The following is a 45,474-nucleotide window of genomic DNA, read 5'->3' on the forward strand; positions in this document are numbered from 1 at the left end:
TCGAAGACCTCGGCCTTGAACGAGGTGCCGAGGACGACGTGTTTGATGCCCGCCTCACGGATCCGCGCGAGCAGATGGGTGAGGAAAGGCACCCCCGCGGTGGGCAGCATCGGCTTGGGTGCCGACAGGGTGAGCGGCCGTAGCCGCGTGCCCTGTCCACCGACCAGAATCACCGCATCGGTGTGCGGTGCCGACTCACTCGTCATCGTCTCCCCTGTTCACTGTCGTGCCGACCCGAATGTCCCGGTCGGTCCTCCCGTTCCGACGCTCCCGCACGGCTGCCGCGACCGCGACCCGCGATCGCACCGCGAGCCCGGCCCGCAACGCCCATCGCAGCGGCGCCTGCCACCGATGGGGGTGGCGGTCCGCCTGGAAGCGGTAGGCACTCTCGTGGTGTGCCGGGAGCATCAGTTCGGGGTGCCGTCCGGCCGCGTGGCCCTTGGCGTGGGTGACCACCGCGGACGGCACGTACACGTTGAGCCAGCCCGCCCGGCCGAGCCGGTCGCCCAGGTCCACGTCCTCCATGTACATGAAGTATCGCGAATCGAAGCCGTCGATCGAATCGAACGCCGCGCGTCGCAGCAGCAGGCACGATCCGGACAGCCAGCCGACGGGGCGCTCGCCGATCTCCTCGTTCTCCTGGCGGTAGCGACGTGTCCACGGGTTGGCGGGCCAGACGGTGCCGAGCAGCGCGTGACCGGCACCGGACGCCAGGGTGGGGACGGTGCGCGCCGAAGGGTAGACGCTGCCGTCGGGTTCGTGGATCAGCGGTCCGAGCGAGCCGGCGCGCGGCCAGCGACGCGCCGCCTCGAGCAGTTCGTCGATCGAACCGGGGTGCCACCGGACGTCCGGGTTCACGACGATCACGAACTCCGCGGACGGGTCGATCTCGGCGACCGCGCGATTGATCGCCCCGCCGTATCCGATGTTTCCCCCGGTCCGGAGCAGTCGCACGTTCTCGTGTGCCGCCTCGGCGGCCTCGGGAGCACCGTCGGTCGAACCGTTGTCGGCCAGGATCACCTGTGTCGGCAGAACGGTCGCGGAGGTGAGCGAGGTGAGAAAGTTCTCGAGGTGCTCACCGGGCGAATAGGTCACCGTCACCACGGCCAGCGTCGAATCCACGCCGGTCACCTTAGCGACCTCGGCGGTGTGCGACACCTCACGGGCCGTTTCCTCACACGTCATCGCGCGGGCGGCACGGTTCCGCCACCGGCGATCGCCTCGTGCAACGCCTCCCGCCACGGACGGAAGCGCGTCAGGCCGGCACCGATCCAGGCACTGTCGTCGAGCACCGAATAGGCCGGCCGCGGCGCGGGGCGGACGAACTCGTCGCTGCCACAGGGCTGCACCCGCTCCGGGTCGGCGCCGATCTCCTCGAAGACCGCCCGGGCGAGGTCGAACCACGTCGCTTCTCCGGCGTTCGTGGCATGCAGGATCCCACCGGGGATCCGGTCACCGTGCCCGGCGAGTTCGATCAGTCCGTCGGCCAGGTCGCGCGCGTAGGTGGGGCAACCACGTTGGTCGTCGACGACGCGCAGGGTCTCCCGCTCGCCCTCGAGCCGCCGCATGGTCGCGACGAAGTCGTTGCCGTCGCCGGTGTACACCCAGGCGGTGCGCACGACGTGCGCGGTGGGAAGCACCTCCAGCACCGCCCGTTCACCGGCGAGTTTGGTGCGGCCGTAGGCGGTGCGCGGGCCGGTCGGCGCGTCCACGCGGTAGGGCTCGGTCGCGTCGCCGGCGAAGACGTAGTCGGTGGAGACATGGACGAGATGCGCGCCCTTGTCGGCACACACCGCGGCCAACACGCCCGGGCCCGTGCCGTTGACCTCGGCGGCCCGGTCCTCGTCGGTCTCGGCGGCGTCGACGGCGGTGTACGCCGCGGCGTTGACGACCACGGAACCGGGTTCGACCGCGGCAGCCACGGCCTGCGGGTCGGTGATGTCGACCTCGGACGATCCGACACCGCGGATCGGTATTCCCGCCGCCGTGCCACGGTTCACGAGATGACGGCCGAGCTGGCCACGGGCTCCGGTGACGAGAACGCTACGCACTCGAAGAAGTCTGGCACGCCGGAGTGGTGTGCGCCGAGCGAGCGCACCCACCAGTAGCCTTCACTCGAGAGACTCGACCATCGACCCGTAACACCCACAGGAGGAGCACCAGGTGCCGCCAGAGCCGCGTCGCCGCACCGGAAGGCGTCCCAGTTCGACGGGACGCCGCACCCGTGCGGGCGATCCGACAGCTGCCGACGGCAGGTACCGCCGCGAACCGCGCGCCGGGCGGTCCCGTCACGATTCTGCCGCCGGGCAGCCCCGGCGTACCGCCCGGCGCCGGCCGCCCCCTCCTGCCGGGGCCACGCCGGGAGAAGTGCGGGTGTACAACGGCAGGCCGTGGCAGATCGCCGTCGCGATCGCGGCGTGCCTCGTGCTGGCCGTCACCGGTGTGGCCTGGCGCAGCGTCGACGCGTTGCAGTCGTCGCTGGCGTCGGTACGGGGGCTCGCCCTCGGCGACGGGGAGGACGGTGCCGTCGACATCCTGCTGGTGGGTACGGACAGCCGTACCGACGCGCACGGCAATCCCCTCTCCCAGCGCGAACTCGACGCGCTGCGCGCAGGTGAGGAAGTAGCGAACAACACCGACACCATCATCCTGATCCGCGTGCCGAACGACGGCCGGTCGGCGACCGCGATGTCGATCCCGCGCGACACCTACGTCGAGGTTCCCGAGATCGGGATGTCGAAGATCAACGCGGCGTACGGCGCCACGAAGGCGAACCGGCGCACCGAACTGATCGAGGCGGACGCCGACACGAGCGAGGCCGAACTCGAAGCCGAGTCCACCCAGGCGGGCCGGGAAGCCCTGATCGAATCGGTCGCCGACCTCACCGGGGTGACGGTGGACCATTACGCCGAGGTCGGGCTTCTCGGGTTCGTGCTGCTCACCGACGCCGTCGGCGGTGTCGACGTGTGCCTGAACGCGCCTGTGGACGAACCGCTCTCGGGTGCGAGGTTCGACGCAGGTGTGCAGACCCTGCAGGGTTCGGATGCTCTGAGTTTCGTCCGCCAACGTCACGATCTTCCCCGCGGCGATCTCGACCGGATCGTACGGCAGCAGGTGTTCATGGCGTCGCTGGCACAGAAGGTGCTCAGCGCCAAGACCCTGTCCAATCCGTCCAAGGTGAGTCAGCTGACCGCCGCGGTGCAGCGGTCCGTGGTGCTCGACTCCGATTGGGACATCATGGCGCTGGCCACCCAGCTGCAGGGCCTGGCCGGAGGCGACGTGACGTTCTCGACGATCCCGGTGCAGGACATCAACGCGATGACCGACTACGGCGAATCGGTGGTGCAGGTGGATCCGGACGAGGTACGCGACTTCGTCGCCGAGTTGATCGGCCGGGAGCCCGACGGCAGCGAGACCACCTCCACGCCGGTGCCCGCCCCCGACATCGACGCATCGGCCGTCACGGTCGATGTCGCGAACGCCGGATCGGTGTCCGGACTGGCCTCGCAGGTCGCTGCGGCTCTGTCCGCCGAGGGATACGTCGAGGGCGAGGTGGGCAACTACACCGGTTCCGGCGTGGGAACCTCGACGGTCTTCGGTGCCGACGAGGACTCCGACGAGACCCGCGCGGTGGCGGCGGCACTCGGTGGCCTCGACACCGCGTCCGATCCCTCGCTGCCCGCCGGCACCGTGCGGGTGGTGCTCGCCGGCGACTACACCGGTCCGGGCTCGGCGTCCTACACGGGGTCGTCCACGGCCGCGTCCGCCGCCGACGTCGGTGTGAGCCCGGCCGGTGGCACCGCCACCCCGGCTCCCGCCGCACCGCCCATCGATGCGGGATCCGACGGCCCGCGCTGCGTGAACTGACAGCTGCATGAACCGACATCCTGGAAGAAGACAATCGTGACCACCCTGACCGACGCCCTGCTCGACCCGATCCTCGCCGACGATCCGGCGGGTCCGCGGATCACCTGGTACGACGACGCGACCGGTGCACGCATCGAACTGTCGGCCCTGACCCTCGCGAACTGGGCCGCCAAGACGGCCAACATGATTCGCGAGCAGTTCGGCGTCCTTCCCGGCGGTCGCGTCGCAGTGCTGCTGCCCGCGCACTGGCAGAGCGCCGCGGTGCTGCTCGGTGCGTGGTGGGCCGGTACCGAGGTCGTGCTCGAGGCCGATCCGGACGCCGAACTCGCTTTCGTCACTTCCGACCGGCTGGACGAGGTCGATGCGATCCCCGAAGTCGCGGCACTGTCGCTCGATGCCTTCGGCGCCCCCGTGCGCGACCTGCCGCCCGGGATCACGGACTATGCGACGGATGTGCGGATGCACGGAGACCAGTTCCGGTCCTCGGGGTCGGGCGATCAGGTCCTCGCCGGACGCTCCGTGCCGGACGTCGTGGCGGCGGCGAAAGATTCGGCCGCCTCCGCGGGGATCCGCGGCAGCGATCGCGTGTTGTCGAGCCGTGATTGGTCCGATCCGGACGCACTCGTCGACGGCCTGCTCGCCGTGCTCGCGGCGGGGGCCTCCCTGGTGCAGGTGAGCAATCCCGATCCGGACGCGACCGAACGACGCGTCGCCAGCGAGAAGGTCACGGTTCGCCTGGACGGGTAACGCTGCGCTCGGTGCGGTAGCCGCCGTCCGCAAGACCCGCCTCGATCTCGAATCTGTTGCGGGGACCGGGGTTGCGGAGTTCCTCCGCCAGGTAGCGGACCGCGAATCCGAGTCCGTATCGCGCCCACTGGTCGACGTGGATCGCCTCGTGCCGCACCAGGCGGCGCGGCGGAGCCTTCCGGGTGAGGAAGACCCCGCCGACGGTGGTGCCGCCGCGCGCGAACCCGCCACGCATGCCGGTGGCGACGTAGAGGCCGTACTCGGGATCGAATGTCACGGTGCCGCCCCACAGTCGCGCCCAGCACAGCGCCAGCATCGTCACGACCCGCACGGCGGGCACTCCCCGCGCTGCCCGGGTCGTGCGGTCGGGCATTCCGATTCCGTTCGCCACGAACCGATTCTACCGACCCGGCCGCACCGCGACCTCAGCCCGCCGCGGCGGCGACCGGCGACACCCTGCTCGCGCGTTGCGCCGGGATCAGCGAGGCGATCACCCCGGCACCGCCACCGGCGAGGACGATGCCCGCGAGCTGCCACCAGGGAACCGATCCGAGGCCGACGTGGTTCGCCCCGATCACCGACGCGGTTCCCGCCGCCCCGAGCAGCAGCCCCAGAGCCACGCCCAGGACGGACGCCACGCCCGCGATGATCAGTGCCTCGCGGATGAGCACGCTGCGCACCCCCGCCCGGGACAGGCCGACGGCCCGTAGCACCGCGGTCTCCCGGCGTCGCTCGAGCACCGACAACGCCATCGTGTTGCCCACCCCGATCAAGGCGATCACCACCGCTACCGACAACAGCCCGCCGACGATCATCAGCATGGTGTCGAGGACCTTCTCGAACATCTGCCGCGTCTGCACCGCGCCCTCGACGTTGCTACCGGGGAACGCCGTCGCGGCGACTCGGGAGATCTCGTCGGAGACCGCAGCGAGATCGCCGTCGGACAACCCGTCGTCCAGTTTCAACCACACCGTGTCCGCCGCGGAACGAGCGAGCGCACTCAGATCACCGATGTCCATCAGGTCCGGGCCACCTCGCTCGGTCGTCGCGACCGTCAGTGTGCGCGTACCGGTCTCGCCGCCGACCGTCACGATCTCGCCGTCACCCACCCCCAACTCGGTGGCGAGAGACTCCTCGAGCACGATCGTTCCCGGTTCCGGCAATCGGAGGTCGGCGCGGACTGTGGACGCTGCCGATCGCGCGTCGAGACCGAGTACCGAGAACTCCGTGTCCGCGACGGCGACCGAACCCGTCGCGACCTCGGTGCCCGACCGGACGCCGTCGATCGCCGTCAACCGGTCGGTTGCACCGGCCGGAACCGAGCCCGGCGCGGTCACCACGATGTCCACCGGCAGGTTCTCGTCGAGGAGGTCGGGAGCGCCCGCCTTCACCGTGCCGATACCCACGACCAGGGTCGATGTGAGGGTGACGCCGATGAACAGGGCGGCCGCGGTCGAGGCGGTGCGACGCGGATTACGACGTGCGTTGCCTGCGGCCAGTGCGGCCGTCGGACCACCGAATCGGGCCAGCAGATCTCCCACCGCTCCCACTGCGGCCGGCACCGTCCGCCGGGATGCGAGGAGCACCCCGACGAAGAGCGACAACCCTCCGGGGCACGCGAGGAGCACGTTGGCGGTCATGACGCCGGCCACGAGCAACGCCGATCCCGCCGAGATCGCCAGCGCAGCACAGATGCGCCGGGCCCGGGAATCCGAAATCGGTTCGGGCTGTGTCTCGAGCGGCTGCATCGCCGCGAGTGCGGGGACCCGGGTCGCGGCGCGCGCCGCACCGTTCGCGGCGATCACCGTCACCACGGTTCCCAGCACGAGGCCGAGCAGGATCGTCGTGACGGTCACCGAGATCGATGTCAGCGGGAGCGGGACGTCCGCCGCACGAGCGAGGGCCACAACGGCCGCCGCGAGGCCGTACCCGGCCAGAACTCCGAGAACCGCCGAGACGAACCCGACGACGAGCGCCTCTCCCCGCACGCTGCGGCGCACCTGCACGGCGGTGACACCGACGCACCGCATGAGTGCGAGCTCGCGGGTCCGGGCAGCGAGCAACACGGCGAAGGTGTTCGCGATGACGAGGCCGGCGACGACCACGGCGATCGCCGCGAAGCACAGAAGGATATTGCGCAACAAGGCGATATCGCCGACATAGGAGTCGGCGACCATCGTGGCACGCTCGGCCCCCGACATCACCACTGCTCCCGGCGCCAGGCCCGCCACGGCGTCGCGGACGACGTCGGGATCCCCGGTCACGCGTACCTCCCAGTCCGTGATCTCACCCGTCCACGTGCGTACCGGCCCGGCATCGGCGAAGATCGTGCGCGAATTCAGCGCGAGGGGTGAGCCGTCGAGGTCGACGACGCCGACCACCTCGACGCTCGCCGGTACCGTCGTACCGAGAACGTCGGTGATCGTCATCGAATCACCGATCGCTCGCCCGGACGACGAACCGACGAGCACCTCATCGGGGCCTGCGGGCCACCGGCCGTCCCGGAGTCGCTGCCAGCGCAGGGTCTCGTCGGCCGCGACCGACATGGCCTCGCCGTATCCGGATCCGCCGTTCTCGTCCACGATGTGCACGGGTCCGGACACGTCCAACGCCGTCGCGCGTACTCCGGGGGCGCCGGTGATCGCGGCGAGCAGATCGTCCGGCTCCGTATCGGACTCCCCCTCGGCCACGACGGCCGTGACTCCGTCGTAGCGAGCGGCGGTGGACTTCGTGATCGACGAGTCGACCGTGTCGCCGAGCACGAGTGTCGTCACGACGAAGGCCACCGCGACGAGTACGGCGAGCGCGGACGCGACGTACCGGCCGCGGTGGGCGCGCGCCTGCGCCAGAACGAGCCGTCTCATCGCGCCGACACCACCGAGGATGCACCGAGGTGGCGCATGGTGTCGAGGACGGTATCGGCGGTGGGGTCGGTGATCTCGCCCGCGAGTCGTCCGTCCGCGAGGAGGACCACCCGGTCCGAGTACGAGGCGGCGACGGGGTCGTGCGTCACCATCACCACGGTCTGCCCCGTCTCCCGCACACTCGACCGCAACAGGGAGAGCACTTCCGCTCCGGCCTGCGAATCCAGGTTGCCGGTCGGTTCGTCGGCGAAGATGACGTCGGGTTGCGGCAGCAGTGCACGGGCCACCGCGACACGTTGCTGCTGGCCTCCCGACATCTCGTGAGGCTTGTGATCGAGACGATCGGCCAGTCCGAGGCGACCGGTCACCTCCTCGAACCAGGCCGCCGAGGGGCGGGTACCGGCGAGCCGCATCGGCAGCAGCACGTTGTCCCGGGCGGTCAGGACGGGCAGCAGGTTGAACGCCTGGAAGACGAAACCGATGCGGTCGCGGCGCAACCCGGTGAGAACGGCGTCGGACGCCGCACTGATCTCCACGTCCGCCCGGCGGCCGTCACCGTGGAGGACGACGCGTCCCGCGTCGATGTCGTCGAGGCCGGCGAGCGCATGCATGAGGGTCGATTTTCCCGAGCCGGACGGACCCATGATCGCGGTGAAGCGGCCGCGCTCGAATGCGACGGACACCCCGTCGAGGGCACGCACCTCGGTGTCGCCGCGTCCGTAGACACGCACGACGTCCTCGGCGGAACAGGCCGGGACGAAAGAATTGGTCGAAGTCATACTACGAACCGTAGAAATTCTGCCGCACAAGAACATCGGAGAGCGGTGCGATCTTCCTCGTCGCCCCCGTCGTACCCGGGTAGGACCCGCTCGGGGCGAGGTCCACCCGGAGTCCTACTCCCCCGCGCCGAGCAACTCGTCGGGTCTCACCAGTCCGGCGCGGAACGCGAACAGCACTGCTTGCACGCGATCTCGTGAACCGGTCTTCGCAAGAACCCGGCCCACATGGGTCTTCACCGTCGCAGGCGACAGCACGAATCGTTCGGCGATCTCGCCGTTGGTCAAGCCGTGCGCCATCGCGACGAGCACCTCGAGTTCGCGGGGGGTGAGATCCTCCGGCACCTCCATCCGCCCGGACGACGCTCCCCTTCCGTCGAGCAGGGGTGAGACATGCTGCAGCAGTGAGCGGGTCGCGCGCGGCGCCATGACGGCGTCACCACGGTAGACGGTGCGAACCGCGGACAGCAGGTCCTCGGGGGGTGCGTCCTTGAGCAGGAAACCGCTCGCCCCCGCGGCAATCGCCTGGACCACGTAGTCGTCGTTGTCGAAGGTGGTGAGCACCACGACCTTCGGCGCATCGACGGAGCGCAGCAGCTCACGTGTCGCCGAGATCCCGTCGACCCGTGGCATCTGGACGTCCATGAGCACCACGTCGGCCCGGACCCGCGCGAGTTCGGTGATCGCCGCCTCACCGTCGGACGCCTCGGCGACCACCTCGATGTCGGGTTGCGATTCGAGCACCATGCGGAAACCCGCCCGCACGAGTTGCTGGTCGTCGACGAGTGCGACACGGATGGGATCGGCGGATTCGGTCACGTCCGCCACCCTATGTGGGGAGTTCTGCGCGGACACGATAGCCACCGCCCTGCCAGGGGCCGGCGACCGCGCGACCGCCGTGCAATCTCGCACGCTCCTCGATCCCGGTCAGTCCCTGCCCACCCGGCCGCGCTTCGACGAGCGCGGCCGCTCCCCTGCCGTCGTCGACGATCTCCACGACGAGCATCTCGGAGCGCCATTCGAGGCAGACACGGGCACGTGCGCGCGGACCGGCATGTTTGAGCACGTTGGTGAGCGACTCCTGCACGATCCGGTAGACCGACAGCCCGAATCCCTCCGATACCTCGCGAGCCCGGCCGTCGACCACCAGCGCGACCTCGAGACCACTCGCGCGCACCTGCTCGACGAGCGCGGGCACGTCGTCGACACCGGGAGTGGTGGTGAACTCGCGGGGCGAGTCCTCGCGCAGCACCGACAACAGTGAGCGCATATCCGTGAGCGCGCGGCGACCGGTGTCGGCGATCGTGCCGAGTACGTCGGCTGCGGTCTGCGGGTTCGCGGCCGCGGCGTATCGCCCGCCGTCGGCCTGCGCGATGATCGCGGTGAGCGAGTGCGCGACGATGTCGTGCATCTCCCGGGCGATGCGGGTGCGTTCCTGGGTGGCCGCGAGTTCGGCTTCCTTGAGACGTTCGAGTTCGAGGAGCCGATTGCGCTCGGTCAGTGCGTCCATCTCACGCAAGCGCAGACCACGCATCCGGCCGAACGCCCATACCCCCGCGACGAACATCGCGACGAGCAGCGCGGACGTCACCGTCACGAACAGTGTGCGGCCCTCGTACTGGTCGAAGTACCGCACTCCGGCGATCGCGCCACCGACGACCGACACCACGAGCGCGGTGTTCGCCGCCCACCGCGGAGCGTAGGCAGCGAGGGCGTACACCGCGGCCGGTACCGCGAACGGTGCCGCGGCGTTCATTTCCGGGAGGATCGCCAGATGTAGGTAGGCGGCGGCCGCCACGATCCCCCCGGCGACGAGGGGACGAGTGCGTCGCCACGCCAGCGGCACCGTCATCGCGACGGCCACGCCGGTCGCCCACGGTCCTTCGTCTGCGGAGAGCGTCCCGACCACGCTCAGGAGTACGAGCGCAGCGGCGAGGAACGCGTCGATCGTCCCGACATGGTCCCGGCTCCAGCGGTGCCACCGCTCGACCAGAGGCACCTTCAACCCGTCAGCCGAGCAGTTTCTGCCGCAATGCCTCGTCCTTCTCGAGCACCATCTGCTCGAGACCCGCCTGGAACCGTTCCATCCGCTCGCGCAGCGCCGGATCGGAGGCGCCGAGGATGCGGGCGGCGAGCAGACCCGCGTTGCGGGCGCCGCCGATGGAAACGGTGGCGACGGGAACACCGGCCGGCATCTGCACGATCGACAGGAGCGAATCCATACCGTCGAGGTACTTCAGCGGTACCGGCACACCGATCACCGGCAGCGGGGTCGCCGAGGCCACCATGCCCGGCAGATGCGCGGCGCCGCCGGCACCGGCGATGACGACCTTGATACCGCGACCGGCGGCGTCCTTCGCGTAGTCGAGCATCCGCTGCGGCGTGCGGTGCGCCGAGACGACACCCACCTCGAAGCGGATCCCGAACTCGACGAGCGCCTCGGCTGCGGCCTGCATGGTCGGCCAGTCCGAGTCGCTGCCCATGATCAGGCCGACCTGTGCGCCCTGCACCGCGTCATTCACCGTTTTCTCCCGTGTGTTCGTTCCAACCGTCGGTCCACACCGCGTGCGACAGCCAGTGCGCTGCGCGTTCGGCGCGCTCACGCACCGCAGCGACGTACTCGGGATCGTCGATCGATCCGGACGGTGCGCCGAGCACGTTGACGTGGCCGATCTTGCGGTCCTTGCGCTCCCCCTTGCCGTAGAGGTGCACATGCACGTCGGGCATCCGGGCGAACAGATGGTGCAGACGCTCGTCCATGCTCATCGCCGGCGCCTCGGGCGCACCGAGCACGTTCGCCATCACCGTCACCGGGGCGATCGGGCTCGTGTCGCCGAGCGGATAGTCGAGCACGGCCCGCAGGTGCTGTTCGAACTGGCCGGTGCGTGCACCGTCCATACCCCAGTGGCCGGAATTGTGCGGACGCATCGCGAGTTCGTTGACGACCAGCTCACCGGAGCGGGTCTCGAACAGCTCGACTGCCATGACACCGACGACGCCGAGCTCTCCCGCGATCCGCAGGGCGAGCTGCTCGGCGGCGGTCGCGACGTCCTCGGCCAGATCCGGGGCAGGTGCTATGACGACGGCGCACTGACCGTCGCGTTGGACGGTCTCGACGACCGGCCACGACGCACCCTGACCGAACGGGGACCGGGCGACCATCGCCGACAGTTCCCGCGTCCACTCGACCTTCTCCTCGGCGAGGAGCGGGACGCCGGCGGCGAGCTGCTCGGCGACGACCCGGTCGAGTTCGGCGTGATCGTCGAGGATCCACACACCGCGGCCGTCGTAACCACCGCGCGCGGCCTTGAGCACGTACGGATCACCGAGCGTGTCCAGGGCCGCGCGGGCGTCCTCGACCGAGGTGATCTCCGCGAACTTCGGCATCGGCGCGCCGAGCGCACCGAGCCGCTTCCGCATCGCGATCTTGTCCTGGGCGTAGATCAAGGCCTGCGGGGGCGGCAGCACCGCGACACCCTCGCGCTGGAGCACCTCGAGGTGCTCGGTGGGAACGCCTTCGTGGTCGAAGGTGAGCGCGTGCGCACCGGTCGCGGCGCGGCGGAGGGCGTCGAGGTCGTCGTGACTGCCGATCACCACGTTCGGGCTGACCTGCGCGGCGGGTTCGTCCGGGCCGGCCGCGAGCACGCGCAGCGTCTGACCGAGGGCGATGGCCGCCTGATGCGTCATCCGCGCGAGCTGGCCTCCGCCGATCATCGTGACGACGGGCATGCCGGTCGTCAGGGTGCGGGAGGTATCGGATCGGGGGGACGAATCAGGTCTGCCTGTCACGGCTGTCCATGGTGTCACAGCATGTCGTCACGCCGTCCCGGGGCACCACGGACGAGCGACGGAGGCGTGTGGGAATGCCGACATGTGCGGTCGGGTTTCGGAAATTCACCTCCACGTTTCGTACACTTCTCCAAGTGGCCGTCGTCGATGAAGCGTTGAGCAGAGTTCCCCAGCCTTTGCGGGGGCTGTTGCTCCGGCATCGCGAATTGATCAAGTTCGCCATCGTCGGCGGTACGACCTTCGTGATCGACTCGTCGATCTTCTACACGCTCAAGCTCACGATCCTGGCCGAGAAGCCGGTGACCGCCAAGATCATCGCCGGCGTGGTCGCAGTGATCTGCTCGTACATCCTCAACCGCGAATGGTCCTTCCGTAACCGCGGTGGCCGCGAGCGTGCCCACGAGGCGTTCCTGTTCTTCTTCATCAGCGGGATCGGGGTGGTGCTGTCCTTCATCCCGCTGTGGATCTCGAGTTACGTCTTCGACCTGCGTGTTCCCGAGGTGAGCCTCGCGACGGAGAACATCGCCGACTTCGTCAGCGCGTACATCATCGGCAACCTGCTGCAGATGATCTTCCGGTTCTACTGCTTCCGGAAGTTCGTCTTTCCCGAGGAGATGGTTCCGGACACCCCCGCCGACGAGCACACCGGGCAGCTCGACCGATCCTGATCCCCGACCGGCCCGATCGGGTCTAACGAGGTTCGCGTGTCCCGCTCGCCGGCCGCATGTCCCGATCGCGCTGTGCCCCGAGGAACAGGGCGAACAGTGCGGGCCGGCGGCGCTGCAGTTCGAGCCGGCCGCCGTCCGCCTCCGCGAGGGCACGCGCCAGCGCCAGGCCCACCCCGGTCGAACCACCCCCGGAGAACCCGCGGTCGAAGACGTACGGGGCGACCTCGTCGCTGACGCCCTCCCCCTCGTCGGCGACCTCGATGCACACCGTGACGTCGCCGCGGGTCGCGACGTGCCGCACCGAGACCGTGCACGTGCCGCCTCCGTGCACGAGTGCGTTGTCGACCAGCACCGCGACCGCCTCCCGCAACCGCGAACCGGTCACCGCCGCCCGCAGCGACGGGTCGCCGCGCAGCACCAGTTCCCGTCCGGCCTCCTCGTAGGGCCCACGCCAGTCGGCGATGACCCCGGTGAGTTCGCCGACCACCGAGACGTCCGTGCGCTGGTCGGCGCTGCTGTCGCGGGACTGGCGCACGAGCCCGTCGATCGCGGTGGTCAACCGGTCCACCTGGGCCATGGCCGCGTCGGCCTCCTCCACCACGGCGGGATCCTCGTGGGTGGACAACTCGTCCAGACGCAGCCGGATCGCGGTCATCCGGGAGCGGAGCTGATGCGACACGTCGCCGACGAGCGCGTGCTCGCGTTGCAGGCGGTGCGAGATCTCGACGGCGGCCGCGTCCAGCACGTCCGAGACGCGATCCAGCTCGGGGATGCCGTGCCGCCGGGCCACCGGGCGGAAATCTCCCTCGGCGAGGCGGGCCGCCCGGTTCGCCACGTCGCGCAGCGGGTCGGCGAGTCGTCGGGCGGTCGCCACCGCGACCAGCGCCCCGGCCGCGACGGACAGCAACACGAGCAGACTCACCGCGGCGAGCACCTGTTGCTGCAGGGTGCGCATGCTCTCCGAGGGCACCTCGATGAGCAGCGAGCCCGACGTGCCCATCGACAACGACTCGACGATCGACGCCCCGAGCACCGGCGTGCCGATGTCCAGGCGTGCCGCGACGTTCTCGGGGGTCGGATACACCACGACGGCCCGTCCGTCGGTGGGAACGAGCAGGCGCAGCGAACTCGTATCGAGCCCCCCGACGACGAATCCGTCGGTGCCCTCCTGGGCGATGATCTCGTCGGCCATGCGTTCGAGCCGAGTCTGCAGGTCGCGCCGGGCGGTGTCCTCGACGAACAGGAAGGCCGTGTAGGCCAGGGGGACGCCGAGCAACAACGCGACGAGCAGCACGGTCGCCAGGACGGCGTTGAGGATGCGGCTGCGCACGCCGGAAAGGCTAGTCGGTGTTCAGCCGGAAACCGACGCCGCGCACCGTGGCGATGCGACGTTCCCCGGCCGGTCCCTCGTCGCCGATCTTGCGGCGCAACCACGACATGTGCATGTCGAGAGTCTTCGAACCGCGCAGATCGGCGTCGCCCCACACCTCCTCGAGAATGGCGTCGCGAGAGACGACCTGCCCCGCGTGCTCGAGCAGCACACGCAGGAGCTCGTACTCCTTGTTGGCGAGGGTCACTTCCGAGCCGTCCACGAGGACGCGGCGCGCGGCGCGCTCGAGCCGGATCCCGGCGACGTCCACGATGTCGTCGTTCTCCGGACCGCCACGGCGACGCAGCAGCGCACGCACACGCGCCATGAGTTCGGCGAGGCGGAAGGGTTTGCCGACGTAGTCGTCGGCACCGGCATCGAGACCGACGACGAAGTCCACTTCGTCGGTGCGGGCGGTGAGCATGAGGACGGCGAGATCGGAGCGGCTCGCCCGGATCTGGCGGCACACCTCGAGTCCGTCCATTCCGGGGAGACCGAGATCGAGGATGAGCAGTTCGAACCTGCCCGACAGTGCCTGTTCGAGCGCGGCCGGACCGTTGTCCTCGACGGTCACGTCGTACCCTTCGCGTCCCAGCGCGCGGGACAGCGGTGCAGCGATGGCGTCGTCGTCTTCGGCGAGTAGAACGGCAGTCACCACGCCAGCCTACGGATCGGGGTTCGCTTTGTCGGGATTACGAGCGGGTCGTGTCGGCGGTCGCTCCACTCGCCGTCACCAGGCCTTCCGGTGCTCGTGTTCGTCGCGCCGGTAGCGAGTGGTGTGACGGTCGTCGGGGCGCGACTCCTGTGCGTCGAAGGCCTGCCGGTAGAGCAGGGCGTGCACCTGCTGCACGTCGGGGATGTCGTCGAACTCGATGGGATCGTCGGCCGCGGAGACGACGACGAGCGTGCCGGTCCGCAGTATCCGGTCGACGAGACCGTGCCGGAACTGGACGTTGCTGATCCGGCCCATCGGGATGTCGATACCGGTGTGGGTGAGGACGCCGGTGCGGACGAGGACGCGCCGGTCGGTGACGATGAAATGCGTCGTCAGCCACCCGACGAAACGGGGGACGCACAGCCGGCCGACGATACCGATCCATGCGACGGCCACGGCGACGGCGCACACGGTCGCGGCCGCACCGTCGAGGCGCGCCTGGATCGTGCCCAGCAGGAATCCGGCGATCATCGTGGACGCGAGGAAGATCACCGTCGGCAGCACGAGCGCCTTCCAGTGCGGATGCCGATGCAGCAGCAACTCTTCCTCGGGTGCAAGGGCGTCCTCCGGATATCCCATACCGCTCACGATGGCATATGCCGGTGCCGTGCCGATGCGAGCGGTCGCCCGGCGATCAGACCGGGCGCAGATGTGTGATGTCGCCCGCAGCGACCGCCACGGTATCTCCCCCACCGTCGGGGCGGATCACGATGCGCCCCTGGTCGTCGACGTCGGTGGCGACGCCGTGCAGCTCGGTGTCGCCGGGCAGGATCGCACGGACGCGTTGCCCGATCGTGCTGCACCGTTCGCGGTACGCCGCGGCCAGATCGGCGGTGTCCCATCCCGCGCGGGCCCATGCCCGGATCCGCTCACCGAAACCCGCCAGCAGCGCCTGCGCGAGCGGGGTGCGATCGAGTTCGGCGGCATCCTCGAGCAACAGAGAGGTGGCGGTGGGCACAGGCAGTTCGTCGCGCCCGAGGGTGGCGTTGATGCCGATCCCGGCGACCACCGTGGGCACCGGCGAGGTGGTGGCGACCTCCACGAGGATGCCGGCGAGCTTGCGTCCGTCGACCAGAACGTCGTTGGGCCACTTCAATTTCGCCTCGACGCCGGTGACCGATCGCACGGCGTCGACCGTGGCGACGCCGCACAGCAGCGGGAGCCATCCGAGGTTCTGCAGCGGGCACTCGGGCAGGCGCAGCAGGACCGAGACGATGATCTGCGCGCCGGGCACCCCGTTCCAGCTGCGCGAGTGGCGGCCCCGGCCCCCGTGCTGGAACTCGGCGAGGAGCACCCGGCGGTCGTCGCCGGTCGCGGCGACGACGAGCAGATCCGCGTTGGTCGAAGCCGTGTCGGCGACGACGTCGAGACGGGTGTAGAAGCCTTCACGCTCGGCGCCGACGAGAACATCGCGTAGCGCCGCCTCGTCGAGCGGTGTGCGGAGGGCGGGAAGATCGGTCGTGGGCCGGTCGGATGCCATGTACACAGCCTAAAGTGGACCTTCGCCACCTACCCGCCGGTAGGTCCGGCGCGGTGCCCGGCCTTCGGGACCTCGATGCAACGGCCTTGTATGACGATCGCTAAGCTGACGTGCCATGACCACTGTCCAGGAGCCGTCCGCGCCCGAGGCGGCGAGTACGCCCGATATCCACACCACCGCCGGCAAGCTGGCCGACCTGCGCAACCGTCAAGCACAGGCCAAGGTCCCGGTCGGTGAGGCCGCAGTCGAGAAGGTTCACGCCAAGGGCAAGCTGACCGCTCGCGAGCGCATCCAGGCGCTTCTCGACGAAGGATCGTTCGTCGAGCTCGACGCCCTCGCTCGCCACCGCAGCACCAACTTCGGCCTGGCCGACAACCGTCCGCTCGGCGACGGTGTCGTCACCGGCTACGGCACGATCGACGGCCGCGACGTCTGCGTCTTCTCGCAGGACGCGACGGTCTTCGGCGGTAGCCTCGGCGAGGTCTACGGCGAGAAGATCGTCAAGGTCATGGACCTGGCCATCAGGACCGGCCGTCCGCTGATCGGCATCAACGAAGGCGCCGGCGCGCGCATCCAGGAGGGTGTCGTCTCCCTCGGCCTCTACGGTGAGATCTTCCACCGCAACGTGCAGGCCTCCGGTGTCATCCCGCAGATCTCGCTGATCATGGGCCCCGCGGCCGGTGGTCACGTCTACTCCCCCGCTCTCACCGACTTCGTCGTGATGGTCGACCAGACCAGCCAGATGTTCGTCACCGGCCCCGACGTCATCAAGACCGTCACCGGCGAGGACGTCACGATGGAGGACCTCGGCGGCGCCCACACCCACATGGTCAAGTCGGGTGTCGCGCACTACGTCGCCGACGGCGAGCAGGACGCCCTGGACTACGTCAAGGATCTGCTGTCCTACCTGCCGAGCAACAACCAGGCCGCCGCACCGCGTCTCGCGCCGACCGACCCGATCGTCGGGTCGATCGAGGACTCCCTCACCGCGGAGGACATCGAGCTCGACACGCTCATCCCGGATTCGCCGAACCAGCCGTACGACATGCACGAGGTCATCCGTCGCCTGCTCGACGACGACGAGTTCCTCGAGGTGCAGGCCGAGCGCGCGAAGAACATCATCGTCGGCTTCGGCCGCGTCGACGGCCGCAGCGTCGGCATCGTCGCCAACCAGCCCACACAGTTCGCCGGCTGCCTCGACATCGACGCGTCCGAGAAGGCCGCGCGCTTCGTCCGCACCTGCGACGCGTTCAACGTGCCGATCATCACGCTCGTCGACGTGCCCGGCTTCCTGCCCGGCACCGAGCAGGAGTACAACGGCATCATCCGCCGCGGCGCCAAGCTGCTCTACGCCTACGGCGAGGCGACCGTCGGCAAGATCACGGTCATCACCCGCAAGGCCTACGGCGGCGCGTACGACGTCATGGGTTCCAAGCACATGGGTGCCGACGTCAACCTCGCGTGGCCGACCGCGCAGATCGCCGTCATGGGCGCCTCCGGCGCCGTCGGCTTCGTCTACCGCAAGCGCCTGCTCGAGGCCGCGAAGAACGGTGAGGACGTCGACGCGCTGCGCCTCGAGCTGCAGAACGAGTACGAGGACACCCTGGTGAACCCGTACGTCGCAGCCGAGCGCGGCTACGTCGACGCGGTGATCCCGCCCTCGCACACGCGCGGCCAGATCGTCTCCGCGCTGCGCCTGCTCGAGCGGAAGATGGTTTCGCTCCCGCCGAAGAAGCATGGAAACATTCCGCTGTGACGCTCTGCGGCAGGACCGGGCGCACCCCGGTCCTGCCGCGACCTGCACGGCGTAGCACGTCGCCGACGACGTGCGATGAACCCGAGAGAGGGATCGACATGACAGCGACCCGGTGGGCATCCGATGCCCGTGCGGACGCGTATCCGGGGGGTGCCCTGTGACAGCGACGACAGAGGACAAGATCATCACCGAGTTCGAAGTCGACGAGCAGTCGCCCACGGTCGAGGCCACGCCCGACGACGGAGCGGGAGAAGCCGCTCCGGAGAGCCCCGCGGTCGCCGAGACCGCGGCCGCCCTCCGCATCGTCAAGGGCAATCCGACCGACGAGGAGATCGCGGCTCTCGTCGCCGTGCTCGCCGCTGCCGCTGCGTCGGCCGGCGAGGACGTGAGCGACACCCGGCCGCCCGAGACCTGGGGGGATCCGACCCGGATGCACCGCCGGTGGGCGCCGTTCTCGCCGTATTCCTACCCGAACCGCGGCTGACGTGCCCCGGCTCGTTCTGGCCTCGGCTTCACCCGCCCGCCTCGCGGTTCTCCACGCGGCGGGCGTGAAGCCGTTGGTGCAGGTGTCGGAGGTCGACGAGGACGCGCTCATCGCGTCCCTCGGCCCCGGCACGCCGCCGGCGCAGGTGGTCACCGAGCTGGCCCGCGCCAAGGCCACCGACATCCTGCCGGTCCTGCGCGAGCAGGGTCTGCGGGACGCCGTCGTCATCGGCTGCGACTCGATGCTTCTGATCGACGACGACCTGCAGGGCAAGCCCGGCACCGTCGAGGCGGCCCGGGAGCGCTGGCGGACGATCGCCGGTCGCAGCGGCGAGCTGCTCACGGGTCATGCCGTGCTCCGCGTCCGGGACGACGAGGTCGTCGCCGAGGTCGCCGACCACAGCGGCACCGTCGTACACTTCGGCACCCCCACCGACGAGGAGCTCGAGGCGTATCTCGACAGCGGTGAGCCGCTCGAAGTGGCCGGCGCCTTCACGCTCGACGGTCACGGTGGCTGGTTCGTCGAGCGCATCGAGGGCGATCCGTCGTCGGTCATCGGCATCGGACTCCCGCTGGTGCGGCGCCTGCTCGCCGAGGTCGATATCTCCGTGGCGCGGTTGTGGGCCGAGAATGCTGCCATCCCCTTGGAGTCGCTCGAGAACTAGGCCGTGTCCGGCCCTATCGGGTCGCGCCGCCGTACAGGGATTTCTGCAGCGAGGTCACCATCGCCTCGGCCTTGGCCTTCGCGCGGTCCGCGTCCACTCCGTCGAACGTCTCGTCCACGGTCTCGCACCACAACTGCAACCACCGCTCGAATCGGGCGGGGGTCAGTCCGTGGTGCCCGTGCAGCGCCCGGTGCACCGGCACGAACGCGCCGCGATAACGGGTCGTGCGGAAGAGGATCTGCTCCCAGAAGTCGCCCACGACCACCAGATGGTCGTCGAGTCCGACCACGGCGAGAACATCGAAGACCGGTGCGAGCACGGGATCGGCGAGTGCGCGTTCGTAGAACCGGCGGACCAGCAGGTCGATGTGGTCCCGCGATGCGAGTTCGGCGCGGGCCGGCCGCCCGGCGTGAGGGTTGCTGCGGGTCACGTCCCGTCACGGTACCGCCTAGAATCGACGGCGCACCTGCCACCACAGCCTCAGGAGCCCATGTGCCCGTCGCACCCGATAGCAACCCTTCGTTCGCCGCATATGCGGATCCCGGCCGTCTCGTGTCGACGGAGTGGTTGTCCGCTCATCTCGGCCATCCCGAAGTGAAGGTCGTAGAGTCCGACGAGGATGTCCTGCTCTACGACGTGGGGCACATCCCCGGTGCGGTGAAGATCGACTGGCATCTCGATCTCAACGATCCCGTCACCCGCGACTACATCGACGGCGAGCAGTTCGCCGCGCTCATGGACCGCAAGGGCATCCGTCGCACCGACACCGTGATCATCTACGGCGACAAGTCCAACTGGTGGGCCGCCTACGCGCTGTGGGTCTTCACCCTCTTCGGTCACGAGGACGTCCGCCTCCTCGACGGTGGCCGCGACGCATGGATCTCCGAGAACCGCGACACCACCCTCGACATCCCGTCCGCCACGACGAGCGGCTACCCGGTCGTCGAGCGCAACGACGCCCGGATCCGCGCATTCAAGGACGACGTCCTCGCCCACCTGGGCACGGGTCCGCTGGTCGACGTGCGGTCGCCGCAGGAGTACACCGGTGAGCGCACCCACATGCCCGACTACCCGGAGGAGGGCGCCCTGCGCGGCGGTCACATCCCCACCGCGGTATCGATCCCGTGGGCGAAGGCCGCGGCGCCCGACGGCCGGTTCCGCGCCCGGGCCGAGCTCGACGAGATCTACGGCGACATCGCGAAGGACGCCGACGTGATCGCCTACTGCCGGATCGGCGAGCGGTCGAGCCACACGTGGTTCGTCCTCACCCACCTGCTCGGGTACTCGAACGTGCGCAACTACGACGGTTCGTGGACCGAGTGGGGCAACGCGGTCCGCGTGCCCATCGCCAAGGGCGACGAGCCCGGAGAAGCGCCGGCCGCATGAGCATCCCCGCCCCCCTCGCCGAGATCGTCGACGACTTCGCTGCCGTCGAAGGTCAGGACAAGCTGCAGTTGCTTCTCGAATTCAGCCGCGAGCTCCCGCCGCTTCCCGCCGAACTCGAGGAAGCGGCGATGGAGCCGGTGCCCGAGTGCCAGTCGCCGCTGTTCCTGTCCGTCGACGCATCCGACCGGTCGCAGGTGAAGCTCCACTTCAGCGCACCCCCCGAGGCGCCGACCACGCGCGGATTCGCCTCGATCCTGCACCAGGGACTCGACGGTCTCAGCGCGCAGGAGATCCTCGACGTGCCCGACGATTTCTACGCCTCGCTCGGGCTCGCCGAGGCCGTCAGCCCGCTGCGGTTGCGAGGGATGAGCGCGATGCTCACGCGCATCAAGCGGCACCTCCGAACCTGACGCGGTCATGGAGTTCACCGAGCTCGCCGACTACCGGATCCCTCCCGGCGTTCTGACCGAATGGCTGCCCTGCGCGGCCGAGGACGACTGGCGCGAGGATCCCCGTCCCGCCTCGTACATCCACGAGGCGCATCTGAGGCGCACTTCGGGGATCCGGTACGGCGGCGGCCGCGACTCCTGGCTCGGCACGGCCTTCGAAGTCGCCGGGCCGCTCGACACCGAACGGTTCCGGCGGGCCCTGCAACGCTGGATCGACCGGCACGAACCGCTGCGCAGCCACGCCCAGCTCGCGGGGGAGCAGAGCGGGAACGACCTGGTGCGGCGCACCGCACCGCCGGGCAGGGTGTCGGTGCGTCCCATCCGGCACGATCCCGCCGATCCGGACACGATCCGCGACCACCTGCTCGGCCTGTTCGACGACTACACGACGCCGCATCTGTGGCCGTCCTACGTCTTCGCGACGCTCGAGCGGACGCCGGACGGGGATGTCGGCGACACGGGGGGCGCGAAGGACACCGATGAGCGGTTCACGGTCTTCTTCGGCGCCGACCACTCCATCATCGACGGGTACTCCGTGGTACTCGTCGCGCACGAGATCTCGGCGCTCTACGAGGAGGAGCGCACCGGTCGCGCGGCCGACCTGTTCCCGGTGGGGAGCTACATCGATTTCGGTGCCGCCGAACGGGACGAGTCCGCACAGCTGGACGACCATCACGAGGCGGTGCAGATCTGGCGGCGCACCCTGACCGAATGCGGAGGCGAACCACCCGCCTTCCCCCTGCCGATCGGTGCGCGACCATCGCACGCCACACCCCAGCAGCGACTGTCCGAGCGCTGGTTCGACGACGACGAGGCGAGTGCCTTCTCCGCGTGCTGCCGCCGTGCGGGGACGGGTTTCTTCGCCGGCGTGCTGGCGTGTTTCGGCCGGGCGACGGCCGAGATCACCGGCGCCGAGCGGTTCCGGACCGTCGCGCCCGCGCACACCCGCGCCGGCCCGATCTGGGCGGGTTCGCTCGGCTGGTTCGTCGGCCTTCGACCGATCGACCTGAACCTTACGGGCACAACGGATTTCGACGTCCTGGCGATGCGCGCCGGCGACGAACTGCACCGCACCCGGGCGAGTGCGCGAGTGCCGTTCGTGCGGGTGGGCGAACTCCTCGGCGTCCCCATCCGCCCCCGGTTCGTCGTGTCCTACATGGACGTGCGGTTCGTTCCCATGGCAGCACAGTGGCCCGAATGGAACGCCCGGGCCCTGCGCAGCCGCAGCTTCACGCACGACGTGTACATCTGGATCAATCGCACCCCCGAGGGGGTGAACATGTCGGCGCGATTCCCCGACAACACGGTCGCGGGCGAGAACGTCCCCCGCCTCATCGCACGCGCCCGCGAGCTGATGCACGAGGTCGCGGTCGGCGGGCCGTGGATCGCGCAGCCGGAAACGGTGACGGTCCCACCTACCGGTGAGTAGCATCGGATGCTCGAAGGCCCGCCGTAATGTATAGGGGCCATCCGGTTACATCGTCGATCCGATTGGCGCTTAGACTGCCCGTCGACGGAAATAACCTAACGATCGATCAACAGGAGGCTCCGTGCCCAGTCATGCCAGCGCGCAGATCACGAAGGTGCTCGTCGCGAACCGCGGCGAGATCGCTGTGCGGGTCATCCGAGCCGCCAAGGACGCGGGCTACGGCAGTGTCGCCGTCTACGCCGAACCGGACGCAGACGCACAGTTCGTGAAGCTCGCCGACGAGGCGTTCGCACTGGGCGGCACCACCTCCGCCGAGTCCTACCTGGTGTTCGACAAGATCCTCGACGCCGCGGCCAAGTCCGGCGCCGACGCCATCCACCCCGGCTACGGCTTCCTCTCCGAGAACGCCGACTTCGCGCAGGCCGTGATCGACGCCGGCCTCATCTGGATCGGCCCCTCGCCCCAGTCCATCCGCGACCTCGGCGACAAGGTCACCGCCCGCCACATCGCCGAGCGCGCCAAGGCCCCGATGGCGGCCGGCACCAAGGACCCGGTGAAGAACGCCGACGAGGTCGTCGAGTTCGCGAAGAAGTACGGCGTGCCCGTCGCGATCAAGGCCGCCTTCGGTGGTGGCGGACGCGGCATGAAGGTCGCGCAGACCATCGAGGAGATCCCCGAGCTGTTCGAGTCGGCCACCCGTGAGGCCGTCGCCGCCTTCGGCCGCGGTGAGTGCTTCGTCGAGCAGTACCTCGACAAGGCCCGCCACGTCGAAGCCCAGGTCATCGCCGACCAGCACGGCAACGTCATCGTTGCCGGCACTCGCGACTGCTCGCTGCAGCGCCGCTTCCAGAAGCTGGTCGAGGAGGCTCCCGCGCCGTTCCTGACCGACGAGCAGCGCAAGCGCATCCACGACTCCGCCAAGGCCATCTGCCGCGAGGCCGGTTACTACGGCGCCGGCACGGTCGAGTACCTCGTGCAGGGCGACACCGTGTCCTTCCTCGAGGTCAACACCCGCCTGCAGGTCGAGCACCCGGTCACCGAGGAGACCGCCGGCATCGACCTCGTGCGTCAGCAGTTCCGCATCGCCAACGGTGAGAAGCTCGAGCTCACCGAGGACCCGACCCCGCGCGGCCACAGCTTCGAGTTCCGCATCAACGGTGAGGACGCCGGTCGCGGCTTCCTTCCCGCCCCCGGCCCGATCACCGTCTACAAGGAGCCCACGGGCCCCGGTGTGCGCGTCGACTCGGGTGTCGTCCAGGGCGACGTCATCGGCGGCCAGTTCGACTCGATGCTCGCCAAGCTGATCGTCACCGGTGAGACCCGCGAGCAGGCGCTGCAGCGCGCCGCCCGCGCGCTGGCGGAGTTCGAGGTCGACGGTCTGGCCACGGTCATCCCGTTCCACCGCCACATCGTCGAGAACCCGGCCTTCGTCGGCGACGGCGAGAAGTTCGACGTCTACACCAAGTGGATCGAGAACGAGTGGGACAACACCATCGAGCCGTACACCGGTGGTGCCCCGATCGAGGACGAGGACGAGGCACTGCCGCGTCAGAACGTCGTCGTCGAGGTCGGCGGACGCCGCGTCGAGGTGTCGCTGCCCGGCCAGTTCTCGCTCGGCGGTAACGGCGGCGGCGCCGGCGTGATCCGCAAGAAGCCGAAGCCCCGCAAGCGCGGCGGCGGCGGCGCCGGCAAGGCGTCGGGCGATGCGGTGACCGCCCCCATGCAGGGCACCGTCGTCAAGGTCGCGGTCGCCGAAGGCCAGGAGGTCGCCGAGGGCGAACTCATCGCCGTGCTCGAGGCCATGAAGATGGAGAACCCGGTCAACGCCCACAAGGCGGGCGTCGTCACCGGCCTCGCGGTCGAGCCGGGTGCCGCGGTCACCCAGGGCACCGTCCTCACCGAGATCAAGTAATACGGCGATCGAGTAACACAGCAGATCCCCGACGGTCCCCCGCATCGCTCACGATGCGGGGGACCGTCGCTGTATCCGGGTGTCATCCGGCGTCACGGTCCGGCTTCCGCGCGTGAAAGCTATTAGCCTGGAGACATGGCCGACCGTCCCGAGATCCGCATCGGCACCGCCGAGCGTGAGGAAGCCGTAGCGCTGCTCGGTGAGCACTTCGCCGCGGGGCGCCTCGGCCTGGCGGAGTTCGACGAGCGGGTCGCGCTCGCGACGCAGGCCACAGTGCGCGGCGATCTGGTTCCCCTCTTCGCCGATCTGCCTTCGGCGCCGGCCGTGGTGGCCCCCTCCCCCGGACCCCGCGATCTCGCGGAACAACTGCTCACCCTGGTGCCGTTCGTGCTCGTCGCGTTGCTCGTGATCGTCGTCCTCCGGCATCCGATCGCGCTGCTCATCGCCTTCGGGGTGTTGTTCGTCGCGGGTCGCCGTGCCTACCGGCTGCTCGGTGAAGGACGCGGCCCGTCCTGACCGTCCGGTGCCCGGCCGCCCTTTCTGCTGTCGCGGAAATCACAGCATCCCGGGAGATGCCCGTGTCTGTCGCCGCTCCGACGCCACAGGTTAGGGTGACCGGCATGCCCGAACACCCCGACATCCGGATCGGCAACGCCGAACGCAGTGAGGCGCTCGACCTGCTCGGCGAACACTTCGCGCTCGGCCGGCTGACACTGTCGGAATTCGACGAACGCAGCGCGAAGGCGTCGGCGGCCGGGACGCGCGGTGATCTCGACGTGCTGTTCACCGACCTGCCCGCCCACCTCACCGATAGCTCGGCCACGACCCGGGACGACCTTCCGGTGATCATCCCGAAGAAGGATCCCGAGCGGTGGCGCGAGGTCGTGATGGGCCTGACGCCGCTGGTCGCGCTCGTGCTGTTCTTCACCTTCGACACGTGGCTGTTCTTCCTCCTGATCCCCGCCGTGGGCATCGTCCTGTTCGCCGGTCGCGACCGGGACGGGCACAGCACCGACGACGCCGACACCCACCGTGGTGAGAAGAAGAACGCCTGAACCGTGCCGTCCACGCCCCTCCGGCACCGCGCTCTGCCCCTGATCCTCGCGGTCGTCGTCATCACCGCGATGCTGCTCTCTCCCGGCGGTACCGTGCCGAGCGGTCCTCCCCATGCCGACAAGGTCACGCACGCGTTGATGTTCGTGGCCCTCGCGCTGTGTTCCCGCTACGCACGGATCTCCCCCGTCGTCACCGTGGTGTGGCTGGGTCTCTACGGCGTGCTGACGGAGATCCTCCAGGCCACCGTCGCGGTCCGGCGCTCCGGGTCGTTCTGGGACTGGTGCGCCGATCTCGCCGGCGTCGCGATCGGCCTCGCCGTCGCGGCCGCCGTCGGCTCGCGTTCCCGCACGCGATCGAGACCGTAAGCAGCAACCCGTGATTCGTCACAAGACCTGCCGCTGGTAGCCTCCTCCGCGCCGACAGTCCGACGGGGGATCGGACAGGCTGCTCACGGGGGAACGAATGTCGCAGGAACAGGTCGCGGACGCACTACCGACGGTGCTTCCGCCGTATCTCCATCTACCGTGCGCGGACGCGGTCCCGGATCCGGCCGACGCCGTCGTCGACTATCGGTATCTCGGCGACGGCCGCATCGCGCTGCTCGCCTACACGGCGCTCGACCGTCTCCACTCCTGTTGCGGCGCCGGGCAACCCTGGCTGGTGCTGCCCACGCACGTGCTCCCGCGACTGCGTGAGGCACAGCCGTGGGACTCTCTGCTGCTCGACGTCCCGATACCCGAATCGGAACGCAGACGCCCGGCGGACGGGGACGCGCGATGAGCCTGTACGTCGACCCCGACGAACTCGATCGGGCCGCGGGCGTCTACACGGGTGCGGCCGCGGATACCGCGGATCTCGTCGGCACCTGCCCCACGAGCGTGGACGCGGGTCTGGCGACCGGCCCTCTCACCGGCATGCTGGCGCAGATCGTCACCGACCTCGCCGGCACGGTCGAGGTCCTCGGCGGAACGGGTGGCCTGCTGACGACCACGGCACAGACGTACCGGGAAGCCGACGACGAAGCCGCCGCCGCGCTCGTCCGGGCCTGGTCGGAGTGACCGTGCCGATCGACACCTTCATCGCCGGAAACCCCGCGGACATCCGACGGGTAGAGGACTGGATCCGCACCACGCTGGGCACCACGATCGGGAACGTCGCCGACGCCGCGGCCCGGGCGCGTCGCATCGCCGACGACGCCTGGGAGGGCGACGCTTCCGAGACCTACCTCGACAGGTCGAGCGAACACGTCCACGCCGTCGACGATTTCCACGAGCGGACATCGAGGACCGCCGATGTCTTCGCGGGCCTGGCGGGCGAACTGTCGCGTGCCCTGTCCGACATGGCCGGCATCCGGGCTCGCGCCGCGGCCGCGGGACTGCCGGTCGTGGGCAACACGATCGGTGATCCTCCCCCGGGTGACGACGAAGTCGCTTTCCGAAGGGCCTCGGCATATCAGGAGGCGAATGACGCCGCCGAGGCGGTGCACGCTCGCTGGTCGGTGGCGATTGCCGGCGCCGTGAACACCTGGACGGGACATCCGTGGTCAGCGTCCTTCCTCGGGAGCACCGCGCTCGACTACGTCGACAAGAACCTGCAGGGCAAGATCGCGGGCCTCCTCGCCGTGCAGCAACAACTCCGGACCGAGGCGATCCGTGAGATGGAGCGATTTCTCTCGCTTTCGCCGGACACACCGTACGACGAGCTACGACGTACGTTCGGTTCTGCGCGGAAACCACTCGACGATCTGGTGACGACCACCGGACGCCTCGACGACATGGCATCGATGTCCCGGACAGCCGGCCGGGCCGCGGGGACCATAGGTCTCGTCGCCGGTGTCGGGCTCGACTATTTCGCTGGTGGTGAGTCCCTCGAGCAAGCCGTGGTCTCCAACGGACTCGGCCTCGGAGCCTCGATAGCAACCGGCGCGGCGGTGGGGAGCGCTATCGGGTCGATTCTTCCGGGTGCGGGTACTGCTCTCGGTGCCGTGCTCGGCGCCGGGGCAGGCACAGTCGCCGGAATCTTCACGTCCGGTGCGGTCGACAACCTCTACGAGGCGAGTACCAAATCCGTGTGGGGAGCGATCGGTGCGGGCCGGGAGGAAGTCGAAAGTGCTGCCGCAGCTACCGGAGCGTTGGCCGGCGCCGGCGTCCGCGGAACATTACACCTGGGGAGAGGAATACTGGATGCCGTTTTCTGATCGTCCTGATCTCCGTACCTACGGGGATCCGCGCGCCACCTACGTCATCGTGTTCACCGCCCTGGTAGGTCTGCTGTGCCCGTTGCTCCTCGTCGCAGCCGTGGTCGAACGGGTAGTGGCGGGGCTGCCGTTCGCGCTTCCCGACGCTACAGCTCTTCTCCTGACACTGGGCGCAACCCTTCTGATGTATCCGGTGCTCGGTGTCCTCATGTACAGCCCTCGGATCAGAGCCGATCACATCGTCTCGGGCTCCGAGAGTTCTTCGCCGGCTCTCATTCTCCGGCAATCCTCCTCGACATTCTGGAGCGCCGTCGTTCAGATCGGGGCATTCACGCTCATGCTCCTCGTGATCATCTGGGTCAGCGAAGGGTCTCGGGAGCAGCTGTCCGGAAGCATCGTTCTCACCGTCCTCGCCTGCTCATGGCAGGTCGGCTACTCCTTCTTCATCGTCCGACACACACTGCGCCCCGGTTACATCGCACTCTCCGCCGAGGGAATCCGCTTCAGCGATCACGCCACGGACACCTGGATCCCCTGGGAGGCATCGACGTCCGGAGTACTGGCCGACCCGCTCTACGTCGTGGTCGTCGCTCGACCGGCGCGTGGCGCCACCACGAGTTCGCGGGTTCCATTGCCGTGGCGGATCATCGACGACCGCAAGGACGGCGACCTGCGTCCCTCGTCCCGGCGCGGCCCCGGCCGCACTGCCCGCATCGACCGGCGCCGGTTCGAGATCGCACCCGAACTCCTCGACGCCGTGCTCGACCACTACCTCGGCAACCCCGCCGCTCGCGCCGAACTCGCCGACCCCGAGGCGATCGCGCGCCGGGTCGACGAATTGCGCTCCTACGCACCCGGACCGCGATGGCGACGCTACGGTCCGGTCCCCGTGCCGATCCTGAGCACGCCGGCGCCGAGGTGACGGTCAGGCGGTCGCGTTCGGATCGACGAGCCGGGTCCGCAGGGCCTGCAGGGTGTCGTCGTCGAGACCGAGTCCGGCAGCGAAGTACTGCTCGATGGTTCCGTAGCGCGACAGCGCCTCGTCGATCGCCACCTCGAGGTATTCGCGGCGCACCCCGAGTAGGGGTGTGAGCAGCTCGGGATCGCCGCCGAGCGATGCGAACCGGGCGAAGAAGTCGTCGAAGTGCGGCAGCAGTTCGTCGTTCGTGCGCAGGTAATCGGCGAACACGGCCTCCGGGTCGGCGCCGGCGAACAGGAGCAGCGACGCCGCCGCCCATCCGGTGCGATCCTTGCCGGCGCTGCAGTGCACGAGCCCTGGAACGTCTCCGTGTGCAACGGTGTCGGCCAGGGTCCGGTACGAGGCCACGGCGCTCGGAAGGACGACGAAATCACGGTAGCTCTGCCGCAGGTAGTCGGCGGCGCGACCGTCCCCGAGTGTCTGCGACACCAACTCCGGATTCGACACGAGTTGCGGCAGTGTCGCCGCGATGGATCCGCCGTCACGGTCGGCGAGGACGTCGAGGCCGAGGTGCCGGGCGCCGGCGGGGACGCGATCGGGGCGGGCCTGCTGTTCCTCGAGCGTGCGCAGGTCGAAGACCGTCGCGATGCTCAGGGCGTCGAGAGTCTCGACGTCGGTCTCGGTCAGGCGGCCGAGGTGGGTGGAGCGGAAGACCACCCCGGTGCGGACCGCGCCGCCGAACGAACTCGGGCAACCCCCGATGTCCCTCAGGTTGGCGAGCGACGGAATCGCGAAGGATTCGCCACCGGTTACGGTCTCGTCCAGTGCATCGGCCATGTCCGACAAGCTACCGCCGTCCGATCTCGAACAGGGGGAACCGTCCCGTCATCCGTACTGCGCCGTCACCCTGTCGAGCGCGCCGAGGGCCTCGTCGAGTTCGTGGGTGGTGACCGTGAGCGGGGGCCGGAATCGGATGCCGTGCGTGCCCGTCCCGATCACGAGGACGTGCTCGTCGCGGTACAGCCGCCGCAGCACCTCGTCGCGGATCTGCGGAGTCGGGAGTTCGACGGCGCACATCAGTCCGCGTCCCCGGGGCTCGGTGACCACCGGTCGTCGCGCGGCGAGCTGCTGCAATCCCGACAGCAGATGCGCACCGCTCCACCGGGCCCGGTCGATGAGCCGATCGTTCTCGACGACCTCGAGGATGCGACGGGCCCGCACCATGTCGGTGAGGTTGCCGCCCCACGTCGAGTTGATCCGCGAGCTCACGGTGAACACGTTGTCGGGCACCTCGTCGATGCGTTCGCCGGCCATGATCCCGCACACCTGTGTCTTCTTGCCGAAGGCGACGATGTCGGGAGTGACGCCGAGTTGCTGGTAGGCCCACGCCGTACCGGTCGTGCCGGCGCCGGTCTGCACCTCGTCGAAGATCACCAAGGCGTCGTTCTCCCGGCACAACTGCGTGATCGCCCGGAAGAACTCGGGACGGAAGTGGTGGTCGCCGCCTTCCCCCTGGATCGGTTCGGCGATGAAGCACGCGATGTCGTGGGGACGTTCGGCGAAGGCGCGGCGTGCCTGTTCGAGGGCCTTCTCCTCGGCTGCGGCGACGTCGCGGCCCTCGGCGAGACGGGGCGCGTCGATCCGCGGCCAGTCGAACTTGGGGAACCGGTCGGTCTTGACCGGATCGGTGTTGGTCAGCGACAGCGTGTACCCGGTGCGGCCGTGGAAGGCCCCGGTCAGGTGCAGCACCGAACCACCCGGGTGGGCGGACAGACCGCGGGACTCGTTGAGGCGGCTCTTCCAGTCGAACGCCACCTTGAGCGCGTTCTCCACAGCGAGCCCGCCGCCGTCGACGAAGAACAGGTGCGGGAGTGCCGGGTCGCCGAGGACGCGCACGAAGGTCTCGACGAAGCGTGCCATGGGCACGGTGTAGATGTCGGAGTTGCTGGGCTTGTTCGCCGCGACGGCGGCGAGTTCGCGGGCTGCCTCCGGATCGGTCAGCGCGGGGTGGTTCATCCCGAGCGTGGACGACGCGAAGAACCCGAACATGTCGAGATAGGTCGTTCCGTCCCGGGCGTCGACGAGGCGGACTCCGCGGGAGCGGTCGAGATCGAGGACGAGGTCGAAACCGTCGGCGAGCATGTGCCGGCCGAGGATGCTGTGTACCCGGTCGGGGGCGAGATTCTCGGCACCGTCCGGGTTTCGGAATGCAGTGCTCATGACCCCACCGTACGCGAGACTCAACGGGACAAACCCGGTATCACAGCAACATTTACGGCGCAGACGCCTATCATTCGTAAAATGTTTGCAGAACGACGGTGCTGCGGGTGGCGACATCGGCGGTCGCCCGGATCTCCTGCAGCAACCGCTCGAGAGCGCGAGGAGACTCGACACGCACGAGAAGGATGTAGCTTTCGTCGCCCGCCACCGAGTGACACGATTCGATCGCGGAGATGTGCCGGAGGCGGGCCGGTGCGTCGTCGGGTTGCGACGGGTCGAGAGGGGTGATCGCCACGAACGCCGACAACATCAGCCCGAGCGCTTCGGGATCGACGCGCGCACTGTATCCGCGGATCACGTTGCGCGCCTCGAGTCGGCGCACCCGCGACTGCACGGCCGAGACGGACAGTCCCGCCTTCTCGGCGAGCGCCGCGAGCGTCGCGCGACCGTCGGCGACCAGTTCGCGCAGCAACATCCGATCGATGTCGTCCAGCGACTCCTTCGACGAGTCGTTTCTCGAGGATTCGGGCACCAGCGCAGGGTATCCGAGCAGCAAAGGAGCTCACCGATGAATGCGACCACCGATCTCGCCGACCGCGCGGCGACCGCGCTGAGGCAGTGCGGCGCCGACGCCGTGCCCGATGACGCGGCACTCGCGGTGACCAGCCCGATCGACGGCAGCGTGCTCGGGCACGTACCCGTCCACTCGGCCACCGAGGTCGATGCGACGATCACCGCGGCGGCACGGGCCTTCGAGCAGTGGCGCCACGTCCCCGCCCCGGTGCGCGGCCGCGTGGTGCGACGGCTCGGCGAACTGCTCGTCGAGCACAAGCGGCATCTCGCCGAGCTCGTCACCCTGGAGGCGGGGAAGATCCCGTCGGAGGCCGCGGGCGAGGTGCAGGAGATGATCGACGTCTGTGAGTTCGCCGTCGGTCTGTCGCGACAGCTCTACGGGCGGACGATGCCGTCCGAGCGGCCCGGACACCGGCTCATGGAGATCTGGCATCCGCTCGGCGTGGTGGGCGTGATCTCCGCGTTCAACTTTCCCGTGGCGGTGTGGTCGTGGAACACCGCGATCGCGCTGGTGTGCGGCGACCCGGTGGTGTGGAAACCGTCGGAGACCACCCCGCTCACCGCCCTCGCCTGCGACGCGCTGCTGCGCCGCGCCGCCGCCGACGTCGGCGCCCCCGACGGTCTCCATCACCTGCTCCTCGGCGACCACAGGGTGGGTGAGGCGCTCGTCGACGATCCCCGTATCGCCCTGGTGAGTGCGACCGGCTCCACCCGGATGGGGCGGATCGTCGGGCCGCGGGTCGCGGCGCGGTTCGGTCGCTGCCTGCTCGAACTCGGCGGCAACAACGCGGCGATCGTCGCTCCGTCCGCCGATCAGGACCTCGCCGTCCGGGGCGTCGTGTTCGCCGCGGCCGGCACGGCGGGCCAGCGCTGCACCAGTCTGCGCCGGCTGATCGTGCGCCGATCGATCGCAGACGTACTCGTCGAGAGGGGGAATCCGCTCGACGAGGGTGTGCTCGTGGGTCCGCTCATCTCCGAACGGTCCTACGAGGCGATGACCGCGGCGCTCGACCGCGCGCAGACCGACGGAGGCACACTCGTCGTCGGCGGTGAGCGAGTGGACGTCGCGGGTGGCGGTGTGTACGTCTCCCCCGCGCTGGTCCGGATGCCCGCACAGAGCGAGGTGGTGCGCGAGGAGACCTTCGCCCCGATCCTGTACGTCCTCGACTACGACGACCTCGACGAGGCGATCGCATTGCACAACGGTGTCCCGCAAGGACTCTCGTCGTCGATCTTCACCCTCGACCAGCGCGAGGCGGAATTGTTCCTCGCCCGATCCGACTGCGGCATCGCGAATGTCAACATCGGCACCTCGGGGGCCGAGATCGGCGGCGCCTTCGGCGGGGAGAAGCACACCGGCGGCGGGCGCGAATCCGGATCGGATGCGTGGAAGGCGTACATGCGGCGGGCGACGAACACCGTCAACTACTCGACGGAGCTGCCGCTCGCCCAGGGTGTCGAGTTCGGCTGATCCCGAACGACGTTCGTACGCCTGAACGACGACGTTCGCGCGCCTGAACGAGCCTCGCCGCCCCCACAACAGGGGCGAAGCTCGTTTCGGCGCGCGAACTCGGGTTCCGGGCGGCTAGTGGTTGCGCAGTGCGTCGATCAGTTCGTCCTTCTTCATGTCGGAGTAACCGGTCATGCCCAGTTCCTTCGCACGCTTCTTCAGGTCGTCGACCGTCCAGTCGTCGTAGGAGCCGGACTTGCCACCCTTCTTCCCGACCTGCGACTTACCCTCGTTCGCAGCCGCGTTGGAGATCCGGGCCGCCTTCTCCTTGGAGGCACCGTCCTCGCGCAGGTCCTCGTACATCTTCTCGTTCTTGATCGACGGATTCGGCATCGTCTTCTCCTTTCCGTGTCCTGTGGAAGGGGTACCCGACGACACTTCACCCAATCAGAGGATCTGTGGCCTGTGACACATCCTGTGGTAGACCTGGGTCGTGTATCCAGGGAACCTGCTCGACGAACTCCGCGGGCAACTGCCCGCCGGCGCACTGATCATCGATCCCGACATCCTCGCCGGCTACCGGCAGGACCGGGCGCAGGACCCGGACGCCGCGGTTCCCCTCGCGCTCGTACGGGCCACATCCACCGCCGACGTACAGGCGACGCTGCGGTGGGCGAACACCCACAAGGTGCCGGTGGTACCCCGGGGTGCCGGCACGAGCCTGTCCGGCGGGTCGGGCGGGCTCGCCGACGGCATCGTGCTGAGCACCGAGAAGATGCGCGCGATCACCGTCGACACCGCGACACGCACCGCGGTCGCCCAGCCCGGCCTGCTCAACGTCGAGGTGAAGAAGGCGGCTGCCGAACAAGGCCTGTGGTATCCGCCCGATCCGTCGTCGTGCGAGATCTGCACGATCGGCGGGAACGCGGCCACCAACGCCGGTGGCCTGTGCTGCGTGAAGTACGGGGTGACGACCGACTACGTGCTCGGACTCGAGGTGGTCCTCGCCGACGGCACCGCGGTGCGGCTCGGCGGGCCACGGGTCAAGGACGTCGCGGGCCTGTCGCTGACGAAACTGTTCGTCGGAAGCGAAGGGACGCTCGGCGTCATCACCGAGGTGACTCTGCGTCTCGTCCCACCACCGCCACCCGGATCCACGATGGTCGCGACGTTCTCGTCGGTGCAGGCCGCCGCCGACGCGGTCGTCGCCATCACCGCCGTGCTGCGACCGGCCATGCTCGAATTCATGGACCGGGCCACCGTCGGGGCCGTGGAGGACATGCTGCGGATGGGACTCGAACGCAGCACCGAGGCGATGCTCATCGCCCGTTCCGACGCGCCGGGCGCGGCGGCCGCCGAGGAGATCGAGATCATGGTGCGGGCCTGCCGCGAGGCCGGGGCCGACGACGTCTTCGCGACCGACGATCCGGAGGAGGGCGAGGCGTTCACGGTGGCCCGCCGCATGGCCATCCCGGCCGTCGAACGCACCGGCAGTCTGCTGCTCGAGGACGTCGGGGTACCGATCCCCGCCCTGCCCGCGCTGGTGAGCGGGATCGCCGAGCTCGCCGCCGAACACGACGTCACCGTCGCCGTGATCGCACACGCCGGCGACGGCAACACTCACCCGCTGATCGTCTACGACCCCGCCGACGGGGACATGACGGCGCGGGCACAGGCGGTGTTCGGGAAGATCATGGATCTGGCCATCGAACTCGGCGGCACCATCACCGGCGAGCACGGCGTCGGCCGGCTCAAGAAGGCCTGGCTGCCGGATCAGGTGGGGCCGGACGTCATGGCGTTGACCGAGCGGATCAAGGCCGCACTCGACCCGAACTCGATCCTGAATCCCGGAGTGGTGATCTGATGACCCACACCACACCGGCAGCGGTCATAATCGTCGCGTGAACACCCGTGTGCCCCCGTCGACGGCCGCCCTGCCACTGCGCGAGACCAAGTACCGCGAACTCGAGCAGTATCCGGAGTTCGGGTCCGTCACGGCCTGGCTTCGAGACGTCGTGTCGTCGATCGTGCCGAACGCCCGCATGAGCGAATGCGAGTACTGGTCCGTCGTATGTCTTCCCCCCGAGGAGCCGACCGACCCCCGGAAGCCGCTGGTGTCGGTGCACGCCGGCGACCTGGCGGTCGCGGGGGTGTTCCTCGACCTCTCCGGCGGACAGCGGAGCCTCGCCGGTTACGTCCGCGTGTCGGGAACCGAACTCGAGCAGGCCTCGGGCTCGACACGTGAGCAGCTCGCGGCGGACTCGCCCGCCCTCACCTTCGTCGACGAGGGTGCCGTCGTGTGCGTGGTGTGGAGCGACGAACCCGCCGCCCGGGAGCAGTTCGCGGCTCTGCCGTGGCGTGCCCCGGCTCGGGCGCTCGTCTCGGAGCTGATGCGCGACGGACGCAACTCCCGGGCCGACGACCACTGCCGTCAGATCGCCCGGTTCGCGTACGACGACTGAGTGTGTCGGTCGGCGGGTAGACGATGGGATGGTGACCGACATCCTCGATCGTTTCTCCGCGCCGACCCGAGCGTGGTTCGCGGGGGCATTCGAGTCCCCGACCCCGGCCCAGCTCGGCGCGTGGGAGGCGATCTCCTCGGGAGCCCACACGCTCGTCGTCGCCCCCACCGGCTCGGGCAAGACCCTGTCGGCGTTCCTGTGGTCGCTCGACCGGCTCGCGTCCACCCCGGCGGACGAGCACGCAGCACGCGAACACCGCACCCGCGTGCTGTACGTCTCACCGCTCAAGGCCCTCGCCGTCGACGTCGAGCGCAATCTGCGCTCCCCGCTGGTCGGCATCACGCAGACCGCGAAACGGCTGGGTCTGACGCCACCCGACATCACCGTCGGCGTGCGCTCCGGCGACACCTCCCCAGCCGATCGTCGCGCCCTGGCCCGCACACCACCGGACATCCTCATCACGACTCCCGAGTCCCTCTTCCTCATGCTCACCTCGTCCGCACGGGAGAACCTCGTGGGGGTCGAGACGGTGATCGTCGACGAGGTCCACGCGGTGGCAGGTACGAAACGCGGGGCGCATCTCGCGCTGTCGCTCGAGCGGCTCGACCGGCTGCTGCGCGCCCCGGCCCAACGCATCGGGTTGTCGGCCACCGTGCGGCCGCACGAGGAGGTCGGACGGTTCCTCACCGGCTCCGCCCCCATCCGGATCGTCGCGCCCCCGTCGGCGAAGACGTGGGATCTCACGGTCCGCGTACCGGTCGAGGACATGACCGAGCTCGGGGTCTCCGAGCCCGACGAGGAGTCACTGTCCCCCACTCCCCAGGCCGGATCGATCTGGCCGCACGTCGAGGAACAGATCGTCGATCTCATCACCGAGCACCGGTCGACGATCGTGTTCGCCAACTCCCGGCGCCTGTCCGAACGTCTCACCGCCCGGCTCAACGAGATCCATGCCGACCGCTCGGGAAATCCGGTCGACGACGAGGGCGCACCGCCCTCGCAGCTCGGGTCGCCGACCGACACGTCCGCGGGGGCCGAACCGGTCCTCGCGCGCGCCCATCACGGGTCGGTGAGCAAGGACCGGCGCGCGCTGATCGAGGACGACCTCAAGTCGGGTCGGCTGCGGTGTGTGGTGGCGACGTCGAGTCTCGAACTCGGCATCGACATGGGCGCGGTCGATCTGGTGATCCAGGTCGAGGCCCCGCCGTCGGTGGCCAGCGGTCTGCAACGCGTCGGCCGCGCCGGACATCAGGTGGGCGAGACCTCGCGCGGGGTGCTGTTCCCCAAGCACCGCACCGATCTCGTGCACTGCGCGGTGACCGTCGAGCGGATGGTCGAGGGCCACATCGAGGCCCTGCAGGTTCCGGCGAATCCGCTCGACGTGCTCGCCCAGCAGACGGTCGCGGCCACGGCCCTCGAACCCGTCGACGTCGACGACTGGTTCGACACGGTCCGGCGCAGCGGGTCGTTCGCGAGCCTGTCCCGCGGGGTCTACGAATCGGTGCTCGACCTGCTCGCCGGCCGCTATCCGTCCGACGAGTTCGCCGAGCTGCGCCCCCGGGTCGTGTGGGACCGCACGGCGGGCATCCTCACCGGCAGGCCCGGCGCCCAGCGACTCGCCGTCACGTCCGGCGGCACGATCCCCGACCGCGGTCTGTTCACCGTGTACATGGTGGGCGAGAAGAACACGCGCGTGGGCGAACTCGACGAGGAGATGGTCTACGAGTCGCGGGTGGGCGACGTCTTCGCGCTCGGCGCGACGAGCTGGCGGATCGAGGAGATCACCTTCGACCGGGTGCTGGTCTCCCCCGCTTACGGCCGGCCCGGCCGATTGCCGTTCTGGCACGGCGACAGTCAGGGGCGCCCCGCCGAACTCGGCGCCGCGCTCGGCGCATTCCTGCGCGAGATGGGGCACGCCTCACCGGAGGATGCCGAGACCCGCTGTCGCAAGGGCGGTCTCGACGACTATGCGACGGGGAATCTGATCCGGTTGCTCGACGAGCAGCGCACGGCCACCGGGCACCTGCCCACCGACCGCACGCTCGTCGTCGAACGGTTCCGCGACGAGCTCGGCGACTGGCGTCTGGTACTGCACTCGCCGTTCGGTTTACGGGTACACGCGCCGTGGGCCCTTGCGGTGGGGGCACGTCTGATCGAGCGCTACGGTGTCGAATCGCATCCCACCGCGTCCGACGACGGCATCATCGTCCGCCTGCCCGATACCGACGATGCCCCACCGGGCTCGGAGATCTTCGTCTTCGACACCGACGAGATCGACGACATCGTCACCGAACAGGTCGGCGGCTCGGCACTGTTCGCCTCCCGCTTCCGGGAATGCGCGGCGCGGGCACTGCTGCTGCCCCGCCGAAATCCCGGCAAGCGCGCCCCGCTGTGGCAGCAGCGTCAGCGCTCCGCGCAGTTGCTCGACGTCGCTCGTCGTTATCCGGACTTCCCGATCCTGCTCGAGACGGTCCGGGAGTGCCTGCAGGACGTCTACGACCTGCCCGCTCTGCGCGACCTGCTCGGCAGCATCGCCCAGCGCAAACTCCGTCTGGTGGAGGTGGAGACTCCGACGGCCTCACCGTTCGCGACGTCACTGCTGTTCTCCTATGTCGGCGAGTTCCTCTACGAGGGCGACAGTCCACTCGCCGAGCGCCGGGCCGCGGCACTGTCGCTCGACTCGACGCTGCTCGCCGAACTGCTCGGCCGGGTGGAGTTGCGCGAACTGCTCGACGCCGACGTCATCACCGAGGCCGAACACGAACTGCAACGGCTGACTCCGGAGCGACGAGCACGCGACGCCGAGGGTGTCGCCGACCTGCTGAGGCTGCTCGGTCCGCTCACCGACACCGAACTGCGCGAGCGCACCACCGACGATCCGAGCGCGTGGATCGACGATCTCGTGGCACAGCGACGCGCACTGCGCGTGTCGTATGCGGGTGAGCACCGGTGGGCGGCGATCGAGGACGCCTCCCGCCTGCGCGACGCGCTGGGTGTCCCTCTGCCGATCGGGGTGCCGACCGTCTTCGTCGAGCCGGTCTCCGATCCGCTCGGCGATCTGATCGCCCGGCACGCCCGCACCCACGGCCCGTTCACCACCGCGCAGGCCGCCGCCCGGTTCGGGCTGGGCACGGCGGTCGTCGAGTCCGTCCTCGACCGGCTCGCCGCCGAGAAGCGCGTCACTGCAGGCGAATTCCGTCCGGGCGCAACCGGATCGGAATGGTGCGACACCGAGGTGTTGCGGAGGTTGCGGCGCCGGTCGCTGGCAGCCGCCCGGCAGGACGTCGAGCCGGTCAGCACCACGACTCTGGGACGGTTCCTCCCCGACTGGCATCACCTCGGTACCGGGCCGGGCACGAGTGCGCTCTACGGCCTCGACGGTGTTCTCACCGTCGTCGAACAACTCGCCGGCGTGCCGGTGCCCGCGAGCGCCCTCGAACCGCTGATCCTTGCTCCCCGAGTGCGGGACTACACACCGACGATGCTCGACGAGCTCACCACGACCGGCGAGGTCCTGTGGTCGGGGGCCGGATCGATCTCGGGGAAGGACGGGTGGGTGGCGTTGCATCCGGCGGATCTGGCGCCGGTGAGCCTGGCACCGGTCGACGACATCGAACTCGGTCCGGTGCATCAGGCGATCCTCGACTCGCTGTCCGGCGGGGGTGCCTATTTCTTCCGGCAACTTGCCGACGCGGTCACCGCACTCCACACCACGGCGAGCGACACGACGGTCGCCGACGCGCTGTGGGAACTGGTGTGGAGCGGGCACGTCACGGGCGACACCCTCGCCCCGCTGCGTGCCCTGATCGGCGACACCTCCCGCGCCAAGCCCGCCCACCGCACCCCGCGCCGGGCACCGCGGGCCCGGATGTACCGGGCACGGCCCACACTGCCGAGCCGTACCGGACCGCCGACGGTGAGCGGGCGCTGGTCGATGGTGCCGAACCGCGAGACCGACGCGACGGTCCGCGCGCACACCACCGCCGAACTGCTGCTCGAGCGGTACGGCGTGGTCACCCGCGGCGTCGTCGTCGGCGAGGGAGTACCCGGCGGTTTCGCGACGATGTACAAGGTGCTCAGCCGTTTCGAGGAGACGGGCCGGTGCCGCCGGGGCTATTTCGTCGACTCGCTCGGCGGGGCCCAGTTCTCGACGCCGTCGGTCGTCGACCGCCTGCGGTCGTTCTCGGATTCGATCGAGGGCCGGCACTCGGAGACCGCGGCCGTCACACTCGCGGCCTGCGATCCGGCCAATCCGTACGGCGCGGCACTCCCGTGGCCGTCGTCGTCCGCCGACGATGACGCCCCGCGGCACCGGCCGGGCCGCAAGGCCGGTGGTCTCGTGGTACTCGCCGACGGTGCGCTCGTGCTGTTCGTCGAACGAGGGGGTCGCACCCTGCTCACCTTCGACGACGACCCGGGCCGGTTGCGCACCGCGTGCGCGTCCCTCGCCGCGACCGTCAAACGCGGAGGTGTCGACAAGATCGTCGTCGAGAAGGTCGACGGCGCCTCGATCCACGGGCACGAGTTCGCCAATTTCCTTGCCGAGGCAGGATTCTCGGCGACGCCGCGCGGTTACCGGCTGAGGTTCTGACGTGCCCGAGGGAGACACCGTGTTCCGCGCCGCGCACCGCCTCCGTACGGCTCTGGAAGGACAGGTGCTCACGGAGACGGACTTCCGCGTGCCGCGTTTCGCCACCGCCGATTTCACCGGGCACACGGTCGACGAGGTCCTCTCCCGCGGTAAGCACCTGCTGATCCGGGTCGCCGACGTCTCGATCCATTCGCACCTGAAGATGGAAGGTGAATGGCACGTGTACCCGCGTGGAACTCGTTGGCGCAAGCCCGGATACAAGGCCCGCATCGTGCTCGGCACCGAGGACGTCCAGGCGGTGGGGTTCGAACTCGGCATCGTCGAGGTACTCGCCCGCGACCGGGAGGACGACGCCGTGGGGCATCTCGGACCGGATCTCCTCGGTCCCGACTGGGACCCCGAGCGCGCAGCGGCGAATCTCGCGCGCGATCCGGACCGCCCGATCGGGGTGGCGCTGCTCGATCAGCGCATCATGGCGGGCGTCGGCAACGTGTACCGCTCCGAACTGTGCTTCCTGCGGGGCGTCGATCCGTGGACGCCGGTTGCGCGGGCCGGCGACCCGGCGGCGTGGATCGACCTCGCGCACAGGCTGCTGGTCGCCAACCGCGACCGGACCACGCGCATCACCACCGGCGACCGGCGTCCCGGTCGCACTCTGTGGGTCTACGGGCGTCGGGGGAAGCCGTGCCGTCGCTGCCGGACCCCGATCCGGTCCGGAGAGATCGGCACCGCGACCGACCCCGAACGGGTGGTCTACCGGTGCCCGCGATGTCAGCCGCGCCCGGGCGGTTCCGCCGTCTGATCGTCCTGCAGGCATCCCGCCCGACCGCTCTGTTCGACGAGCGCGACGCAGTGCCGGACGAGGGCCTCGCGCGAGACCGCGAGATCTCCTTCGAGGTACCCCATGAACAGGCTGGTGAGGGCCCCGACGACCCCCACGGCGACCATGTGGCGATGACCGTCGTCGCCGCCCGGGGGCAGCTGGTCGCGCACGAGTGCGACGAAGGTCGGTGCGAGTTCGATGCCGCGCCTGCCGATCGCGGGTTCGCGCAGCGGGGCGAGGAGGAGAACGCGTCCCTTCGCGGGATCGTCGACCATGAGTTCCATGAACGCCCGCACGGCGGCCTCGGCCCGCCCGGTGGCCTGCGCGGAGATCAGAGCATCGGTCAGTGCGTCGTGGGCGCGGTCGGCCACGTGGGCGTAGACCTCGCGGACGAAGGTGTCGCGGTCGGTGAAGCTCTCGTAGAAATACCGTTCGGTGAGTTCGGCGGCACGGCACACGGCCCGGACGTTCGCTGCCGCGCCGTCCGGCGCTCCGAGCAGTTCGACACCCACCGCGAGGAGACGTTCCCTGCGCAGCCGACGGCGTTCGTCGATGCCGACGCCCGCCCAGCTGCGGCGCGTGGTGTCCACTCTGTTTCGTCCCGTCGTTGACTGCATGCCCGCCGAATCCTACTCTGACAACATGTGTGGTCAGGGTTCCGCCGGGTCCGGCACCGCCGAGTCGTCGCAGGCCGCGACACCACGACCGGCGCCCCCGGAACCGCTGGGGCCCGAGTCGCTGACGTGGAGATATTTCGGCGGATGGCGGGGAATGCTCTTCGGACCCTGGGCGGGGTCGATGCAGAACATGCATCCCGGGCTCGGGGCCGGTGTCGAGGAACACTCGACGTTCTTCGACGAACGATGGGAACGCCTCTACCGGTCGCTGTACCCGATCTACGGGGTCGTCTTCGACGGTGCCCGCGCCCCGGAGACCGCGGCGAAGGTGCGCGGCTATCACAACACCGTCAAGGGAGTCGACAAGCACGGCCGCAGGTACCACGCGCTCGATCCCGGCACCTTCTATTGGGCGCACGCGACCTTCTTCTACAGTCTCGTCGTCTCCATCGAGTGGTTCGACGGACCGCTCACCGTCGAGCAGAAGCACCGGCTGTTCGACGAGCACGTGCAGTGGTACCGGCTGTACGGCATGCCGATGCACCCGGTCCCCGAGTCCTGGGAGGACTTCCTCGCGTACTGGGACCGCATGTGCCGCACCGTGCTCGAGGACAACAAGGCAACCCGCGACGTGCTCGACCTGTCGAATCTCGGGCGCCCGCCCTTCCTGCGGTGGTTCCCCGAAGGGGTCTGGAAGCTGATCCGCCCGCCGGTGACCGCCGGTTTCCTGTGGCTCACCATCGGGTTGTACGACCCGCCGGTGCGCGAGCTGCTCGGTTACCGGTGGAGCCGGCCGGAGCAGACACTGCACGCACTCGTCGGCCGCACGATCGGATTCGGCACGAAGCTCGTGCCGTGGCGGTACCGCTACCACCCGCGGGCCCGTGCCGGTTGGGACCGAGCATGCGGGCGGATCCCGGCCGATACCGGTCTGCTCGAGACACCCGGGCGCAACCTGCCGCCCCTCGACCGCCGCGACTCACCGGTGCACTACAGCCCGGACGTGGCGAACCGGCACCGCCCCACCGCCGTTTCACCCTGACACATCCCGCCCGACACCGAGGTCGGCGAGCCCGGTCTGTGTCACGCTATCGAGGTGTCCACGCCTTCGTACCTGTCGTCCGGACGGCGCCGCCCTCTGTCCCCGGAGTCGGCGGCCTCCCGCATCAGCGCCTACGTCTACGGCAACATCCTGGTGCTGGCCGCGCTCGTCCCCATCACGAGCTCACCCGAGTACATCGGGATCGCGATCGTGATCGGCACCGCGCTCTCGACGTTCATCGCCCATGTCTTCGCGGAGTCGGTCGCCCAGTCCGTTCGTTCGGGTGAACAACTCTCACGTAGCGAACGCATCGAGGAACTTCGCGACTCGGTTCCCATCCTGTCGTCGGCGGTGCTGCCCTGTCTCGTGCTCGCCACGGCCTGGATCGGCTGGCTCGAGCCCCGCACGGCACACATCCTCGCCGAGGTCGCCGTGCTGATCCGTATCGGCTCGACCGTGTTCGTCGTGCGCCGGCTGCAGAACCGCAGACCGAACCACCGGACCGTGGTGGCCGCGGTGGGAGTGGCTCTGATCGCGACGATCGTGGTCGTCGTGAAGGTCGTGCTCACGCACTGAGACCCGTCGCACACCGAGACCCGTCGCGCGCCGCCTCGGCTACTTGATCGGCACCGGTTCGAGGATTTCCGGCCGAGCCTCGGGCGCCGCCGCTCTGAGCGCATCCGCGGACTCGTCGTCGGGACGGCTCTGCGACTCGATCTCGGCCTCGACCCGCGCCCGGTACGTCGCGACCTCCCGGTCGACGGCCGCGTCGTCCCAGCCCAGGACCGGAGCAACCAGTCGGGCCGTCTGCTCCGCACAGTGCAGCCCGCGGTGCGGGTACTCGATCGAGATCCGGGTCCGGCGCGCCAGGAGGTCCTCGAGGTGCAGGGCTCCTTCGGCCGCCGCGCCGTAGACCATCTCGACCTGCAGGTACTGGGGGGCATCGGTCAGCGGTTCGAGCAGTTCGGGCCGGCCCTTCGCGAGGCTCAGCACGTCCTCGACGAGGGAGCCGTAGCGGTCGAGCAGATGCTTGACGCGATAGGGATGCAGACCGTACTGCTCGGCGAGATGCATGGTCTGGTTGACCAGCGCGAAATACCCGTCGGCCCCGACGAGGGGCACCTTCTCGGTGATCGACGACGCGATCCGGGCCGGGATGTCCTCGGCCGCGAGATCGACGGCGTCCTCGGCCATGACCCGGTAGGTCGTGTACTTGCCGCCGGCGATGGCCACGAGTCCCGGCGCCACCCGCGCGACAGCATGCTCGCGCGAGAGCTTCGACGTCTCGTCGCTCTCCCCCGCCAGCAACGGCCGCAGACCGGCGTAGACACCGTCGATGTCGTCGTGGGTGAGCGGGACGACGAGCACGCGGTTGACGTGGTCGAGGATGTAGTCGATGTCGGCCTTCGTCGCGGCCGGGTGCGCCAGGTCGAGATTCCAGTCGGTGTCGGTGGTGCCGATGATCCAGTGGTTGCCCCACGGGATGACGAACAGCACCGACTTCTCGGTCCGCAGGATGATCGCGGAGTCGCTCACGATCCGGTCGCGGGGAACGACGATGTGCACGCCCTTCGAGGCGCGGACCCGGAACCGGCCGCGCTGCCGCGACAACGACTGGATCTCGTCGGTCCACACACCGGTCGCGTTGATCACGGCGTGCGCCCGCACCTCGGTGACCGACCCGTCCTCACTGTCGCGCACACGCACACCCGAGACGCGATCCGCCTCGCGCAGGAAACCGACGACCTGTGTGGACGTGCGCACCACCGCACCGTAGTGCGCGGCCGTCCGGGCGACCGTCATCGTGTGCCGGGCGTCGTCGACGACCGTGTCGTAGTAGCGGATTCCGCCGACGAGCGAATTCCGCTTGAGACCGGGAACCATCCGCAGGGCACCCGAACGGGTCAGGTGTTTCTGCGGCGGAACGGACTTCGCGCCGCCCATCCGGTCGTAGAGGAAGATCCCCGCCGCCACGTACGGCCGCTCCCACACCCGATGGGTGAGCGGGAACAGGAACTCGAGCGGCTTGACCAGGTGCGGGGCGAGCGTGGTCAGGGCAAGTTCGCGTTCGCGCAAGGCTTCCCGCACCAGGCCGAATTCGAGTTGTTCGAGATAGCGCAGACCACCGTGGAACATCTTCGACGACCTGCTCGACGTGCCCGACGCGAAGTCCCGGGCCTCGACGAGCGCGACCCGCAGACCACGGGTCGCGGCGTCGAGAGCTGCTCCCGCCCCGACGACACCTCCGCCGATGACGACGACGTCGAACTGTTCGGTGGCGAGCCGACGCCAGGCGTCGGCGCGTTGCCGAGGTCCGAGGAGTTGCACACCCGATTGGTTGGTCACCGCACCCGCTCCCGTGAGTCGCCGACGTATCCCGATCAAGGCTAGTAGCTTGAGCGACGCAGCGCGCAGCGGAAGCGTTGCCGACCCGAGCCGTCCCCTTCACCCGAGGACCACCTGTGAACCAGTTCATCGCGGCGATCGACCAGGGCACCACGTCCAGCCGGTGCATCATCTTCGACCACGACGGGCGCATCGTGTCGATCGCGCAGAAGGAACACCGCCAGTTCTTCCCGCGGTCGGGATGGGTCGAACACGATCCGGAAGAACTGTGGCTCAACACCCGTGAGGTGGGAGCCGCGGCGCTTGCCAAAGCGGATCTGCGACGCAGAGACATCGCGGCGATCGGTCTGACGAACCAGCGCGAGACCACTGTGGTGTGGGATCGCACCACCGGAAAACCGGTGTACAACGCGATCGTCTGGCAGGACACCCGCACCGACACGCTCGTCGAGGAACTCGCCGGCGACGCCGGGCCCGATCGCTACCGCGAGATCACCGGCCTGCCGCTGTCGACTTATTTCGCCGGGCCGAAGGTGCGGTGGATCCTCGACAACGTCGACGGTGCCCGCGAACGCGCCGAGGCCGGCGATCTCGCGTTCGGCACCGTCGACAGCTGGATCCTGTGGAATCTCACCGGCGGTGTCGGCGAGGAGGACCAGCCGCCGGGCCTGCACATCACCGATGTGACCAATGCCTCCCGGACACTGCTGATGAATCTCGAGACCCAGCAGTGGGATCCGGCGATCTGTGCCGAACTCGGCATCCCGGAGTCGATGCTGCCGGAGATCCGCAGTTCGTCGGAGGTGTACGGGCGCGCCCGCGA

The 45,474-nt window shown here is 69.4% G+C and carries 46 protein-coding genes (1 of these 46 running past the window's edge); 25 read left to right on the forward strand and 21 right to left on the reverse strand.

Going from position 1 to position 45,474, the window contains the following annotated elements; all coding sequences use genetic code 11:
- The 3 genes in view from manB to rfbD are tightly spaced (at most 59 nt apart) and all read right to left on the reverse strand, a layout consistent with a single transcriptional unit that may run on beyond the window.
- Window positions 1-206 carry the beginning of a mannose-1-phosphate guanylyltransferase gene (manB, locus tag A8G18_RS20240; RefSeq protein ID WP_064065287.1) on the reverse strand. 880 nt of this gene lie to the left of the window's left edge, so the window shows 206 of its 1,086 coding nt (coding positions 1-206); the start codon lies at window positions 204-206; its stop codon lies beyond the left edge, outside the window.
- Window positions 196-1,122: a glycosyltransferase family 2 protein gene (locus tag A8G18_RS20245; protein WP_051017577.1), complete on the reverse strand. Its 927-nt coding sequence runs from the start codon at window positions 1,120-1,122 to the stop codon at window positions 196-198. The genes manB and A8G18_RS20245 overlap by 11 nt, the downstream gene beginning before the upstream one ends.
- A gap of 59 nt (window positions 1,123-1,181) precedes the next feature.
- Window positions 1,182-2,051 (reverse strand): dTDP-4-dehydrorhamnose reductase, encoded by an 870-nt coding sequence (gene rfbD / locus A8G18_RS20250; protein ID WP_064065288.1) that lies wholly within the window; start codon window positions 2,049-2,051, stop codon window positions 1,182-1,184.
- Window positions 2,052-2,367: 316 nt separating this feature from the next.
- On the opposite strand from rfbD, the gene A8G18_RS20255 reads away from it, so the two are divergent.
- Both A8G18_RS20255 and A8G18_RS20260 read left to right on the forward strand, forming a co-directional pair.
- The gene (locus A8G18_RS20255) at window positions 2,368-3,867 is read left to right on the forward strand and encodes an LCP family protein (RefSeq protein ID WP_425337714.1); all 1,500 of its coding nucleotides are present in this window, start codon (window positions 2,368-2,370) and stop codon (window positions 3,865-3,867) included.
- A 36-nt stretch (window positions 3,868-3,903) separates the two neighbouring features.
- Window positions 3,904-4,614, forward strand: coding sequence for a TIGR03089 family protein (locus A8G18_RS20260; RefSeq protein ID WP_064065289.1), 711 nt, complete (start codon window positions 3,904-3,906; stop codon window positions 4,612-4,614).
- On the opposite strand, the gene A8G18_RS20265 is transcribed toward A8G18_RS20260, so the two are convergent.
- The 7 genes from A8G18_RS20265 to A8G18_RS20295 form a co-directional block, all read right to left on the reverse strand.
- Window positions 4,592-4,987 carry a hypothetical protein gene (locus A8G18_RS20265; protein WP_037224883.1) on the reverse strand — a complete coding sequence of 132 codons (396 nt, stop codon included), beginning with the start codon at window positions 4,985-4,987 and terminating at the stop codon, window positions 4,592-4,594. The two genes, A8G18_RS20260 and A8G18_RS20265, sit on opposite strands and share 23 nt — an antisense overlap.
- Before the next feature lie 52 nt (window positions 4,988-5,039).
- The gene (locus A8G18_RS20270) at window positions 5,040-7,478 is read right to left on the reverse strand and encodes an ABC transporter permease (RefSeq protein ID WP_064065290.1); all 2,439 of its coding nucleotides are present in this window, start codon (window positions 7,476-7,478) and stop codon (window positions 5,040-5,042) included.
- Entirely contained in the window at window positions 7,475-8,257 is a 783-nt protein-coding gene (locus tag A8G18_RS20275; protein ID WP_064065291.1) for an ABC transporter ATP-binding protein, read from the reverse strand. Before A8G18_RS20275 ends, A8G18_RS20270 begins: the two co-directional genes overlap by 4 nt.
- A gap of 114 nt (window positions 8,258-8,371) precedes the next feature.
- Complete coding sequence (locus tag A8G18_RS20280) at window positions 8,372-9,082, reverse strand: response regulator transcription factor (RefSeq protein WP_084421996.1); 711 nt, start codon at window positions 9,080-9,082, stop codon at window positions 8,372-8,374.
- 1 nt (window position 9,083) lies between these two features.
- A complete protein-coding gene (locus A8G18_RS20285; protein ID WP_129976420.1) occupies window positions 9,084-10,253 on the reverse strand; it encodes a sensor histidine kinase in 1,170 nt (389 codons plus the stop codon).
- 10 nt (window positions 10,254-10,263) lie between these two features.
- Entirely contained in the window at window positions 10,264-10,776 is a 513-nt protein-coding gene (gene purE, locus A8G18_RS20290) for a 5-(carboxyamino)imidazole ribonucleotide mutase (RefSeq protein ID WP_016935202.1), read from the reverse strand.
- Window positions 10,769-12,043, reverse strand: a complete 1,275-nt coding sequence (locus A8G18_RS20295) for a 5-(carboxyamino)imidazole ribonucleotide synthase (protein WP_064065293.1) — start codon at window positions 12,041-12,043, stop codon at window positions 10,769-10,771. Before A8G18_RS20295 ends, purE begins: the two co-directional genes overlap by 8 nt.
- Window positions 12,044-12,177: 134 nt before the next feature.
- Here A8G18_RS20295 and A8G18_RS20300 point away from each other — a divergent pair, with 134 nt between their 5' ends.
- Complete coding sequence (locus tag A8G18_RS20300; RefSeq protein WP_064065294.1) at window positions 12,178-12,711, forward strand: GtrA family protein; 534 nt, start codon at window positions 12,178-12,180, stop codon at window positions 12,709-12,711.
- Between the two features lie 22 nt (window positions 12,712-12,733).
- Here A8G18_RS20300 and A8G18_RS20305 read toward each other — a convergent pair whose 3' ends face one another.
- From A8G18_RS20305 to A8G18_RS20320, 4 genes are all read right to left on the reverse strand, one after another.
- Window positions 12,734-14,041, reverse strand: a complete 1,308-nt coding sequence (locus A8G18_RS20305; RefSeq protein WP_064065295.1) for a sensor histidine kinase — start codon at window positions 14,039-14,041, stop codon at window positions 12,734-12,736.
- Window positions 14,042-14,051: 10 nt separating this feature from the next.
- Window positions 14,052-14,735: a response regulator transcription factor gene (locus A8G18_RS20310; protein WP_024101522.1), complete on the reverse strand. Its 684-nt coding sequence runs from the start codon at window positions 14,733-14,735 to the stop codon at window positions 14,052-14,054.
- A 75-nt stretch (window positions 14,736-14,810) separates the two neighbouring features.
- Window positions 14,811-15,374 (reverse strand): PH domain-containing protein, encoded by a 564-nt coding sequence (locus A8G18_RS20315; protein WP_064065296.1) that lies wholly within the window; start codon window positions 15,372-15,374, stop codon window positions 14,811-14,813.
- A 55-nt stretch (window positions 15,375-15,429) separates the two neighbouring features.
- Window positions 15,430-16,275 carry a biotin--[acetyl-CoA-carboxylase] ligase gene (locus A8G18_RS20320; protein ID WP_064065329.1) on the reverse strand — a complete coding sequence of 282 codons (846 nt, stop codon included), beginning with the start codon at window positions 16,273-16,275 and terminating at the stop codon, window positions 15,430-15,432.
- Between the two features lie 115 nt (window positions 16,276-16,390).
- Here A8G18_RS20320 and A8G18_RS20325 point away from each other — a divergent pair, with 115 nt between their 5' ends.
- The 3 genes from A8G18_RS20325 (at window position 16,391) to A8G18_RS20335 (ending at window position 19,179) form a co-directional block, all read left to right on the forward strand.
- Window positions 16,391-18,031, forward strand: a complete 1,641-nt coding sequence (locus A8G18_RS20325; protein ID WP_064065297.1) for an acyl-CoA carboxylase subunit beta — start codon at window positions 16,391-16,393, stop codon at window positions 18,029-18,031.
- 157 nt (window positions 18,032-18,188) lie between these two features.
- Entirely contained in the window at window positions 18,189-18,515 is a 327-nt protein-coding gene (locus A8G18_RS20330; RefSeq protein ID WP_064065298.1) for an acyl-CoA carboxylase subunit epsilon, read from the forward strand.
- 1 nt (window position 18,516) lies between these two features.
- On the forward strand, window positions 18,517-19,179 hold the full coding sequence (locus A8G18_RS20335; RefSeq protein WP_064065299.1) for a Maf family protein: 663 nt from the start codon (window positions 18,517-18,519) through the stop codon (window positions 19,177-19,179).
- Window positions 19,180-19,192: 13 nt separating this feature from the next.
- Here A8G18_RS20335 and A8G18_RS20340 read toward each other — a convergent pair whose 3' ends face one another.
- On the reverse strand, window positions 19,193-19,609 hold the full coding sequence (locus tag A8G18_RS20340; protein ID WP_064065300.1) for a group III truncated hemoglobin: 417 nt from the start codon (window positions 19,607-19,609) through the stop codon (window positions 19,193-19,195).
- Between the two features lie 62 nt (window positions 19,610-19,671).
- On the opposite strand from A8G18_RS20340, the gene A8G18_RS20345 reads away from it, so the two are divergent.
- From A8G18_RS20345 to A8G18_RS20395, 11 genes are all read left to right on the forward strand, one after another.
- Entirely contained in the window at window positions 19,672-20,565 is an 894-nt protein-coding gene (locus A8G18_RS20345; protein ID WP_064065301.1) for a sulfurtransferase, read from the forward strand.
- Window positions 20,562-20,975 carry a SufE family protein gene (locus A8G18_RS20350; protein WP_016933808.1) on the forward strand — a complete coding sequence of 138 codons (414 nt, stop codon included), beginning with the start codon at window positions 20,562-20,564 and terminating at the stop codon, window positions 20,973-20,975. Before A8G18_RS20345 ends, A8G18_RS20350 begins: the two co-directional genes overlap by 4 nt.
- A gap of 7 nt (window positions 20,976-20,982) precedes the next feature.
- On the forward strand, window positions 20,983-22,443 hold the full coding sequence (locus A8G18_RS20355; protein WP_064065302.1) for a condensation domain-containing protein: 1,461 nt from the start codon (window positions 20,983-20,985) through the stop codon (window positions 22,441-22,443).
- Window positions 22,444-22,564: 121 nt separating this feature from the next.
- The gene (locus tag A8G18_RS20360) at window positions 22,565-24,355 is read left to right on the forward strand and encodes an acetyl/propionyl/methylcrotonyl-CoA carboxylase subunit alpha (protein ID WP_064065303.1); all 1,791 of its coding nucleotides are present in this window, start codon (window positions 22,565-22,567) and stop codon (window positions 24,353-24,355) included.
- A 135-nt stretch (window positions 24,356-24,490) separates the two neighbouring features.
- Window positions 24,491-24,871: a DUF1707 SHOCT-like domain-containing protein gene (locus tag A8G18_RS20365; protein WP_064065304.1), complete on the forward strand. Its 381-nt coding sequence runs from the start codon at window positions 24,491-24,493 to the stop codon at window positions 24,869-24,871.
- Window positions 24,872-24,975: 104 nt separating this feature from the next.
- Complete coding sequence (locus tag A8G18_RS20370; protein WP_064065330.1) at window positions 24,976-25,410, forward strand: DUF1707 SHOCT-like domain-containing protein; 435 nt, start codon at window positions 24,976-24,978, stop codon at window positions 25,408-25,410.
- A 3-nt stretch (window positions 25,411-25,413) separates the two neighbouring features.
- Window positions 25,414-25,776, forward strand: coding sequence for a VanZ family protein (locus A8G18_RS20375; RefSeq protein ID WP_064065305.1), 363 nt, complete (start codon window positions 25,414-25,416; stop codon window positions 25,774-25,776).
- A gap of 97 nt (window positions 25,777-25,873) precedes the next feature.
- On the forward strand, window positions 25,874-26,191 hold the full coding sequence (locus A8G18_RS20380; protein WP_064065306.1) for an SAV_915 family protein: 318 nt from the start codon (window positions 25,874-25,876) through the stop codon (window positions 26,189-26,191).
- Window positions 26,188-26,469, forward strand: a complete 282-nt coding sequence (locus A8G18_RS20385; protein ID WP_016934239.1) for a hypothetical protein — start codon at window positions 26,188-26,190, stop codon at window positions 26,467-26,469. Before A8G18_RS20380 ends, A8G18_RS20385 begins: the two co-directional genes overlap by 4 nt.
- Before the next feature lie 2 nt (window positions 26,470-26,471).
- Window positions 26,472-27,608, forward strand: a complete 1,137-nt coding sequence (locus A8G18_RS20390; protein WP_245207959.1) for a DUF3482 domain-containing protein — start codon at window positions 26,472-26,474, stop codon at window positions 27,606-27,608.
- Window positions 27,595-28,530, forward strand: a complete 936-nt coding sequence (locus tag A8G18_RS20395; RefSeq protein ID WP_064065308.1) for a hypothetical protein — start codon at window positions 27,595-27,597, stop codon at window positions 28,528-28,530. The genes A8G18_RS20390 and A8G18_RS20395 overlap by 14 nt, the downstream gene beginning before the upstream one ends.
- A gap of 3 nt (window positions 28,531-28,533) precedes the next feature.
- On the opposite strand, the gene A8G18_RS20400 is transcribed toward A8G18_RS20395, so the two are convergent.
- The 3 genes from A8G18_RS20400 to A8G18_RS20410 all read right to left on the reverse strand — a co-directional run bounded on the left by A8G18_RS20400 (window position 28,534) and on the right by A8G18_RS20410 (window position 31,279).
- On the reverse strand, window positions 28,534-29,364 hold the full coding sequence (locus A8G18_RS20400) for a tyrosine-protein phosphatase (RefSeq protein WP_064065309.1): 831 nt from the start codon (window positions 29,362-29,364) through the stop codon (window positions 28,534-28,536).
- Window positions 29,365-29,412: 48 nt separating this feature from the next.
- Entirely contained in the window at window positions 29,413-30,747 is a 1,335-nt protein-coding gene (lat, locus tag A8G18_RS20405) for an L-lysine 6-transaminase (RefSeq protein ID WP_064065310.1), read from the reverse strand.
- 70 nt (window positions 30,748-30,817) lie between these two features.
- Entirely contained in the window at window positions 30,818-31,279 is a 462-nt protein-coding gene (locus tag A8G18_RS20410; RefSeq protein ID WP_064065331.1) for an Lrp/AsnC family transcriptional regulator, read from the reverse strand.
- Between the two features lie 36 nt (window positions 31,280-31,315).
- Between A8G18_RS20410 and amaB the strand changes: the two genes are divergently transcribed.
- A complete protein-coding gene (gene amaB / locus A8G18_RS20415) occupies window positions 31,316-32,791 on the forward strand; it encodes an L-piperidine-6-carboxylate dehydrogenase (protein WP_064065311.1) in 1,476 nt (491 codons plus the stop codon).
- 114 nt (window positions 32,792-32,905) lie between these two features.
- On the opposite strand, the gene A8G18_RS20420 is transcribed toward amaB, so the two are convergent.
- Window positions 32,906-33,163: a DUF7218 family protein gene (locus A8G18_RS20420; RefSeq protein WP_006550162.1), complete on the reverse strand. Its 258-nt coding sequence runs from the start codon at window positions 33,161-33,163 to the stop codon at window positions 32,906-32,908.
- Window positions 33,164-33,263: 100 nt separating this feature from the next.
- On the opposite strand from A8G18_RS20420, the gene A8G18_RS20425 reads away from it, so the two are divergent.
- The 4 genes from A8G18_RS20425 to A8G18_RS20440 are packed head-to-tail and all read left to right on the forward strand — an operon-like array spanning window position 33,264 to window position 40,625.
- Window positions 33,264-34,634 carry an FAD-binding oxidoreductase gene (locus A8G18_RS20425; RefSeq protein ID WP_064065312.1) on the forward strand — a complete coding sequence of 457 codons (1,371 nt, stop codon included), beginning with the start codon at window positions 33,264-33,266 and terminating at the stop codon, window positions 34,632-34,634.
- 37 nt (window positions 34,635-34,671) lie between these two features.
- Window positions 34,672-35,232 (forward strand): hypothetical protein, encoded by a 561-nt coding sequence (locus A8G18_RS20430; RefSeq protein WP_064065313.1) that lies wholly within the window; start codon window positions 34,672-34,674, stop codon window positions 35,230-35,232.
- Window positions 35,233-35,260: 28 nt separating this feature from the next.
- A complete protein-coding gene (locus A8G18_RS20435) occupies window positions 35,261-39,823 on the forward strand; it encodes an ATP-dependent helicase (protein ID WP_064065314.1) in 4,563 nt (1,520 codons plus the stop codon).
- Between the two features lies 1 nt (window position 39,824).
- Window positions 39,825-40,625, forward strand: coding sequence for a DNA-formamidopyrimidine glycosylase family protein (locus tag A8G18_RS20440; RefSeq protein WP_064065315.1), 801 nt, complete (start codon window positions 39,825-39,827; stop codon window positions 40,623-40,625).
- Here A8G18_RS20440 and A8G18_RS20445 read toward each other — a convergent pair.
- A complete protein-coding gene (locus A8G18_RS20445; protein WP_115311483.1) occupies window positions 40,595-41,236 on the reverse strand; it encodes a TetR/AcrR family transcriptional regulator in 642 nt (213 codons plus the stop codon). The genes A8G18_RS20440 and A8G18_RS20445 overlap by 31 nt on opposite strands.
- 52 nt (window positions 41,237-41,288) lie before the next feature.
- On the opposite strand from A8G18_RS20445, the gene A8G18_RS20450 reads away from it, so the two are divergent.
- Window positions 41,289-42,305 (forward strand): oxygenase MpaB family protein, encoded by a 1,017-nt coding sequence (locus A8G18_RS20450; protein WP_280747648.1) that lies wholly within the window; start codon window positions 41,289-41,291, stop codon window positions 42,303-42,305.
- A gap of 54 nt (window positions 42,306-42,359) precedes the next feature.
- Window positions 42,360-42,881, forward strand: coding sequence for a hypothetical protein (locus A8G18_RS20455; protein WP_064065317.1), 522 nt, complete (start codon window positions 42,360-42,362; stop codon window positions 42,879-42,881).
- A gap of 39 nt (window positions 42,882-42,920) precedes the next feature.
- Here A8G18_RS20455 and glpD read toward each other — a convergent pair whose 3' ends face one another.
- On the reverse strand, window positions 42,921-44,651 hold the full coding sequence (gene glpD, locus A8G18_RS20460; RefSeq protein ID WP_064065318.1) for a glycerol-3-phosphate dehydrogenase: 1,731 nt from the start codon (window positions 44,649-44,651) through the stop codon (window positions 42,921-42,923).
- A 116-nt stretch (window positions 44,652-44,767) separates the two neighbouring features.
- Here glpD and A8G18_RS20465 point away from each other — a divergent pair.
- Window positions 44,768-45,474, forward strand: a 707-nt coding sequence (locus A8G18_RS20465; RefSeq protein WP_245207962.1) for an FGGY family carbohydrate kinase, incomplete at its 3' end; no start/stop codon positions are given.

This window comes from Rhodococcus gordoniae (assembly GCF_001646655.1).
Lineage (GTDB): Bacteria > Actinomycetota > Actinomycetes > Mycobacteriales > Mycobacteriaceae > Rhodococcus > Rhodococcus gordoniae.

What these genes read in the sequence shown, in the direction of transcription:
- A8G18_RS20380 (WP_064065306.1), top strand. Translation starts at nt 25,874, where the DNA reads ATGTCGCAGGAACAGGTCGCGGACGCACTACCGACGGTGCTTCCGCCG.
- A8G18_RS20400 (WP_064065309.1), bottom strand. Translation starts at nt 29,364, where the DNA reads ATGGCCGATGCACTGGACGAGACCGTAACCGGTGGCGAATCCTTCGCG.
- A8G18_RS20325 (WP_064065297.1), top strand. Translation starts at nt 16,391, where the DNA reads ATGACCACTGTCCAGGAGCCGTCCGCGCCCGAGGCGGCGAGTACGCCC.
- A8G18_RS20315 (WP_064065296.1), bottom strand. Translation starts at nt 15,374, where the DNA reads ATGGGATATCCGGAGGACGCCCTTGCACCCGAGGAAGAGTTGCTGCTG.
- A8G18_RS20450 (WP_280747648.1), top strand. Translation starts at nt 41,289, where the DNA reads ATGTGTGGTCAGGGTTCCGCCGGGTCCGGCACCGCCGAGTCGTCGCAG.
- A8G18_RS20355 (WP_064065302.1), top strand. Translation starts at nt 20,983, where the DNA reads ATGGAGTTCACCGAGCTCGCCGACTACCGGATCCCTCCCGGCGTTCTG.
- A8G18_RS20350 (WP_016933808.1), top strand. Translation starts at nt 20,562, where the DNA reads ATGAGCATCCCCGCCCCCCTCGCCGAGATCGTCGACGACTTCGCTGCC.
- A8G18_RS20320 (WP_064065329.1), bottom strand. Translation starts at nt 16,275, where the DNA reads ATGGCATCCGACCGGCCCACGACCGATCTTCCCGCCCTCCGCACACCG.
- lat (WP_064065310.1), bottom strand. Translation starts at nt 30,747, where the DNA reads ATGAGCACTGCATTCCGAAACCCGGACGGTGCCGAGAATCTCGCCCCC.
- A8G18_RS20435 (WP_064065314.1), top strand. Translation starts at nt 35,261, where the DNA reads ATGGTGACCGACATCCTCGATCGTTTCTCCGCGCCGACCCGAGCGTGG.
- amaB (WP_064065311.1), top strand. Translation starts at nt 31,316, where the DNA reads ATGAATGCGACCACCGATCTCGCCGACCGCGCGGCGACCGCGCTGAGG.
- A8G18_RS20365 (WP_064065304.1), top strand. Translation starts at nt 24,491, where the DNA reads ATGGCCGACCGTCCCGAGATCCGCATCGGCACCGCCGAGCGTGAGGAA.
- A8G18_RS20275 (WP_064065291.1), bottom strand. Translation starts at nt 8,257, where the DNA reads ATGACTTCGACCAATTCTTTCGTCCCGGCCTGTTCCGCCGAGGACGTC.
- A8G18_RS20370 (WP_064065330.1), top strand. Translation starts at nt 24,976, where the DNA reads ATGCCCGAACACCCCGACATCCGGATCGGCAACGCCGAACGCAGTGAG.
- A8G18_RS20270 (WP_064065290.1), bottom strand. Translation starts at nt 7,478, where the DNA reads ATGAGACGGCTCGTTCTGGCGCAGGCGCGCGCCCACCGCGGCCGGTAC.
- A8G18_RS20420 (WP_006550162.1), bottom strand. Translation starts at nt 33,163, where the DNA reads ATGCCGAATCCGTCGATCAAGAACGAGAAGATGTACGAGGACCTGCGC.
- A8G18_RS20265 (WP_037224883.1), bottom strand. Translation starts at nt 4,987, where the DNA reads ATGCCCGACCGCACGACCCGGGCAGCGCGGGGAGTGCCCGCCGTGCGG.
- A8G18_RS20395 (WP_064065308.1), top strand. Translation starts at nt 27,595, where the DNA reads ATGCCGTTTTCTGATCGTCCTGATCTCCGTACCTACGGGGATCCGCGC.
- A8G18_RS20385 (WP_016934239.1), top strand. Translation starts at nt 26,188, where the DNA reads ATGAGCCTGTACGTCGACCCCGACGAACTCGATCGGGCCGCGGGCGTC.